At 44.1% G+C, this 57,671-nt stretch carries 51 protein-coding genes, 3 tRNA genes and 1 pseudogene (2 of these 55 cut by a window edge); 37 read left to right on the top strand and 18 right to left on the bottom strand.

From position 1 onward, the window contains the following. From M979_RS09105 to M979_RS09075, 7 genes are all read left to right on the top strand, one after another. Positions 1 to 83: the 3' end of a DsbA family protein gene (locus tag M979_RS09105; protein ID WP_064554580.1), read on the top strand. 529 nt of this gene lie to the left of the window's left edge; 83 of the gene's 612 nt are visible here — the last part of the coding sequence; its start codon lies off the left edge, out of view; its stop codon occupies positions 81 to 83. Beyond that, positions 73 to 576, top strand: coding sequence for a protein disulfide oxidoreductase (locus M979_RS09100; RefSeq protein ID WP_064554578.1), 504 nt, complete (start codon positions 73 to 75; stop codon positions 574 to 576). The genes M979_RS09105 and M979_RS09100 overlap by 11 nt, the downstream gene beginning before the upstream one ends. Positions 577 to 797: 221 nt before the next feature. Next, positions 798 to 1,715, top strand: a complete 918-nt coding sequence (nac, locus tag M979_RS09095; RefSeq protein WP_064554576.1) for a nitrogen assimilation transcriptional regulator NAC — start codon at positions 798 to 800, stop codon at positions 1,713 to 1,715. A gap of 105 nt (positions 1,716 to 1,820) precedes the next feature. Continuing rightward, a complete protein-coding gene (gene cbl / locus M979_RS09090) occupies positions 1,821 to 2,765 on the top strand; it encodes an HTH-type transcriptional regulator Cbl (RefSeq protein ID WP_064554574.1) in 945 nt (314 codons plus the stop codon). Positions 2,766 to 2,989: 224 nt separating this feature from the next. Then, positions 2,990 to 3,065, top strand: a tRNA-Gly gene (locus tag M979_RS09085). Between the two features lie 49 nt (positions 3,066 to 3,114). Then, positions 3,115 to 3,188, top strand: a tRNA-Cys gene (locus M979_RS09080). Between the two features lie 12 nt (positions 3,189 to 3,200). After that, positions 3,201 to 3,287 (top strand) — tRNA-Leu (locus tag M979_RS09075). Between the two features lie 242 nt (positions 3,288 to 3,529). Here M979_RS09075 and M979_RS09070 read toward each other — a convergent pair. Continuing rightward, positions 3,530 to 4,270 (bottom strand): hypothetical protein, encoded by a 741-nt coding sequence (locus tag M979_RS09070; protein WP_064554573.1) that lies wholly within the window; start codon positions 4,268 to 4,270, stop codon positions 3,530 to 3,532. Between the two features lie 80 nt (positions 4,271 to 4,350). Between M979_RS09070 and M979_RS09065 the strand changes: the two genes are divergently transcribed. From M979_RS09065 to M979_RS09035, 7 genes are all read left to right on the top strand, one after another. Continuing rightward, positions 4,351 to 5,553 carry a site-specific integrase gene (locus tag M979_RS09065; protein ID WP_064554571.1) on the top strand — a complete coding sequence of 401 codons (1,203 nt, stop codon included), beginning with the start codon at positions 4,351 to 4,353 and terminating at the stop codon, positions 5,551 to 5,553. Between the two features lie 376 nt (positions 5,554 to 5,929). Continuing rightward, positions 5,930 to 6,301, top strand: coding sequence for a hypothetical protein (locus M979_RS09055; RefSeq protein WP_244202400.1), 372 nt, complete (start codon positions 5,930 to 5,932; stop codon positions 6,299 to 6,301). Between the two features lie 25 nt (positions 6,302 to 6,326). Further along, on the top strand, positions 6,327 to 6,857 hold the full coding sequence (locus M979_RS09050; RefSeq protein ID WP_064554567.1) for a hypothetical protein: 531 nt from the start codon (positions 6,327 to 6,329) through the stop codon (positions 6,855 to 6,857). 72 nt (positions 6,858 to 6,929) lie between these two features. Then, complete coding sequence (locus tag M979_RS09045) at positions 6,930 to 7,364, top strand: DUF2787 family protein (RefSeq protein WP_064554565.1); 435 nt, start codon at positions 6,930 to 6,932, stop codon at positions 7,362 to 7,364. A gap of 295 nt (positions 7,365 to 7,659) precedes the next feature. After that, positions 7,660 to 7,896, top strand: a complete 237-nt coding sequence (locus M979_RS24025; RefSeq protein WP_080473482.1) for a DeoR family transcriptional regulator — start codon at positions 7,660 to 7,662, stop codon at positions 7,894 to 7,896. A gap of 85 nt (positions 7,897 to 7,981) precedes the next feature. Continuing rightward, positions 7,982 to 8,302: a hypothetical protein gene (locus M979_RS09040; protein WP_064554563.1), complete on the top strand. Its 321-nt coding sequence runs from the start codon at positions 7,982 to 7,984 to the stop codon at positions 8,300 to 8,302. 42 nt (positions 8,303 to 8,344) lie between these two features. After that, complete coding sequence (locus tag M979_RS09035; protein ID WP_064554561.1) at positions 8,345 to 8,737, top strand: hypothetical protein; 393 nt, start codon at positions 8,345 to 8,347, stop codon at positions 8,735 to 8,737. Positions 8,738 to 8,796: 59 nt separating this feature from the next. Here M979_RS09035 and M979_RS09030 read toward each other — a convergent pair whose 3' ends face one another. From M979_RS09030 to M979_RS08995, 8 genes are all read right to left on the bottom strand, one after another. Further along, positions 8,797 to 9,684 carry a GTPase family protein gene (locus tag M979_RS09030; protein WP_064554559.1) on the bottom strand — a complete coding sequence of 296 codons (888 nt, stop codon included), beginning with the start codon at positions 9,682 to 9,684 and terminating at the stop codon, positions 8,797 to 8,799. Beyond that, positions 9,677 to 10,084 (bottom strand): hypothetical protein, encoded by a 408-nt coding sequence (locus M979_RS09025; protein ID WP_064554557.1) that lies wholly within the window; start codon positions 10,082 to 10,084, stop codon positions 9,677 to 9,679. Before M979_RS09025 ends, M979_RS09030 begins: the two co-directional genes overlap by 8 nt. Further along, positions 10,077 to 11,003, bottom strand: a complete 927-nt coding sequence (locus tag M979_RS09020) for a helix-turn-helix transcriptional regulator (protein ID WP_064554556.1) — start codon at positions 11,001 to 11,003, stop codon at positions 10,077 to 10,079. The genes M979_RS09025 and M979_RS09020 overlap by 8 nt, the downstream gene beginning before the upstream one ends. 262 nt (positions 11,004 to 11,265) lie before the next feature. Then, positions 11,266 to 13,866 carry a hypothetical protein gene (locus M979_RS09015; protein ID WP_425267187.1) on the bottom strand — a complete coding sequence of 867 codons (2,601 nt, stop codon included), beginning with the start codon at positions 13,864 to 13,866 and terminating at the stop codon, positions 11,266 to 11,268. Positions 13,867 to 13,927: 61 nt separating this feature from the next. Then, positions 13,928 to 14,530 carry a hypothetical protein gene (locus M979_RS09010; protein ID WP_064554555.1) on the bottom strand — a complete coding sequence of 201 codons (603 nt, stop codon included), beginning with the start codon at positions 14,528 to 14,530 and terminating at the stop codon, positions 13,928 to 13,930. A 31-nt stretch (positions 14,531 to 14,561) separates the two neighbouring features. Further along, complete coding sequence (locus M979_RS09005) at positions 14,562 to 14,750, bottom strand: helix-turn-helix transcriptional regulator (RefSeq protein WP_048206749.1); 189 nt, start codon at positions 14,748 to 14,750, stop codon at positions 14,562 to 14,564. Positions 14,751 to 14,885: 135 nt separating this feature from the next. After that, positions 14,886 to 16,007 (bottom strand): tyrosine-type recombinase/integrase, encoded by a 1,122-nt coding sequence (locus M979_RS09000; RefSeq protein WP_064554554.1) that lies wholly within the window; start codon positions 16,005 to 16,007, stop codon positions 14,886 to 14,888. Positions 16,008 to 16,155: 148 nt separating this feature from the next. Continuing rightward, positions 16,156 to 17,304, bottom strand: a complete 1,149-nt coding sequence (locus tag M979_RS08995; protein ID WP_064554552.1) for a hypothetical protein — start codon at positions 17,302 to 17,304, stop codon at positions 16,156 to 16,158. A 330-nt stretch (positions 17,305 to 17,634) separates the two neighbouring features. On the opposite strand from M979_RS08995, the gene M979_RS08990 reads away from it, so the two are divergent. From M979_RS08990 to M979_RS08950, 9 genes are all read left to right on the top strand, one after another. Further along, complete coding sequence (locus M979_RS08990) at positions 17,635 to 19,158, top strand: type I restriction-modification system subunit M (protein WP_064554550.1); 1,524 nt, start codon at positions 17,635 to 17,637, stop codon at positions 19,156 to 19,158. Next, a complete protein-coding gene (locus M979_RS08985; RefSeq protein ID WP_064554548.1) occupies positions 19,148 to 20,377 on the top strand; it encodes a restriction endonuclease subunit S in 1,230 nt (409 codons plus the stop codon). Before M979_RS08990 ends, M979_RS08985 begins: the two co-directional genes overlap by 11 nt. Continuing rightward, positions 20,374 to 21,057, top strand: a complete 684-nt coding sequence (locus tag M979_RS08980) for a YecA/YgfB family protein (protein ID WP_064554547.1) — start codon at positions 20,374 to 20,376, stop codon at positions 21,055 to 21,057. Before M979_RS08985 ends, M979_RS08980 begins: the two co-directional genes overlap by 4 nt. After that, complete coding sequence (locus M979_RS08975; RefSeq protein ID WP_244202398.1) at positions 21,002 to 22,864, top strand: cold shock domain-containing protein; 1,863 nt, start codon at positions 21,002 to 21,004, stop codon at positions 22,862 to 22,864. The genes M979_RS08980 and M979_RS08975 overlap by 56 nt, the downstream gene beginning before the upstream one ends. A 70-nt stretch (positions 22,865 to 22,934) precedes the next feature. After that, positions 22,935 to 26,219: a type I restriction endonuclease subunit R gene (locus M979_RS08970; protein ID WP_064554542.1), complete on the top strand. Its 3,285-nt coding sequence runs from the start codon at positions 22,935 to 22,937 to the stop codon at positions 26,217 to 26,219. Further along, positions 26,216 to 26,971: a M48 family metallopeptidase gene (locus tag M979_RS08965; RefSeq protein ID WP_064554541.1), complete on the top strand. Its 756-nt coding sequence runs from the start codon at positions 26,216 to 26,218 to the stop codon at positions 26,969 to 26,971. Before M979_RS08970 ends, M979_RS08965 begins: the two co-directional genes overlap by 4 nt. A 58-nt stretch (positions 26,972 to 27,029) precedes the next feature. Next, positions 27,030 to 28,868, top strand: coding sequence for a DUF262 domain-containing protein (locus tag M979_RS08960; protein ID WP_064554539.1), 1,839 nt, complete (start codon positions 27,030 to 27,032; stop codon positions 28,866 to 28,868). 58 nt (positions 28,869 to 28,926) lie between these two features. Then, positions 28,927 to 30,054, top strand: a complete 1,128-nt coding sequence (locus M979_RS08955) for a PD-(D/E)XK nuclease family protein (protein WP_064554537.1) — start codon at positions 28,927 to 28,929, stop codon at positions 30,052 to 30,054. Positions 30,055 to 30,158: 104 nt separating this feature from the next. Then, entirely contained in the window at positions 30,159 to 31,340 is a 1,182-nt protein-coding gene (locus tag M979_RS08950; RefSeq protein ID WP_064554535.1) for a restriction endonuclease, read from the top strand. A 136-nt stretch (positions 31,341 to 31,476) separates the two neighbouring features. On the opposite strand, the pseudogene M979_RS22465 reads toward M979_RS08950, so the two are convergent. The 3 genes and pseudogenes from M979_RS22465 to M979_RS08940 form a co-directional block, all read right to left on the bottom strand. Then, positions 31,477 to 31,593, bottom strand: a pseudogene (locus tag M979_RS22465) (transposase); the annotation flags it as partial. A 337-nt stretch (positions 31,594 to 31,930) separates the two neighbouring features. Beyond that, positions 31,931 to 33,787 carry a nuclease-related domain-containing DEAD/DEAH box helicase gene (locus M979_RS08945; protein ID WP_064554533.1) on the bottom strand — a complete coding sequence of 619 codons (1,857 nt, stop codon included), beginning with the start codon at positions 33,785 to 33,787 and terminating at the stop codon, positions 31,931 to 31,933. A gap of 628 nt (positions 33,788 to 34,415) precedes the next feature. Further along, positions 34,416 to 36,641, bottom strand: coding sequence for a sensor domain-containing phosphodiesterase (locus M979_RS08940; RefSeq protein WP_064554531.1), 2,226 nt, complete (start codon positions 36,639 to 36,641; stop codon positions 34,416 to 34,418). 850 nt (positions 36,642 to 37,491) lie between these two features. On the opposite strand from M979_RS08940, the gene M979_RS08935 reads away from it, so the two are divergent. From M979_RS08935 to M979_RS08880, 12 genes are all read left to right on the top strand, one after another. Next, positions 37,492 to 38,076 carry a UPF0149 family protein gene (locus tag M979_RS08935; protein WP_064554528.1) on the top strand — a complete coding sequence of 195 codons (585 nt, stop codon included), beginning with the start codon at positions 37,492 to 37,494 and terminating at the stop codon, positions 38,074 to 38,076. 319 nt (positions 38,077 to 38,395) lie between these two features. Continuing rightward, positions 38,396 to 39,811 carry an undecaprenyl-phosphate glucose phosphotransferase gene (locus tag M979_RS08930; protein WP_064554525.1) on the top strand — a complete coding sequence of 472 codons (1,416 nt, stop codon included), beginning with the start codon at positions 38,396 to 38,398 and terminating at the stop codon, positions 39,809 to 39,811. Further along, positions 39,801 to 41,087 (top strand): outer membrane beta-barrel protein, encoded by a 1,287-nt coding sequence (locus M979_RS08925; protein WP_064554522.1) that lies wholly within the window; start codon positions 39,801 to 39,803, stop codon positions 41,085 to 41,087. Before M979_RS08930 ends, M979_RS08925 begins: the two co-directional genes overlap by 11 nt. 1 nt (position 41,088) lies before the next feature. Continuing rightward, the gene (locus M979_RS08920) at positions 41,089 to 41,646 is read left to right on the top strand and encodes a polysaccharide biosynthesis/export family protein (protein WP_034455041.1); all 558 of its coding nucleotides are present in this window, start codon (positions 41,089 to 41,091) and stop codon (positions 41,644 to 41,646) included. Between the two features lie 2 nt (positions 41,647 to 41,648). Then, positions 41,649 to 43,787 (top strand): GumC family protein, encoded by a 2,139-nt coding sequence (locus M979_RS08915; protein WP_064554520.1) that lies wholly within the window; start codon positions 41,649 to 41,651, stop codon positions 43,785 to 43,787. Further along, positions 43,784 to 44,995: a lipopolysaccharide biosynthesis protein gene (locus M979_RS08910; RefSeq protein ID WP_064554516.1), complete on the top strand. Its 1,212-nt coding sequence runs from the start codon at positions 43,784 to 43,786 to the stop codon at positions 44,993 to 44,995. Before M979_RS08915 ends, M979_RS08910 begins: the two co-directional genes overlap by 4 nt. Then, positions 44,992 to 46,365 carry a hypothetical protein gene (locus M979_RS08905; protein ID WP_064554513.1) on the top strand — a complete coding sequence of 458 codons (1,374 nt, stop codon included), beginning with the start codon at positions 44,992 to 44,994 and terminating at the stop codon, positions 46,363 to 46,365. The genes M979_RS08910 and M979_RS08905 overlap by 4 nt, the downstream gene beginning before the upstream one ends. A 1-nt stretch (position 46,366) precedes the next feature. Continuing rightward, a complete protein-coding gene (locus M979_RS08900) occupies positions 46,367 to 47,356 on the top strand; it encodes a glycosyltransferase family 2 protein (protein ID WP_064554511.1) in 990 nt (329 codons plus the stop codon). Between the two features lie 9 nt (positions 47,357 to 47,365). Continuing rightward, positions 47,366 to 48,577 (top strand): glycosyltransferase family 4 protein, encoded by a 1,212-nt coding sequence (locus M979_RS08895; protein ID WP_064554509.1) that lies wholly within the window; start codon positions 47,366 to 47,368, stop codon positions 48,575 to 48,577. Between the two features lies 1 nt (position 48,578). Continuing rightward, entirely contained in the window at positions 48,579 to 49,691 is a 1,113-nt protein-coding gene (locus tag M979_RS08890) for a glycosyltransferase family 4 protein (protein WP_064554507.1), read from the top strand. A gap of 2 nt (positions 49,692 to 49,693) precedes the next feature. Further along, positions 49,694 to 50,101 (top strand): hypothetical protein, encoded by a 408-nt coding sequence (locus M979_RS08885; RefSeq protein WP_034455047.1) that lies wholly within the window; start codon positions 49,694 to 49,696, stop codon positions 50,099 to 50,101. Positions 50,102 to 50,139: 38 nt separating this feature from the next. Then, a complete protein-coding gene (locus tag M979_RS08880) occupies positions 50,140 to 51,531 on the top strand; it encodes a DUF4832 domain-containing protein (RefSeq protein ID WP_064554506.1) in 1,392 nt (463 codons plus the stop codon). Between the two features lie 60 nt (positions 51,532 to 51,591). Here the strand turns inward: M979_RS08880 and galE are convergent, their stop codons facing one another. The 4 genes from galE to yecR all read right to left on the bottom strand — a co-directional run bounded on the left by galE (position 51,592) and on the right by yecR (position 54,945). Further along, a complete protein-coding gene (galE, locus tag M979_RS08875; RefSeq protein WP_064554505.1) occupies positions 51,592 to 52,608 on the bottom strand; it encodes a UDP-glucose 4-epimerase GalE in 1,017 nt (338 codons plus the stop codon). Positions 52,609 to 52,713: 105 nt separating this feature from the next. Further along, complete coding sequence (locus M979_RS08870) at positions 52,714 to 53,637, bottom strand: glucosamine inositolphosphorylceramide transferase family protein (RefSeq protein WP_064554504.1); 924 nt, start codon at positions 53,635 to 53,637, stop codon at positions 52,714 to 52,716. A 285-nt stretch (positions 53,638 to 53,922) separates the two neighbouring features. Further along, complete coding sequence (gene ftnA / locus M979_RS08865; protein ID WP_064554503.1) at positions 53,923 to 54,423, bottom strand: non-heme ferritin; 501 nt, start codon at positions 54,421 to 54,423, stop codon at positions 53,923 to 53,925. A 228-nt stretch (positions 54,424 to 54,651) separates the two neighbouring features. Then, a complete protein-coding gene (yecR, locus tag M979_RS08860; protein ID WP_342446859.1) occupies positions 54,652 to 54,945 on the bottom strand; it encodes a YecR family lipoprotein in 294 nt (97 codons plus the stop codon). A 392-nt stretch (positions 54,946 to 55,337) separates the two neighbouring features. Here yecR and M979_RS08855 point away from each other — a divergent pair, with 392 nt between their 5' ends. Together M979_RS08855 and M979_RS08850 are read left to right on the top strand one after the other, a co-directional pair. Next, complete coding sequence (locus M979_RS08855) at positions 55,338 to 56,492, top strand: methyl-accepting chemotaxis protein (protein WP_064554501.1); 1,155 nt, start codon at positions 55,338 to 55,340, stop codon at positions 56,490 to 56,492. A gap of 162 nt (positions 56,493 to 56,654) precedes the next feature. Then, positions 56,655 to 57,293 (top strand): RpiB/LacA/LacB family sugar-phosphate isomerase, encoded by a 639-nt coding sequence (locus tag M979_RS08850; RefSeq protein WP_034455054.1) that lies wholly within the window; start codon positions 56,655 to 56,657, stop codon positions 57,291 to 57,293. 77 nt (positions 57,294 to 57,370) lie between these two features. Here M979_RS08850 and M979_RS08845 read toward each other — a convergent pair whose 3' ends face one another. Together M979_RS08845 and M979_RS08840 are read right to left on the bottom strand one after the other, a co-directional pair. Continuing rightward, a complete protein-coding gene (locus M979_RS08845; protein ID WP_034455055.1) occupies positions 57,371 to 57,616 on the bottom strand; it encodes a hypothetical protein in 246 nt (81 codons plus the stop codon). A 54-nt stretch (positions 57,617 to 57,670) separates the two neighbouring features. Further along, position 57,671, bottom strand: a 1-nt sliver of a protein-coding gene (locus tag M979_RS08840) for an MFS transporter (RefSeq protein ID WP_064554500.1). The gene runs 1,418 nt beyond the window's last position; a 1-nt sliver of its 1,419-nt coding sequence is all that appears in the window; its start codon lies beyond the right edge, outside the window; only part of the stop codon is in view: it crosses the right edge, with 1 base visible at position 57,671.

The following is a 57,671-nucleotide window of genomic DNA, read 5'->3' as shown; positions in this document are numbered from 1 at the left end:
ATACCTTACTGGCAGGGGCAGTGCCATGGGAGTCTCTGGAAACGCTGGTGATAGAAAAGCGGGCACAGGCCAATGAAAAGTAAATTAAAGCGCTGGGGACGAGAAGCGTTGGTGATGGTGGTTGTGCTCATCACCATTATCTTTCTGATGGACTGGTGGCGAGCGCCAAAAATGCCCACGATTTTCGATAGCACACCACTTCATACGCTTGATGGCCAGGCAGTATCGTTGAGCGCATTGAGTGAAGATCGCCCATTATTGCTCTATTTCTGGGCCAGTTGGTGCGGTGTTTGTCGCTACACCACACCTTCTGTTGCGCAGCTGGTGGGTGAGGGAGAAAACGTGATGACAATTGCCCTACGCTCCGGCGAACCACAGGATGTAACGCGTTGGTTAGCCCAGAAAAAAATTCATCTTCCGGTGGTTAATGATGCCTCAGGTGAGTTATCTCGCCACTGGCAGATTGGCGTCACCCCTACGTTGGTTGTGCTTTATAAAGGAGAGGTTGTCTCATCAACGACCGGTTGGACCAGCCTTTCAGGAATGAAATTACGTCTTTGGTGGGCAAGTTTGTAATTAGGTAATTTGGCGCACCGCAATGGTGCGCCTGTACCTCTAATGGGGCATAAGCGAACCACTGTTTCAAACTCATTTTTCCTTGTTTTAAATCACTTTCGCTTATTATCCAGCTTGTTAGCGTATCTGGTCGGATGTTTCTCAAAAGTGGCAAGCATATTGCAATTCTTAGAAAGACATCACTGCCGAGACTGGCGTTGGCATTCCGTGTAGGGGGCAAAATGAATTTAAGACGACTGAAGTACTTCGTGAAAATCGTCGATATTGGTAGCCTGACTCAGGCCGCAGAAGTGCTGCATATTGCGCAGCCAGCGCTGAGCCAACAAGTTGCTACCCTTGAAGGTGAAATGGATCAGCAGCTGTTAATTCGTACCAAACGCGGCGTAACGCCAACAGAAGCAGGAAAAATTCTCTATACCCATGCGAGAACTATTTTGCGCCAATGTGAACAGGCTCAATTAGCGGTTTGCAATGTGGGTCAAACTTTAGGTGGTCAGGTTTCTATTGGCCTGGCCCCAGGCACTGCAGCTTCTTCAATCACCATGCCTTTATTACAGGCAGTACGTGCGGAATTACCCGACGTGCTGGTCTATCTGCATGAGAACAGTAGTTCTGTCCTGAATGACAAGCTGTTAAGCGGCCAGCTTGACATGGCGGTCTTGTATGACCGTTCTCCAACGGCGGGCATCATTAGCCAACCGTTATTGAAAGAGGAGTTGTTTCTTGTCGGCACCCGCGACTGTCCAGGTCAGACAGTCGATCTCTGCGCGGTGGCCGAAATGAACCTATTCCTGCCGCGAGACTATAGCGCCGTGCGTAAACGCGTGGATGAAGCTTTTTCATTGCGCCGCTTAACGGCAAAAATCACGGGTGAAATTGATTCAATCTCGACGCTGACGGCTGCTATTGCCAGCGGTATGGGGGTGACAGTGTTGCCAGAATCAGCGGCACGTTCGCTGGTGAGTTCCGCAAACGGCTGGATGGCACGTATCACTAGCCCATCACTGAATTTACCACTCTCGGTTAATTTATCGGCTCGTACCGCACTGACTCCGCAGGCGCAGGCAGTTAAAGACATTTTGATGTCGCTGGTGGTTCGTCCCGCACAGGAAAATCGCGAACTGCTACTGGTAGGGTGATTCGGCTTATTGCTAAATCGAATAAGTTGCTGGTTTTTATTATTTGTTATCTCGGGATTGCCACTTTAACAATGGTGTAAAGAACGGTTATGCCCCGGGGGCAATGTGAACTTCCAGCAACTCAAAATCATCCGCGAGGCGGCCCGGCGGGACTACAACCTGACCGAAGTCGCCAACATGCTTTTTACTTCTCAATCGGGCGTAAGCCGCCATATTCGTGAACTGGAAGAAGAACTCGGTATCGAGATTTTCATCCGTCGCGGTAAACGTTTATTGGGCATGACAGAGCCGGGTAAAGCCCTGCTGGTAATTGCTGAACGTATTCTTAATGAAGCCAGTAATGTGCGTCGTCTGGCAGACGTATTTACCAACGACACCAGCGGTGTGCTCACTATTGCCACCACACATACACAGGCACGCTACAGTTTGCCATCGGTAATCAAATCGTTCCGCTCGTTATTCCCGGAAGTACGCCTTGAGTTAATTCAGGGGACGCCGCAAGAAATCGAGATGTTGCTGCATAACGGTACGGCAGATATTGGTATTGCCAGTGAGCGCTTGAGTACCGATCCCTTAGTCGTCGCTTATCCATGGTTTCGCTGGTCTCACACTTTATTGGTGCCGCGCGGCCATCCACTGATCCATGCAAATCCTCTTACGCTTGATGATATAAGCCATTGGCCGATTATTACTTATCGTCAGGGCATTACCGGGCGTGCGCGTATTGATGAAGCGTTCTCACGCCGTGGGCTGACTCCTGATATCGTACTGAGCGCGCAAGACTCGGACGTTGTGAAAACTTATGTGGAGTTAGGGCTGGGTATCGGTCTGGTGGCATTTCAAGCAAGCAGCGAGGAGGGGGAGCTAATCAGACTCGATACTCGTCATCTTTTTGACACTAACACCGTATGGCTTGGATTGAAGCGAGGTCAGCTACAACGGAATTATGTCTGGCGTTTTATCGAGCTGTGTAATCCGGAACTTTCGGTTGCGGATATCAAAAGGCTGGCGCTTGAGCCTGAAGAAACGGTATTGGATTATCAAATCTGATTCCCGTTTTCTGGTTAATGCATCAATATTTAACCGCGCAAGGGGGTTATTTGCTCGAACCGTGATCGGTACGGTGCAAAATTCAGCAAACGGAGCGTGGTGACGGAAAATTTCATTGACTCATCGCGTCAGGTAAGTAGAATGCAACGCATCGAACGGCAGCACAGCTTGCCAGAAGATAGTAAAATCAAATGATTAGCTTTAAGGTTAATTAATAAGATTTTGCGGGAATAGCTCAGTTGGTAGAGCACGACCTTGCCAAGGTCGGGGTCGCGAGTTCGAGTCTCGTTTCCCGCTCCAAATTTATGTGGCAGAAATTCTGTTACAGCCTGCAAAGGTGAAAGGTTTTGGCGCGTTAGCAAAGCGGTTATGTAGCGGATTGCAAATCCGTCTAGTCCGGTTCGACTCCGGAACGCGCCTCCACTTTCTTCCCGAGCCCGGGTGGTGAAATCGGTAGACACAAGGGATTTAAAATCCCTCGGCGTTCGCGCTGTGTGGGTTCAAGTCCCACTCCGGGTACCATGGGAAACATCAGAATAATCAAAGCAATAAGCAGTGTCGTGAAACCACCTTCGGGTGGTTTTTTTGTGCCTGAAATTCACGCCCTGTGCATATCCTGTGCTCACGGGGTGCAATGAACTGCAATCTCCAGCCTGGCAATGCCGAATCGAACGTGTCGCCTCCAGCATAGAGAACCAGGCCGCTTTGCCTGTTTTCCGGTACTCTTCCGGGAAAGGGAGGCCTGCTGAGCAAGTTGTAATGCTCTAGCCACCCTGAGTATAAAGTTGCTTAATTCGTGCTATCACCTCATCTCTGTACTTCTGGTGTCCGCGCATAGCCCTTGGATGGGCAATTCTGAAACAGATTGCATTACCTGTTTTGAACTCCCATAGCTTCCCCGGAATGACTGAAGAAGTCTCATAGCCGCCTAGCTCAGTAAGCACCTGTTTTATGATGTAGTCTGTTCTCCGGGCTCCAGATGCAAAGATGATGAAATTAGGATCAAGGTGTTTAATTTGTACCGCCAGCAGTTTCAGTGAGGCTAATATGACTTCCTGCACTTCATTTTGAGGGCGATTGAGAGGGGTCAGTCCGTCGTAATCCCACGCCAGTAGATTGGCATATACGATTGCCAGGGGAGGAATGTTAAGCTCCCGGGCCAGCCTGAAATGATATTGTGTGAAGCGGCTACGTGATTTGAGGTTGGTGGTGCCATCATTTTGTACCGGAAGATGATTCCTGTAACGAGCTACAGCCTCTTCAACCACTTGCCCGATAGTGACGTCAGGTATATGTCCCAGCACCCGTGACATCGTATTCTTACCATTCAGCGTATTCCAGCCAGCGGTTTCACGTCCAACCAGCATGATTTTTACCGGTGAATGCCAGTATTCTTCAAACGGCACAGGTAAAAAGACGCCTGAGTATTTATCTTCATTCAGGTTAAATGACAGGGCGTCAACTTCCTGTAATATCCGTTTGTACGCGTCTAATAGCCTTTCCATTATTCAATCCTGCCCCGTAATAAAAACACCTTCAGATATATATTATTTTCATGATATAAATCAGATACATGAGGATAAATATGCAAAAATCCTTCCGATTCACCAATTCATCCATCAAAGCCCTTCCGGCAAACACAGATACCCGATCTACAGAGCTTGAGGTATCTGATACCGAGGTCATTGGCCTCAAATGCCTCTCAGGTCGAACGGGCAACAAACGTTTCCTCCTGCGCTACACATTCCACGGTACCAAAAAAAGTATCAGTATTGGCAGATTCCCTGAAATTGATGTGGGGACAGCTCGCCAGATAGCTCGCCGTCATAAGGAGGCGATTGCACTGGGAAATGACCCTAAGGCAGAGCGCGATAATTATCGTGCGATGCCAACGCTTAGTGAGTTTTTTCACCAGACCTATGTTCCGTTCATCAAGCGGCATAAAAAGTCCTGGGATAAGGATGTTCAGCGTTTCACGCAATACATTGAACCTCGTCTGGGAAAGATACGTTACTGCGACCTTCGGGCCCGGGAAATCCAGCAGGTGCTTTTCGACATGCTTGAGGGTCGTATTCATAGCCAGCAGTATGCACCGTCTACCTGTAACAGGGCACTGGCTATTCTGAAAACTATGGGGCGTTATGCGCTACGACAGGATGTCCTGGAGAAGAATGAAGCCGATAAGATCCCTTTGCTGAAGGAGAATAATCAGCGGACGCGCTTTTTTGATGCCGATGAGATCAGAAGGATCCTCGACGCTGCGGCACGATACCCCAATAAGGCAGCCGGGGGACTGATAGCCATGCTGCTGTTAACCGGTACACGCAAATCAGAAATGCTGAACGTCATGCACAAACATATTGATCGGGATAACAGGTCGTTATTCATTCCTTATACTAAGAATGGTCGCAGCAGAACTGTGTATCTCAGTGATGTTGCATTATCCATTATTGATTCGATCCCACGGGCTGGCAGCAACCCCTATCTGTTTGCCGTAAAAGATAATGGAAAACCGATATCAGAACCCCGGTGGGCCTATGAAAAAATACTGGCAGAATGCGGGATAGATAAAAGTGAAGTCTGTTTCCACACCACGCGCCATTCTGTCGCATCATTACTTGTCTCCAGTGGACAGTACAGCCTGTATGACGTTAAAGCCCAGCTGGCGCATGCCAGTATTCAGAGTACGGAGCGCTACGCAAAACTGACACCAGAGCGAATGCGTCAGACCGGGCAGGGTGTTACCGACCTTCTTTTAACCCCTGTAGCTACCAGTAAAGAACAGTGATTTTTGCGTCTCTTAAACGTGGAGAATGATTATGCCGTTAAAGTGCCCTAAGTGCGGTAGTCGGAATACAGTCACAGAAACTGCCGGAAATATAGCAAAGGTGGCTCGCGATGACCGGTTTCTGACATCAACATCCGGTTATATTAGCCCGGATCAATTACCAGAATTGCTTAAAGAAATCATCAGGGCGATACAGCGTCTCTTTGGATTCCTTGAACAGCGTGAAAGGAATAATGCTCCAGTGCTTATCTGCAAGGATTGTAGATATTATGAAAGAATATAGATGACCACTGAAGGCAATTCCAGATTCTTTACCCTGTCTATGTAACCCCGATACTTAAAACGTATCGGGTTTTTTGTTTATGAGGATTATTCAATGAAATTTATCTCGAACTGGCAAGACCTGCCGTCGCTCCTTCTTCCCGATTCAGTTATGACTGTCTTGAGAAAAGAACTGATACTTCCATTTGATGATGAACTTTCCGCAATGAATTTTTGGGGAGAGGTGGGTGTAACATTAATGTACATTGAACCCGGTGATGTTCCCGAAGATATTAAACGGCACGTACTGGATGTAATTCATCATTTAATTGCAAACCCTGAGTTCGTGGTCCATCTGACAGATGAATATTACTTGATGCTATCAATTACAGAAGATAATGGAAATGGTATTTATCTGTTGTTTCATCCCAATTGTCCTCTGGGTGGGATTGATAAATTAATGTCTATGCCGGAATCCCGTCTGTAAATCAGATTAAAATCAGGAGATGAAAATGAGAAAATCAAAGTCAGGAAAAAATGATAATGAACACGAGGCGCTGGAGTTAAATAATGATTTAAGTGATATTGAAAAAGGTATCACTGAAGATGAGCAAATATTACCTGAAGAGAGTTATAAGCTGCTCATTGAATCAGGTCAGGCGGAAAAAATCAGCCCTAAAGCCAGTGGCATGCTGACATGGCAACTGGCAAAATCTGAAGCAGATAATGAGCTTTATCTCCGACTGATTGCAAATGGCAGCGGAGGGTTATTCTCAAAAGACTGGGTACCAATTACGAAGATTGAAAGTGTACTGGAAAATCAACCTGCAACGGGTTTCACTTCTGGAGTATTCAAATCGCTCTTCAAAGGGGCAAGTGCCAATAACGCAGGTTTTCTGGCTGCAGTTTTACGTTCCCCGGATATATGTTTGCTGGAGGAACATCCGGATAAGTTATTTACGCATGTTTTATATCCTGACTGGCGGGATCGTCTGAATAAACTCAGTGCAATCGATATTCAGGAAACGATTACGGAGGATTAATTCTTTACCAGAGCTGCTATACAACCAGAAACTGCAACACATCTCTACTCACCTTTTACAGGAAAATCCATTATGCAAACCCAGGATGTCTTAAAACAGGCAGGATTAACGCTGCCTGTAACAAAACAATTTCAGCAGCACATTGCGACTCTTCTGTCAGAGCACGCGCTGAAAACGAAGGTAAGGGCGGTGGTCATTAATTTCCGTGATCCGGATTACAGCGTAGAATCCGGTGGCTTTCATCCTGTTGAAATGAGGTTCATCCACAAGGATGACGAATGGTATTTCGATTATGTCACAGACTTTAGTTTCATGGGGAGAGTCTACCCGGAACTGGAAAAGGAAATAGACTTTTGCTGGTCGGGTCATTATGTCTTTCATTATCTCGCTGGAGATATTTCACTTGCAGCAGAGAAGAATGATCTCTGGTCATTGTGGGAGAGTAATTTTATGGAATATCTCTCTATGGATATTTACCGGGTAACGGTAACAGAGGAAAGTTGTTGACCCGTTATGAACAGGAAGAAAGCAGGTATCTTTGTAATCCACTTCATGAGCAGCACATCACAGCATGAGGATGATGCCGTTTTTTCCAGGCTGTTCGCATAAACATGTTCAGACACGGGGGATCTCAGATCCCTCGTGGTTTAGGCCCAAATGGCGCATTCCTCAGTGACAGGGTGATAACGATTACTCTATTACCCCAACGGCAGTTTTACACCGCATAAAGAATATCGAAATTACAGCATGTTAGGTGATGAATTGTCCGATGGATTGTTAAAACGAAACCATACAGGTACCCATGATGCGTCAGTCACGAGGCGAGAAGATCGCTGAAAGACTGGGGTGGATATTGCTCCAGCTCTATACCGGTAATTCTCTGTCGGTTAATGATATTTGCCAGCAGTTTTCTGTTTCCCGTCGGACAGGGCGACGGGACTTATTGAGGGTGGAAACAGTAACGGAAGTTATTTCCCCCGGGAAAGTGCGGTTGGCTCCTCTGATAAGAGAGCGAGTCAGGCAAGGAATATTCAAATAATTTTCTCTACATGGACATAACCTGTCCTCGCATTGCATTAGGCTCTGCAATGAACCAAAAAAATCACCTTAATGAAGGATGTAAGATGAAAAGAATGATAATAGCAGCTCTGTTATTCACGGGTTTTTTGTCACAGGCGCATGCCGGGCTTGTTCAGGTAAATAACCGTGTAGCCTGTTACCTTGCGATGGACAGTATAAACAGGCAACTCATGGAGTCAGATAAAAAGGTCACTGCTGAAATTTACAAATATTTGGAGAGAGAACTACAACGTTATGGCGTTGACGAAGAATCGATTAATGAAAACACCATCGCCCTGGATAATGAACTGCCTCGGGCATACCAGCAGGCAGCGTTTGCAGATAAGTGTGTGACATTTTACCGAAAACCATCAAACAGACAGTAGTCAGAACAGATCAACCTTCTCATCCAAGTGGGTAATAATGATATGAAAAAGATAATTGCTGCATGTATTGTGGCCATCATGCCTGTCACCTCAATTGCTGCTTCTGTTTCGCTTGATAGGGCAGGACGTTGTTATGAAGCAACCCGCCAGTCAACCCAAATGGCGATGTTACTGGATCCAAACGCGGCAGAATACAAAAATCTTAACAGCAATGCCAAAGAGCTATTTGGTACGCTCTCCGGTGGCGTAGGTGAAAAAGATTCAAAGAAAGTTCGGGATGCCTGGAAGGCCATTCTGGATAATGCCGGAATGGAAGGCAGCATGGCTAAATCCGATGGGTATAGGGAAATGAAAAAATATCCGCAGGACGTCATTATGCAGGAGGCTAATAGATGTGTCCGTCTTGCAATTAAAGCAGGGATTGTAAAATTCTGAAGAATATTGAGGTGTAAACAATTCGGGAGCTGCTGCTCCCGTTACTTTTTTTAGCGGTGTTAGCCAAAGATCCAGTTCCAGGCCTTTTTGAGCCCACTGACTACAGCTTTTTTGGCGGCTTTCACCACCACGCGCAAAGGCGCTGGCAGGGTGTTATCAATAATATCATCAAGAACGCGATCAACGGTATCACCGAATCCTTCCGTTGCCTCTTCTGTAACTGTACGGGTTTTGTGCTCGTCTCTCACCTGAGAAGCGACGCCGCTTTGAGCGTGCTTTGGGAGCGCACGAACCATTGCCTCCACCAAATGGGTCACATTGTATCCCTCACTGGCGGCAACAGCGATCACCGGATGGTCAGTAAACCCAAATCGCTGTGTGATATACGCTTCTTTATCGAGGATATTTTGCATCTGGGATGGAGAAGGCCGGGCGTTGACAACATCCCATTCACGGAATGGCTCAATTTTGTCGACCTGATTGAGCACAAACAGTGTTTTAGCCTCACCGCCAGCAGGGGCAAGCACATTTTTGTAGAAATGTTCATCCGCAGAAAAGGCGCGGTCATCACCTTTAATCACCCAGAGAACCAGATCCAGTTGTGGTAACAGGTCGCGATAAAGTTGTTCATATTCAACGTCACGCTCAGCATTTTCTCCCACACCCGGAATATCAATCAACCGCACTGAGCGTTTGCCAAACTGGATGCGCATTTCCTGCGTTTCACGGGTACAGGCCGCGACATCGCTGACTGCACAAATATCACCCTTAAAAATCGCATTACATAAGCTGGACTTCCCGGCTCCGGTCTTTCCCATAATGCCAATGACCGGCTCATAACTGATAATGTCATTGATGCGTTGTGCAATACTGTCCCTGATATTTTCAGGTAATATTTCAAGAGCATCCTTCACGGGATTTCGATTTTTAGTTTCTGTATTATTCATCTTTAGCACTATTCTCCATTTTCGCTTTAATTAACGCACACTCGTAATAAGAAATAATTACTTTTAGCAAGGCATTCACTTTTTCCAGATCACGGGGGGCCGCGTAACCGACGACCCCTTTTTTCATAGGGCTGAAGCGTTCCTTGCGGGAAAGGTTCATTGCGGCCAGTTGATCATCAATACCGTGCATTAACAAATGACCGTCTTCACCAACACTGAAGTGATTGCAAATCATCTCGGCATGCCTGAGAAGGTTTTCGGGAACCACATTGAATGGCGCGTCAAGCCAGGCTTTAAGATGCGCATTCTGTTCATTATCGTTGGCGTCAAGAAGACCGCTGAGTAAATCTGCTGCTATGGTTTCGAAAAAATTCTCGAGCGCTTTTTCATCTTTATTCATTAGAGGTATCTCCGGTTGATTCCGTATTTTCATTCTGCTCGTATCGTTCCAGGGCAAGGCGTATGTCTTGCTTAACCTGATTACGAATCGATGCTGGTTTTAGAACTTCGACCTCGGGCATCCAGTATTTAATGAGAGGGATTATTTGGTCGAAGTGAGCCACCCGTGAAATCACGAGCAAATCACCGCTTGCGGAAGTGTGAATAATTTCCTGACCCGGCAACAGCGCGCGGCGCAAGAACCACGGGGCTACACGTGCAGAAACTGACATCAGTACTTCAGTAAGCTCTGCGCCATACCAGATACTTTCCGCATTCTCGATTTGCAGATGAATTTCCGGCGACATGGCAAATGACATGTTACTGGGGAGAACCTGTTTCATCGCTGAAATGACGAAACTTTTCAGCACTCCTCCCTCAATGGCAGCGAGATACCAGATCCCTCTGTCACTGACGAGACGATAGGGTTCAATGGCGCTGTAACTTTTCGCTTTATACATAAAGCTTATTTTTTTGCTGCCGCGAATCGCGTCTGACAATGTATTCAATGTAGACATAAAAACCCCACAATTTTCGTAGGGACGCTGTTTGATCAGAAACGGGTTATTTTCGGCATTGCCCAGTAATATGCCTAACAGGCGGTCATCCCAGCGTGGAAATAACCCGTCAATACCCAGAATACGCGTAAATCGGCGCAAGTCCGTATTGCTGCGCTGTCCCAGTACGCCAACGGGAAGGTGATATTTCTTACCACAGCGAAGAAGGTTGAGATAAGCCAGCCGCTGCGTAAGGTCACGCCGGATGGTCTTATCACAGACATTAAACTCTTCAGCGAGCCCACTCACCGTGACCGATTCACCGTTGTTAAGGCGAGTCAGTATCAATCCAAGGCGATACCCAAGTTTGTCATGCTTATCCATTCAGGCATCCAATCAATTGAAGCTGGAAGGATATTTTCAACAGGGTGCTGGACAAGATGAGTCCAGGCTGAAGCAGGATTTCTAAAAAATAAAATCCAGAAAATTCAGTGATATATTTTCTGTATGGTTTTTATGGACTCAACCTGTCCATGTTGTGGTGGTTGCGGGAAGCAGCTTTATTACCGGTGCCTCATTACATCCAAACAGTAAAGCCCACGACAGGGAGCGTGGGCTTAGCAAACAGGTATCTAGCGTGAAGGATTTACAACACTGCCGAGGGCAATGCGAAGCCGGGATATACAGGCTTTATAAGGTCCATCAGGCGATTCATTCTGGAAGTCAGGGAACCAAAGATAATAGGTGGGAGCTTGGCCCGACCTGCATTTTTGACATCACAGGCTGTTACAGAGTAGCCTGCTGCGACCAGCCATGCTGCGACCTCAGTGCTGGTTTGTCGCTTTTTGTCGTCGGGCGTGAGCCCCCATTGATGTTGCGCCAGGGCCCGCAGGAAAAGACGAACGAGGACATCATCGCTTCGATTTTGGCCTACTTTCAGTTTCAGAGGGGTATAAACGTTTCTGCAATAGAGAAAATCACACCAGTCATCCCAGTCGGCTTCATCTTTCAAAGCATGTGTCTGCCGCCAGTCATCGAAAAGCTGGCGTTGCTTAAGTGCCTTTGACATATCATCCCACGGACGGGAATGCATTAACAAATGCCCTTCATTCATCGTGGGTGTTATCAATTGGCGTTTGAAGTCGAATTCCAGGTTTAACCTGATCTCGGACTCAACAGCGACCAGATCGCTTTCATTCAACCACATATCACGGGTTGAAATGAGAGATCCCCTGCGGAGCTTCTGACCCGGAGCCCTGTTCATATAGAGATTTACCATATAGCGGTTATAGTCGTCGCGTGGAATATCAGCAGGGGGTTTAACGCCTGCACGTGCGTGGACGATTGGGAAGCCTTCTGATTCCTTATAGGTCAACTGCCCCCGGGTTTTCATGGCGACCAGTTGTCGGACCTGATGTTTACAGGTCAGCATAGACGAGCCCGGATCCGCAATGTCGCATAACGCCTGAAAACGTGAAGATAGCGGACCAGACATATCGATATTCTCGAGAGAGACATCTGTCAGAAAACCATCTGTAGTCACACTGACCACTATTGCATTCGGCGGAAGTGCATTCATCAACTCGCCCACCACCGCGCGGACAAATCCCGTGACATGTGCAGCAAAAAATGGCTGGGTGACTGACGAAGGCGGCAGAGGGCTGTTCAGCCCACGGGCGGTATCAAATGCAGTCTTTGCGTGAAGACCCTGAGCGAGTTTTCCATACAGTGAATTTCCGATCTCTTTCCAGAATTTTTCCTCCAGAGAACCTTTAGCATGACGGTTACGGTTTTCACGTACCTGCTGCACAAAAGGTAAAAACACCGAGCATTCTTGTTCACGTGAATTTGTAACATCACCCGATTCATATAGGTGCCATGGAACGATGATACCTTGCTGAATTGTAATCTCAGCACCCAGAGACAAAGCGAGGGCAATTTCAGGTGCCGTAGCCCACGATTCACCTGCTAGCGGGAAAAATAGACCAAACTGTTCGGTTCTGACAGGCAGGCAGGGAAACCGTACCGAGTCCGGAAATTGAAAACTGACAAGCGCAAATCCCATGACATGACCGCAATAATCTTCAGGATTGCGGCTATGGAAAATATTATCGTAATCAGGCTGCAAAATATCCAACAGCCCAGTAGTGTAAGCACCTGCTAAATCGTAGTCATACCATTCCCTTTCCGGGGTAATACCCATCATGTAGCATTCGTTACGACCGCCGTGATAACAGTTTATGGGGAAGGTTTCATAGAGTTCTCTAGCTGGTATGCTCTGCCTTGTCTTCACCGTTCGGAACCCCTGGGTTTCGGGATTCCAGCACTGTTTCGTTACCGTTCGTGTGCCCATGCAAATTTCAGAAGATATGCCACTTTCGTTAATGGTTTTGAGAAAACGTGAAACACCGATCCCACCAATAGTTGCAGGGACCCGCGTAATCATCAGACTTTCAGCGCAGAAGGATTTCACCTGCAAGGCATAACGCACTGCTATTTCGGCGTCACGCAAGGCATAGGCCTCGAAACCGCGTCGGTCCCCCTTTAAATAGTGTCGCATATCGCTTATCGAATAGGGCGCTGGAATAGTCAGTTTCGGCAGGCCAAGTAGTTCACCACATTCTGACAGTCCCATACCGCCCGGAGTGATCAACAGGGTATCGATAAACGTCACATTGCTGCAACGGGGTGGGCTGGTTCGCTTATCAAACGTGATGAGGCTATTTTTTTCACGACGATTTTCGACTTCATCAAAATCAATACCGTAGCGGTTTTTAAAACTGCTAACTGTACTGCGAATTCCTTTCAGCAGTATTTTGTGATCGCTCCAGAAATCGGAAAACGAGGCAACATCAGCCCGCAGGAAATGAGCATACAGCGTAATCGAACCCGGCCATTCGTTAATCTGCTCATTCTTCAATAGCGGCGTCAGGGTTTTCGCGAGAAAGTTTTTCAGCGACAGGCGATCTTTTTTGTGGGCGCTGGCGGGGTACAGGATACCGGGAACACCCGTTCCATCAGGCAGCACGACATAGCTCTGATAAGACAGAATGTCGTTTTGCTTTGTCTGTGGGTTATAGACATATTCAGTGTCAAAGCCGATATCAAGATGTAACTGGCTGCTGACGTCCAATCGTTTTTTTGATTTTTGCGGTAGTAATGGGAAGCTATCAAGTGTTTTAGTCGGTCTGGAGTCAGATTGCGTCACGCCAGCCGCATTCGCGAGCAGTGCATTCATGTCAAACATAAGTATTTTTTTCTTATTCAGGTGTGCGGTGTCATTATCGACACCGCTAATTGAGGGGAAATCAGATAAGGGCTGTGCGAATATCCGCAAAAAGTTGCTCTTTGTGTTCATCGTCATTGGTCGCGACGAACGAAACAAACTTATCGCTTACTTTAATAACCACGCCATTCGGGGTCTTTTCTACCATCGGCAGGAGTCGTGAGGAGATAAGGCAATTTGCATGTAACCAACGGAAGCGCATTGCTTCAAATTCGCGACCGCCAAGAGCGGTAGCCAGTTCCTGAAATGCATCATCAAGAGTGTCAGATTTGGCTGATTCACTGACGAGAGTGCCGCCATAGCGGTTAATCAGCATCAGGATAGCCTGCTCGTCGTTCTGAAACAGGCTGATGCCGTATACAAATCTCAGTCGGGCAATGCAGCGATTACCTTCGTAAATAGCCTCGTCAGTCAGGCCGCTTTTGAAAATGCTGGCATAGACGGTAAATGCGGCTTTCACAGCCTCGTCCGAATCAAAATGCTCAATGTGCAGTGCGCGGCTTGCCCGGCCAATAAAGTACAGGCGGTTTTCAACGATACCGATGCCACTGACATCAGAGACAGGGATGATCTTATCGCTTGAGTTCACCAGGTAATCAGTGCTGAGTGTTGTTGAAGTTGTCATAATTTTTTCGCCTTATCAGGAAGTAATATTTTTAACGTGAAATTTGGATGTTCGTGAGTTGCTGCCGTTCCCAGGCCTCCACCTCAGATACTGGAAATCGAATAGCACGGCCCAGCCTGATAAACGGAGGGAGTTTCGCCGGATTTCGGGTGATATCGCTGGCAATCGTGCTGGGTGAAATGCCCCAGCGGAGAGCAAGCTGTTTACTGGTGATGTACATAACGGGGCTCCTCTGAGCAAAAAATAGTTAAGGCTGCTGGCAGCCACTGCCGGGTCCAGCAGTGGCGTGCTCACATTACGAGTTGCGCAGTTAGATGGCACTTCATAAAATTCACAGCTCATGCCGTCAGATTTTTTATTTAAATGTATCAACCACTTGTGATACTACCGCCTGAGCATCCGCTGTATTATGAAAGGCATAGCGGCGGGTGGCAGTGAGTGAATGGTGATTCAGTAACCGGGAGGCCATGGCAATATCGCTGGTCGCCTGTAGCACGCGGGTTGCAAACGTCCGGCGAAGGTCATGTATGCGCAGATTTTCAATGCCAGCATCCCGGCAGATTCGGGCAAAGGTTTCACGCGGATAGCTCAATTGACGAGTGGCGTCAGTAAGGCGAGGAAAAATCCAGCTCATACTGAGTGCCAGTTGTTCCTGTCGCTGAATAATGGACACTGCGGGCTTTGCAAGCGGGCAGGTGAATGGATGCCCTGATTTCGTATCCGGGAGAAGTAACTGCTGTGCATCAGGATGCCAGTAATCCCATTTAAGGGTACAAACTTCGCCAATGCGCATACCGGTATAAAGTGCGAGCAATATGGCATCAGCAGCGGGTGTATTCAGTGCTTCAGCGGCAGCAATAAATAATGGGATTTCCGTGGCAGAAAGTGTGCGATACCGGACGTTATTCTCTTTCAGATAACGAACGTGGGTCATCGGAGAATGATTTATCCATTCAGCACGTACAGCCAGAGAACATATCTTAGAGAGTAGTGCAAGGAGGCGATTTATGGTTGCCGGACGTAATGTTGAACGCAGGTCAGCCGCGAATTTTTCGATTTCACCGGCAGTAATATCACGCAGGCGACGCTGTCCCCAGAAGGGACGGATATAGCGATTGAGCTTCGACAGTTCAGACTGAGGGCTTTTCTTATATAGCTGCATATCAGGAAGCCATAAGTCGTTGATAGCCTGTTCAACGGTATGACGGCGGGACTGTATGGCAAGGCGTTTTTTATTACCAAGCCGAATCATAGTGTTCAGGCGGGCATCTTCAATATCGAGATGTGGGAACGTCCCAAGTGTTTCATAAATACGTTGATTGTTAATGGTCGCCCGAAACGCGAGCGTAATTTGATTGGGATAGACCAGCGCCCTCAGATGGGGGCAGTGAATATCACGGTATTCCTGGCAACCAGTCGTCGGATGTGGCAGTTGCTGAAGTGATTTAGTGCTGAAACGCAGATCAATAATGGACATCGTAGTTCTCCTGTGAATGTGTGCCAGGAAAAATACGATGTCAAGTGAGCTAATTGCGAGTTGTCATTTTCACAGTTCATCATTTCAATTTAGAACTGTGTTTTTTATCTACAGATGACCTTTCTCTGCGGGCCGTGACGCTATGAGTTCATTTAGTCTGAGCAAGTAATAGTAATCGGGTGACATATTCCTCTTTGCTGAGACGACCTACATCGTTAATCTTTGAAGGTAGTCCAAACGCTGTCGATTTTAAGTCCAATAATCCTTTAATAGTTGGGCCGTTTTTTTTAACAGTAAGGCTCTTTCCTTCAAGAAAAAGGATGATTTCTTTGGCTGTGGGTTTCCATTCTGGGAAGATAAGCAGTGCAATGTAAATATAGGTTTTGTATAAGGTCTGGTTTATGTTTTTTTGGATTCCTGTCAGGTTTTCTTTGTTTCTGGGGATGGTTTCATTAATAACAAATTTGTCAGGACAAGTTGGTGTGATTGTATGGTCTTTACCATCAAGAGCATGCTGTATAACTTCATAGGGTAACATTGCAAGGGTAATTAATTGCATCATGGCAGGGTGGTGGAGGTGATTACCTTCAATAAGTCCATGAGTTTTCATTCTTTTTATTATTTGCAAAAGAAAGTGGAAATAAAATCCATTACAAAATCGCGCAAAGAAAAGGAGGGCGGTATCCTGAGGTTCCAGATTTGAAACTTTCGGGAGTGAATTTGTGAAATCTGAGGATTTGATATAGGTTATGATTTTTCTGCGGGCAATTTTGAGTGCTATGTTATGAATGGATATTGAAAACTTACCATTCCAGATGTAGGGTTTGTTATTTTGATATGTTTTTTCATCCGCAAGTGTATCAAGAATATTTAGCAATGTGAGAATCGGATTTGTTGGCTCGTCGGTTGCCTTATTCAGTAATTCTTCCATAAAGGCATCAACTTCCTTTAAAACATTGCCCGGAATTCTATTTTGTTTAATGGAGTTAAGGCCGTAGATATTAATGGTCAGTACGTCGAACTCCTTACGTTGTAGTTTGCACCATTTTTCAAGGTAATCAGTATACTGAAAAAAATTAATATAATTGGACAATAATGCGGAGGGCGCGAATATCTCGATAGAGGCTAATGACGGGCGCATCTTACGCGTGCCATCCGGTTGTTCTTGTGTCATCAGATATAGTAAATCATCCTCAGTGAAAATTTCGGATAATTTATCAATATCAGGCTGATATTTAGCGAGCAGTTGAGCGTTTTTAGGATGCCGGTCAGGGTGTTCAAGATAGTTTTCAAACATAATGTGCCTCTTTATATAGGGCAGATACCCTTTTACTGATGGAGGTTTGCAAGGTAGTGCTTTGATTACAAGAGTATGAGTAGGTTATTTACCCCAACGGTAGTTTTACACCATAGCTTACATCGAGTCTATCCTGCTAATAGTATTAGAATTTATAAGCTTGTAAGCATAAGGGCATCCGTAAGTCATCTGTCAGTATCAATTGGACAATTCCCTTCAAGATACCGCGATTCTGGTGTGTCCAGGGGCGTGTCTTGAGGTATCATTTAACGCAATTTTTTACGATGCAATGCCCTGCATCGCAGGCTTTTCTTCAGACCAGGATGATTCATGAACGACAAAATCAGTCAGGATACGATCAACAAAGCCCTGTGGGCCGCGTGTGATACGTTCCGTGGCACCATCAGTGCTGATACCTATAAAGACTTTATCCTTACCATGCTGTTCCTTAAGTACATTTCGGATGTCTGGCAAGATCACTATGATGAATACAAAGAACAGTATGGCGATGCGCCGGAACTGATTGAAGCGATGATGGCTAACGAGCGTTTTGTGCTGCCAAAAAGTGCCAGCTTTTATGCGCTGTACGAACGCCGCCATGAGCCGGGTAACGGTGAGCGTATCGATCAGGCTCTGCATGCAATCGAAGAAGCCAACGGAACCAAACTGAAAGATGCCGGGAAAAGCGTGTTCCAGGATATTTCGTTTAACACCGATCGTCTTGGCGAAGAAAAACAGAAAAACACCATCCTTCGCCAGCTACTGGAAGACTTCGCCGGTGAAGATCTCAACCTGAAGCCGAGTCGTGTCGGTACGCTGGACGTTATCGGCAATGCTTACGAATACCTGATCAAAAACTTTGCCGCCAGCGGTGGGCAGAAAGCCGGGGAGTTCTATACCCCGCCGGAAGTTTCGGACCTGATTGCTGAACTGCTCGATCCGCAACCGGGTGATACCATCTGCGATCCAGCCTGTGGTTCCGGTTCATTATTGATGAAGTGTGGGCGTAAAATTGTCTCCGGGCATGATAGTCGTAACTATGCCTTGTTCGGTCAGGAGGCGATTGGATCTACATGGTCGCTGGCGAAAATGAACATGTTCCTTCACGGCGAAGACAACCATAAAATCGAGTGGGGCGATACCATTCGTAACCCGAAGCTGCTCGATAAAAATGGCGATCTGATGCTGTTTGATATCGTGACCGCTAACCCGCCGTTTAGTCTGGACAAGTGGGGCCATGATGAGGCCGAGAACGATAAGTTTGGTCGTTTCCGTCGTGGTGTACCGCCGAAGACCAAAGGTGATTACGCTTTTATTTCGCATATGATAGAAACCCTGAAACCGGGAACTGGCCGTATGGGCGTAGTTGTGCCACACGGTGTGCTTTTCCGTGGCTCCAGCGAAGGTAAAATTCGCCAGAAACTGATCGAAGAAAATTTACTGGATGCGGTAATTGGTCTGCCGGAAAAACTGTTCTACGGTACGGGGATTCCGGCTGCGATTCTGATTTTCAAAAAGCAGAAAGTTGATGACAAGGTGCTGTTTATCGATGCCAGCCGTGAATTCAAGGCAGGTAAAAACCAGAACCAGCTTAGCGAAGAAAACATTAAGAAAATCGTCAAGACCTACCGTGATGGCGATAACGTCGAGAAATACGCCTATCTTGCCAGCCTGAAGGAAATTCAGGACAACGACTACAACCTCAATATTCCGCGCTATGTCGATACCTTTGAAGAAGAGGATGAGATTGACCTGGTGGCGGTGCGAGCAGAGCGTGAGCAACTGAAGGTGGAACTGGCAAAGCTGGAAGTTGAGATGGCGGGTTATCTGAAGGAGTTGGGTTATGGCGTTTAATTACGAGATAAATCAACTAGAATTGATGCAGGCAAGAATTAAAAGCGTGCCTCACGGGTGGCAATTCACTTATGTAGGTAAGGCGTTTTGCATCCGTAATAACTTACGGAAGCCGATTAGCGAAGAAGAACGTAGTATGAGTCCGGGCAACTATCCTTATTACGGACCGACTAAGATCCAAGGTTATATTGGCGCTTTTGAACAAGATGGAAGTTATGCTTTGATTGGAGAAGATGGTGATCACTTCCTGAAGTTTGAAAAATATTCAATGACGCAGTTGGTGGATGGGAAATGTACAGTTAATAACCATGCTCATATTATTGAAGGAACGAAAGAGGCCTCAAGAGAATGGTTTTACTACTATTTTATGCATAGGGACATTTTCAGTTTCTTGAGTCGGCAAGGGGCGGGTAGGTACAAGCTAAACAAAGCATCCCTTGAAAAAATGCCTTTGTTGCTCCCTCCTATCGTTGAGCAAAAGAAAATCGCCCAAATTCTGTCGACCTGGGATAAGGCAATTACGGTGACGGAAAAGCTTCTCGCCAACAGTCAGCAGCAGAAAAAAGCCCTGATGCAGCAATTGATTACCGGGGAGAAACGGTTGCTGGATGAGAATGGGGTGAGGTTTAGTGGGAAGTGGAAATGGCTTAGGGCAGCAGAACTGTTTAAGACTATTTCGCAAAAGAATAATTCTGAGGATGAGGAGCTTCTGGCAGTAACTCAAGACCTGGGCGTAATACCTCGTTCGATGTTAGAGCGTAGGGTTGTAATGCCTGATGGCTCAACGAAGGGCTATAAGTTGGTTGTTTCGGGTAATTTTATAATTAGCTTACGATCATTCCAAGGGGGATTGGAATACTCTCGTTATCGAGGATTGGTGAGCCCTGCGTATACAGTGTTAACCCCAATAAAAAAAATAGTAGATGAGTTTTATATGCAATATTACAAATCTTACAATTTTATTGGGCATCTTGCCGTCGCAGTTATTGGAATTAGAGATGGAAAACAAATCAGCTATGAAGATTTCTCTTTTTTGAAACTTCCTTATCCTGAGATTGAAGAACAACAAAAAATCGCCACAGTCCTGTCCGCTGCCGACGACGAAATCGCCACGCTGGAGAAAAAACTCGCTTGCCTGAAAGACGAGAAAAAAGCCCTGATGCAGCAATTACTGACCGGTAAACGTCGGGTGAAAATCGATGAGGCTGTTGCTGCATGAAACTGACGAAAAGCGGGCCGCTGATTGACCGGGAAATCGACTGGCTGGAAGAGGTGTTGCTGAAATACGGCAATGATGGCTCTGTACTCTGTTTCTCTGAGCTGGATGGCTTCCTGACGGCGGTTGTCTCTGGCCCGAATATGATCCCCCCTAATACCTGGCTTAGTGCTATCTGGGGTCGTGGTGACTACCACCCTCACTGGACCACTGAAAAAGAGATGACGCGTTTTGTGGGGCTGTGTTTTCAGCATATGAACGATATCGCTGGCTGCCTGTATGAGGCCCCTGAACAGTTTGAACCGATTTTCAATGGACGTGAGGTGAAGGGGAAGACATATACCATCGTCGAAGAGTGGTGTTTCGGGTATATGAAAGGCCGGTCTCTGGATGACTGGTCAGCCTTGCCAGAGGCCTTACGTCCCTCGCTGGAGGCGATAGCCCTTCATGGTATCGAAAAGAACTTCCCAGTGGTTGAGAAAATGTCACCTGTTCAATTTGAACAGAGTATTACTCTAATTCAGCCTGCGGCACTGGCGCTTTACCAGCACTGGTTGTCGGTGAGAATGTCAGAGGCATCATCCCGGCCTGTTCCCGTGAAGGGGGCAGAAAAACTGCCCGGTCGTAATGACCCGTGTCAGTGTGGCAGCGGTAAAAAATTTAAAAAGTGCTGCCTGCACTGACAAAGCGGAAGGGGGCTTGCTCATGGCAGTGAACAATCTGGATCGTTCCCGGTGGTACATGGGAAATGTTCTCTGGTTTGGAGGCTACAACAGCAAAACGGATCGGGAGAATAACTTTGGCTTTCTCTTATCAGAGAATGGTAATGAGCTGTTTTTTCATAAGAATGAGATAAGCCGGAACTATACACCCGCTGACAATACACCGGTGCTGTTCAGGGAAGGTATAGGTAAAAATGGTAAGCCTACGGCTTTTAACGTTCACATTCTTGATAAAACAGATGAGGAGACGGCTGAGCTCCTCATTGAATATCTCCGGGCTATTATTGAGGAGGGCGTTGATTTCGCTCGTTGGCGTTATCGTGACAGCGTTGTTAATTTCCTCACTCAGTCCTTTGGCGAAAGGGCTATAATTCGGTTAGTTACCAGTGATATAGCTGTTACAAAAGTCTTGCCGCTATTTTTAAAATCACGTAACTACGATAACCAGTTTGCACTTTTCGCCTCTGATAAGAATTTTGATGATTTGACCGCACAACAAATATCTCCTGCGGTCATGCCTTCGTCATTTATCGATAATAACATTGATCAGTTCGCTGTTTGGGTGAAAAGGTGTTCTGCGGCTACGGATTGCCAGGGGGCTTCAACATCGGACATCATCAATGAATTACTCAGCCATATATCTATAAGTGCTATTCTCTACCTGGCATTTTACGATTGTATAAGCAGCGAGCGGATTCTTGAACATCGGCATGATGATATAGAGAATTTTGTTCGACGTAGTTTCACGAAAAATAAAATGGATATACAACCATTTGTCCGTGATGCCTATCAGCAGAAATTCTCATCGAGAGAGCAATTTTATAAACATTCCGTGATTAGTCCTTTTATCAATACGTATTTGATTAAACAGAAGATGTTCAGGAAAGATTTCAGTTTTGTTAATGATATCGAGTCGAATACTGAAATTTCTTCTGATCCTGAATACTTCATTCTGAGTAAATTGTTACCGTTGCTTGGGCGCAACGATGAACAGTCCGTTCTGAGTATTATTCTGCATGAGATATGGCACGGAGTCTTGTCGGGTAAAATTCCGGTAAATCATCCTTCTGTTTTCAAATTGTTCCCACAATGTAGTTCATTACAAATTCGTTTCCCAAGTTTAGAATTATCCTGTGAGGCGTTTCACTGGAATGCAAAACAACCTGACGGAACGATAGAGAAAAAATTCCTTTGTCGTTCGAAAATCTGCCATGATCCGCAGGTACTACCCGACCTCAGTCGGGATTACATCGACTTCACTATTTATGACTGGCTTGCCCACTATGGCATGACCTATCTGATTGCAGGCGAACCTTCTAAGCGGGATTTCCCAATTAAACTGGCTGGGTATTTCAACCGTATCAGAGAATTACATTCCCGCTTGCATTGCCGAAGTTGTGGGGTGCTGATGGTTCCAGATATGAAATATGCTCGTGTCGAAGTCAGCGTCTGGGATACAAAGTCGAAAGGATTTGTGAAAAAACCTTTCCAGGCCGCGTATCGCCTGACCGTTTTTAAATGTGCCAGTCATTCCTGCGAACAGTTTGGTATCGGGCATTACATTAATCACTGTATTGGTTACAAATGTAGCGAAATAATTGACGGCAGAGATTTGCATGAAAAATGTTCAGAAGGACGATTTATTTGTGCATCCTGTGGTTCCTGCTGTACGACGCATCAGGAGAAATTTGGTAATGTAAACAAGGGTGAAACAGAACAGGTCAAGTACAATCGCCTTTATCGGGACTCGCCGTTCTTTTCATCATAAGTCTTCGCTCATTTTTGAGTATGTCCGTACAGACATACAGTGTCACCTCTTAGCCAAGAAGGATTACCGGGTGGATAAGCACTACCAACCTAAATTCCAGGAAGAATACAGCGCCAAAATCCCGGCACTGACGTTACTGACCAGCCTCGGCTGGACGTTTTTACCCCCGAAACAGATTATGGATTACCGGGGCTATAAACAGGATGAGGTGCTGCTGCGTCCGGTTCTTCGTGAGGCGTTGTCTAAGCGTTCCTTTATGGCGGGTGGTAAAGTCTGCCAGTTATCGGAAAAAGCGCTGGATAACCTGATATCACAGGTCTGTTCACCGGCACTGAATGAAGGGCTGCTGAAAGCTAACGAGCGAATGTATAACCATCTGCTCTACGGGATCGCTGTCACGGAATTTGTCGATGGCAAGAAGGTGAACCCCACGATCGCGCTGATTGACTGGGAGCATCCGGAAAATAACCAGTTCCATTTTACCGAAGAATTTACGGTATTGCGGTCAGGTGGTGTCGAAACCCGCAGACCGGATATTGTCTGCTTTGTTAATGGTATCCCGCTGGCAGTCATTGAAGCGAAAAGCCCGGCAGGTCACGGTAAGAAAGGGCCAACCATTGACGAGGGGATATCTCAGAGTATCCGTAATCAGCTCAACGATGAAATCCCGCAGCTGTTTGCTTACAGCCAGATATTACTGTCGATTAACGGGTATGACGGGCGCTACGGTACCTGCCATACGCCAATGAAATTCTGGGCAGCATGGCGTGAAGAAGATATAACCGATCCGCAGATGCATGCTCTGCGCAACCATCAGTTATCGACGGAACAAATGCATGCTTTGTTTGATCATCGTCCTTCAGCCGATCTCGACTGGTACCAACAGTTAATAGCCGCTGGTGAACTGGCTGTCAGTGGACAGGATAAGCTGCTTATCAGTCTGCTTTCGCCGGAACGTCTGCTGGAGATGACCCGCTTCTTCACCCTGTTTGATAAAAAGACCGTGAAGATAGTCGCTCGCTATCAGCAGGTGTTCGGCATTAAAAGACTGCTGGAACGCATCAGTACCCGCAGACCGGATGGGGGCAGAGAAGGTGGGGTGATCTGGCATACCACGGGTTCCGGCAAATCGTACACTATGGTGTTCCTCAGCAAGGCGCTGATTCTTCATGACAGCCTGAAGCAGTGTCGTATTGTGGTGGTGACGGATCGTGTAGACCTTGAAGGGCAGCTCAGCGGCACTTTCGCCTCTGGTGGTGAACTGGCCGGGAAGGATGATAAGGCCAAAGCGATGGCGACCTCAGGTCAGAAGCTGGCACAGCAGATTGGCTCTGGTAAAGAACGTATAATCTTTACCCTTATTCAGAAATTTAACTCAGCGACAAAATTGCCTGAATGCGTTAATACCAGCCCCGACATCATCGTTCTGATTGATGAAGGACATCGCAGCCAGGGCGGTGAGAACCATGTGCGAATGAAACTGGCCCTGCCGAATGCCGCCTTTGTGGCATTTACCGGTACACCATTGCTGAAAGAAGATAAGACCACCAATAAATTCGGGCCGATTGTCCACGCTTATACCATGCAGCGAGCGGTAGAAGATCAGGCGGTGACGCCTCTACTTTACGAAGAGCGTATTCCTGATCTTGAGGTAAACGATCGGGCAATAGATGCATGGTTTGATCGTATTACCGATGGGTTAAGCGAAGCGCAAAAAGCCGACCTTAAGCGTAAATATGCCCGTAAGGGTGAGGTTTATAGTGCAGATGACCGCATCCGTCTGATTGCGTTAGATATCGCCACACACTTCTCGAAGAATATTGATGAGGGGCTGAAAGGCCAACTTGCCTGCGACAGCAAGATTTCCGCCATCAAATATAAAAAGTATCTTGATGAAGCCGGGTTGTTTGAGTCAGCTGTAGTTATCAGCCCGCCGGATACCCGGGAAGGGAATACCGAAGTGGATGAAAGCAAACTGCCGGAAGTGACGAAATGGTGGAAGGATAATGTCGGCACGCAGGATGAGTCTGTGTATACCCGTAATGTCATCAGTCGTTTCGATACCGATGAGAAGCTCAAATTGCTGATAGTCGTTGATAAACTGCTCACCGGGTTTGATGAGCCGAAGAATACCGTGCTGTATATCGACAAGCCGCTTAAATCACATAATCTTATCCAGGCTATTGCCCGGGTGAACCGACTGCATCCACTGAAAAAGTTTGGCCTGCTGATTGATTATCGCGGCATTCTTGCTGAACTGGACACGACGATCGGTAAATATCAGGATCTGGCCTCCCGAACTCAGGGGGGATACGACATCAAGGATATTGATGGGTTGTACAACGCTATGAGTTCTGAATACAAACGTCTGCCTCATCTGTATAACCAGCTGTGGGCCATATTTGCTGGTGTCAAAAACAAAAATGATACTGAGCAGTTACGTGCGGTACTGGTGCCTAAAATGGAAGAACGTGACGGAGAGATGGTCGATATCCATCAGAAAACCCGTGATGATTTCTTTGAGGCGTTAACGGCCTTTGCCGGATGCCTGAAAGTGGCACTGCAGTCTGCAACCTTCTTCACCGACAAGAGTTTTACGGAACAAGACCGAAATCTCTATAAAGAAACCGTAAAACAGATGTCCAGCCTGCGCCAGTGGGCAATGCAGGTCAGCGGCGAGCAGGTCAATTATGACGACTACGCTGAGCAGGTGAAAAAATTGCTGGATAAGCATGTCACCGGCGTTGAGGTTCGTGAACCCGATGGCGTGTATGAAGTCGGTAAAATGGGCAAGAGCGAAAAACCCGAAGAGTGGGATAACAATAAAACCCGCAATGAAACCGACATCATTAAAACCCGTGTGACGAAGATGATTGAGCAGGAGCTGCGTGATGACCCGTACGCTCAAGAGGCATTTTCCAGACTCCTGCGCATGGCTATCGAAGAAGCAGAAAAACTGTTCGACCATCCACTAAAACAGTATCTCCTATTCCGTGAGTTTGAAGAAAAAGTTGAAGCCCGTAAGCTCAGCGACATCCCGGATGCACTGGCGGTGAACAAGTATGCTCAGGCGTATTACGGTGTATTTAAAAAAGAGCTACCTGAGGTTTTTGCGGTAAACGATGTTCAGGTGCAGGAGAAGTGGACGAAGCTGGCTTTTGAAGTGGACAGTATCATCGTCAAAGCAGTGGCAGAAAACTCCCTAAACCCTCAGGATATCGAGAAAGCAGTCAAGACAAATCTCTTACCGCTACTGTTTACGGCCTGCCGGGAAATAGGTGCCGGAATGAACCAGGTAAACCGTATTGTGGAAACTATCATCCAGATACTGCGCGTTGGTTTGATGAAATCATGAGTGAAAAAGAGTCGCCAGCAATGAAAGCGTTACGCATTGTCTATGGTGATGAAGCCATTATCGTACAGTGTGTTCCGCGTCAGGTCGTTAAGGGCAGGGTGCTCATCAAGGTGCATCCGGACTGCCGGGTTGTGGCCTCTGTACCACCAGAAACACCTGAGCACGAGGTGTTGTCTGCGCTGAAAAAACGAGGGCGCTGGATATATCAGCAACTACTTGATTTCAGGGAGCAACAGACGCACATTGTTCCGCGTCAGTATGTCAGTGGCGAAAGTCATTACTATCTTGGCAAGCAATATCAGTTGAAAGTGACAGAAGACGCTACTGCACCGCAACGAGTGAAAATGTTGCGTGGGCGTCTGGAAGTGACGGTCAGACACAAATCGGCTGAAAAAGTTAAAGCGTTGCTGGCTGAATGGTATCGGGAACGCGCCAGAGATGTCTTCCAACGCAGACTAGATTTATTGATACCACAGACCCTTTGGGTTAGTGAGTGTCCGCCGATACGTTTGCGGGCGATGCAAACGCAATGGGGTAACTGTTCTGCAAAAGGTTGTCTGACCTTGAACCCATGGCTGGTTAAGGCATCCTCAGAATGCATCGATTATGTCTTGCTACATGAGTTATGCCATGTGGCTGAGCACAACCACAGCGAAGAGTTTTACCGTCTGATGGGGCAGGTTATGCCGGGCTGGGAAAAGGTCAAGAAACGGCTGGATGGCATGGCTGGGATGTTGTTGGCTGATATGTAACTTATCAATATGAGTTCTTAAGGGTTTGGTCAGTCTCGTTAATGCAGGGAGTATAATAATGAGTAAGTTAGATAATAAAATTGAAGCACGCCATCGTAATTTGTTTGATGTTCTAAATGCGCAAAAATATACCGTTGATTACTTTCAGCGCGAGTATAGCTGGGGTGAGAAACATATTGAAGAGTTGGTTACAGACTTAACATCTGCGTTTCTCAATGAATACACAGTCGGTGATTCTCGGGAGCAGGGTGAAAACTACAATAATTATTACTTAGGACCATTTGTTGTGAGTAGTAAAGATGGGAAACGGAGTATTATTGATGGTCAGCAACGACTGACTTCATTAACTTTATTTCTAATTTACCTCCATAACCTTCAGAAAGAACTTAAATATGAAGAGAAAATAGAATCAATGATTTTCTCCGAGCTACGTGGCAGCAAATCATTCAATATAGTAGTTGAAGACAGAATTGCTTGCATGGAAGCATTGTTTAATTTTGGTAGCTATAGTTTAGTTGATGGGGATGATGAGTCAACCCATAACATGGTGGAGAGATATCAGAATATCACAGATGCTTTTCCTGATGAGTTAAAAGGTCAGGCTTTTCCTTTTTTTATCGACTGGCTTAAGTATAACGTTATTATGGTTGAGATAGTTGCCTATTCAGATGAAAACGCATATACCATCTTTGAGACTATGAATGACCGAGGATTGAATCTTACTCCGTCCGAAATGCTTAAAGGTTTTTTACTTTCACGCTTTCATCAGGGAGATAAACGCCAAAAGGCAAATGAACTCTGGAAAAAAGCGATGATGGATTTAAAAAACTATGACAAAGATGAAGACCAACGTTTTTTCCAGTCATGGTTGCGAGCTCAATATGCTGATACAATACGCCCGGGTAAAGCTGGTTCAAAAAATGAAGACTTTGAAAAAATAGGTACGCGTTTTCATAGTTGGGTTAGAGATAATCTTCAGGCGGTGGGATTGGACCCAGATAATGGAGAGACATTTGAACGATTTATACAAAAAAACTTTTTGTTTTATTTAAATGCTTATACACAAATACTGAATGCTGAGAGAGCATTAACGCATCAACTGGAATATGTATTTTATATCCACCATTGGGGTATTGCACCTACTTTAAGTTTCCCTTTGATGTTGGCTCCATTAAATGTTGGTGACAGTTCTGAAGTTGCGAGAGCCAAAATAAACCTGGTGGCTCGCTATATTGAAACGTTTGTTGTTCGCCGTTCTGTCAATTTCCGTAAATTCTCTGCCAGTTCTATTCGTTACACAATGTACAGTCTTGTTAAAGAGATTCGTGGTAAAAGTTTTGAAGAATTAAAAGATTTATTATCTAAGAAGTTATCCGAAATGCCAGATACTTTTGCAGGAATGGAAGAGTTTCGTCTCCATGGTCAAAACTATCGTTTTGTGAAGTTTTTGCTTTCTCGTATAACTGCGTGGGTTGAGCAGCAAGCTGGAATGAGTACAACCTTCATTACATATTATCAGCCAGAACACGGTAAGCCATTTGAAGTCGAGCATATTTGGGCCGATAAATATGAACGTTACTCTGATGAGTTTGAACAAGAGCACGAATTTAACAATTACAGAAATCGCTTAGGTGATTTGGTTTTATTACCTAGAGGCTCAAACCAGTCATATGGTGATTTGTGTTACGATCAAAAGCAACCTCATTACATCAAAGAGAATCTCCTGGCTAAATCGTTATGCCCATTGGCATATATGAATAGCCCTAATTTCAATCAGTTGAGAAATGTATTCGGATTGCCTTTCAAACCACATGATTCATTTAAAAAACAAGATGTCGATGAACGACAGTCTTTGTATAAAATAATTTGTGAGAATATTTGGGACCATAATTTATAGCAAAGTTAGGGTGTTAATTAAGCTGTAATGGCATCATGATTTTTAAAAGGAGGTTGAATTGCGTTCTGAAACGTTTTTTGTCAAATTTATTGAACAACTGAAGGGCATTTCGGTTGAAGATGATGTTGAATTCAATTTTTTTGAATTGGGAGGTTCCGGATATCTCGAAAACCCAACAACGGATTTGATGGCTTTGTTTATGGGAGCCCAGAAAATGGTGCCGCCATGGTTGCTAAAAGCATTGTTATGTTGCCTGGATGATTCCCTAGATGTTGATGAAATTGATTTCACCTCTCTGGAATTAATGAGAGAAGCCAGAACAGAGGATGGGAAATATCTTGATATTCTTATCAGACATGATGAATTCATCATAGGTATTGAGCATAAAGTCTTGGCTGATACATATAATCCTTTTCCCAGCTATGTAAGTCTCATTGATAGTTACGGCGGCAACAATCAAAATCTATTTCGTTGTATATTAAAGCCTGATGGTAACTGCGCTAAAGGCGTAGACGGTTGGCAACTTATCAATTATTCACTGCTGCTGGAAACCGCCATCCGACGTCTGGGGTCGGAGATGATGAATCAAGAGTTCAGCAAGTGGACTGTTTTTTATCAGGAGTTTTTAAGTCATCTTAAAAAATTGAGTGAGGTTAGTATGGATAAGGTATCTGATAAAAATGTGGAGTTTGTCACTGAAAATTTCACAGCTTTGATAAAATCGGTTCAATTGCTGGAAATGTACCAAAATGCTATCACCGAGGAAGCTAAATCGGTTGTCTCAGAGGTATTGCCTGATATTCATATTGCAACAGGTATTAATAACTGGAAGGGTTACTATAAAGCAATTCATCTGATGCCGGGATGCTGGGGGCAAGGTAAAACAGGAATTACGTTAGTTTATCGCCCTTCACAGGATGGACGAGTTGAAGCTGAGTTCTACGTATATGGCTGGATACATTCAGATGATTATCCTGAAGTTAATGCACTAAAAGAAGAAATAAGAGTTGCTTTAAGTGCTGGAGATTTCATTCCAACAGCTAGCCCTGAGGACTACGAAGTATCAATTACTGGGAAGGGGAAAGTGCTTGAACTGAGTTTTTGGGGGAATACGAGAAGCAAAAAAGATGCACTGGTTCTTCTTAAGGATATGACTAAGTGGATGGACTCAAAAATAAGAACATAAAGTAATATGACTGAGTGGTGACGATCTTTTTTAAATTGTGGATTATTAGGTTGGTAATTGAAGCGCCGAATAGACAGATATTGGAATAAAAGGAGAATATTCAAATGATTTATCAGTGTGATACTTGCAGTAGAACGACTTTTGAGATTAATTGTCCCTGGTGTAGTGGAGTTTCGCCTGTAAAAACGTCTTCATGGGGTTCAGCATCATCGACCTCACAAGCAATAGATATACAACGTATGACACCATTGAATCCATCGTTTTATCCCGAGTTTCAGTATCGTTCAAAGGGTGTTCTGAAAGATCTATTTGGGAAAAAGAAAGAACAAACTCAGCTTAATCAATTGCTTGAAAATGTTCTCGAAAAATACTCTAATTTAAAAGATCCATATTTTACTAACTTCATTTACACTTCCAGATTCTCACATAATAATAAATCGGAAGCTGATTTCTCAACAGATAATGGCACATACTCCGAATTACAACTTTTCCGTGAGGTGTTGGTCAGAAAAGGGTTCAATGAGCTTGAGGAGTTACCTGAGCTATTAGATAAATTACTCCTTACCACGTCATTTAACGCTCTTTATTATGGTTTCGCTAAGGAAGTTAAACGGCATATTAAATCTACACTTACTGAATCCTTGAAGTCATGGATTGAGGAAGCGGGCACCACTTTTCGGGCAGATCTTTCATTATTTCTATTCTATATATGGAGTAATAATATAGAGTTCTCATCAGTAGAATTCAATGAAAAAGCGGAGACCACGCCTGGTGTCCCTTTGGTTTTATTTGATGAAGTTAAAAAATACTTGGCTGTGTGCGAACGTATTTATTTTGATATTCTGGTTGATAGGTTAGCTACACGCCTTGAGCATTTTAACCCTAATAAATTCGTCACCATGTATTTAGTTGATGCAATGGACGGTTTCCAGTTCGAAGATTTCCTTGTGGAAATATTCCAGACTATGGGTTATGACGTCAAAGAAACCAAGAGAACGCAAGATCAGGGTGCAGATCTTTTCGTCACTCGATTTGGTAAGGATATGGTTATTCAGGCGAAAAATTATTCTGGTTCTGTAGGTAACTCGGCGGTGCAGCAGGTGATCTCTGCTAAAACGTTCTATGGTTGTGATGAGGCGATGGTTGTGACTAATTCCTACTTCACACGCTCAGCTAAAGAGTTAGCTGAGTCAGCCTTGGTGCGTCTGATCGACAGGGATGAACTACAAAAGTATCTGGACGATTACAATCAAAAGATAATCGAAGATTTCCAGTCAAACTCATAGTTTTGAAACATTTGAGAAGCCATTCAGACACTGATATGAATAGGTAAGTTTCCGTTTCAGGGGACTTACCTGTAAAGTTTCGGTGCTTAATATTAATCCATGTGCGATATTGCTGGAGGTTTGCTAGGCAATGGATGTAATAGCTGGCTTCAGAAATAGCAGCCTCACGACACACATCTTTGACGGTTCGACCAGCTTCTACAGTTTTCAGAACGGCAATGATCCGGTGCCCGATGAATCGGATCTTACGCATAGCGATCTCCTCAGGTGACAAAATCAGTATGTCGGAAGATCTCTAAAAATGAATGGGTGCGTTTTGGTGGGATACTTACATAAGCAAATGACTCGGCAGAAGTATCTATGCTGAGGGATTTCTGTAGCTGTCAACTTTTGGAGTACTCTGCAAGGGGACTTGAGTAGGCATGATTTATGTATATGTGCAGTAAATCTTTTCTGTTAGCACTCGATAGACGAGCGTCTTAGTAGACCTAGAGGCTTTGGTCAGGGGCATGCTTAGTGCTGTCTCTGGTTTGTCAGGTACAGATTTTGAATCAGTACTGCAAGAGGAGGACGGGTGATCCTCGCTTATTTTATAGATATTCAAAAGAAGGCCAACTTTTACCATACTCACACAATGCCGATGATTGAGATACAACGGTTAAGCTACTGCCATCAGGATGACGCTTGAGCCTTGTTAGCCCCGTGTACAATAAGGCCAAGGTTTTATGGTTAGCTTCACCGTTTTCAATAAATAGCACCAGAGACCTGGACTCCCACCCCTTAAAACTGTGGAGTGTCGTTGCTTTTATTCGCGCATCTCCCATATAAAAGCCGATCTTTTGCCGACGAGACTCCTTTTCATCAGCATCAAATGTATGGACAGCGCGAATACCTCTATAACCAAGTTTTTTTACGACTTCGAGGCCAAATTTACGGGAGTTGCACAAAAAAGTCAGATCGGCAATGGCGAGAGTCTCCGACGAGGCGGATGTTGATAACCGTAGTAATTCCTCGCAGCAAATATCCGTTACATCACCATTAACAACGTGCACCCACCTAAGTCCGCAAGGTTCAAGCCCCATATCGATCTGATCGCTTTTAGGCAGGTTAACCATTTCTGGGGGCAAAAATTGACGTGCAAAATCAGCTGCTTTTTCCATAGCTAATTGGGGTAAACGATAACTTACATCAAGTTCAGCCCAACTACCGCTGAATCCTGCGCCAATCATTGCCTCATCGGTCCATGATTTTGCCGTGCCATAGATATCTTGTGTGGCATCGGCAACCAATAGCATCTCGCAGTCTGGCTTCCCCGCTTTGCGTAATACCGACCACCAATTAGGTAAAAAGTCCTGTCCTTCATCAACTAAAATTGCGTCATATTGTGATAGAAAATTATTACCAGACGCATCAATAATTTTCTCCGCCAATGCTGGCAGATAAAATTTCAATACCTGTTGGACTGAATGTGTTGTCCAGAGATTATCGTATTCTTCGGCATATCCTTGTTCCAGGCAGATGCGTTTACACCAATAATGAAAATTGAGCCATGTGATATCAGAACGTGTTTTACCTTTTGCCTGTGGCCAGCGAACGGCTATATCCATTAAATAATGCAAGAGCGTGATATTAAAGGTGACGACCAGAACTTGTTTACCTTGACCAAGTAGTTCAGCTGCACGAGCGGCCAGCACCAATGATTTACCCGAACCTGCAGCACCACGGATTCGTCGGTAACCTGACTTAGTTCGGCTAGTGACAAAGCTGCGTTGAACTTTGTCCAACATAATTGGTTTTCGTTGTGTTTCAGAGAAATCAGGTTCTATCAGCCAGTTTCTAAGATCTTTGTACATCAAATCGCTCATTTGACCTGAATAGAGGCGACGAGCCTCAGGGAATACGGCGTATAGGTCACCGCTGTGCAGAGCGTTTTTTCCAGAAATTGGATTGTACTGTGGATATTGAGACATTTTGCGATATTTTAGGCTGGGAGCAAACAGTTTTTTGACATAATTATCATTGGCAAAGGGGAAAATCGTCCCGGCGGTGATGACAGAAAAACCTGCCCCTCGCTGCAACCGAGGGCAATAAAGGTTATATAACTCTTCTTTGTATTGGTAAACCTTCTCAATAGGATTGTCGCGTTGTAAGGAAAAAGACATGCCGTCTTTTGTGGCGATCAACGTTGGCAGTGAGCTAGTATTGTGTTCCATACGGTAGGACATGGCATTAAAATCCCAGTCCTTAACTTCAAAAACTGCAATACCAACCTTTGGGTTAAGCAAGACAAAATCAGGTCGTAGTCCATTAAGATGCGGCTGGATGTAGATCTCCCATTCTTCCGGTAGGTGATGGTCAAAGAAATTAAAGACCATACGCTCGCCGTCGGTAAGTGGCTGACGCAGCATATCCAACTGAGATCTATCAGGAGAGGTAAAACGCGCCATCAACGCCCCTAGTCCAAGTGTCCGAATAAATCACGCCGAATTTATTCACTCATTAGCCAATTGGTAAAAGCTTATTACAGCGTAATGAATCCTGCCATCAAAATTATTTTAGTCGTCTGTGCCTTTTCTGTGCTCAACGCTATCCATGACTATCTATTTTCTGTTAACTACAGCAAAGAGGGATAGTCAACACCAGCTAAGTCCTGCTATAAATAACTATTTAACACCATGAACCTACGTAGAATTTAAAATCCCTCGGCGTACGCGCTGTGCGGGTTCAAGTCCCGCCCCGGGCACCATGGGAAACATCAGAATAATCAAAGCAATAAGCAGTGTCGTGAAACCACCTCCGGGTGGTTTTTTTATGCCTGAAATTCATATCCTGTGTTCATAGGCTGCAATTAACAGCAAACTACAGCCTGATATTGTAAAATCAGCCACGTTGCGTCAAGCGTGGGGAAGGGGCTGTGTGGTTGCTGTAGGATTGTCTTCTTCCCGCCACGCTATATTTCATCATGTCGCGCTTTGATTTTTTACGTCAAAGCAACACGGCAGCCTATAGGATTGTTGGGCTGCCGTGTCGTTGAGCGGTTTCTGAGTAAAACGCGATAACTAATTTAATATAAAGCTACAGCTCTGCTTGTTCTACCGGAATAGGTTTCCCTATATGGTAGCCCTGTAACCAGTCAATACCCATCTCGGTTAGCAATTGCGCTATTTCTTCGTTTTCCACAAACTCCGCAACAATTTCCATATTTTTCAATTTTGCCATTTCACAAAATGATTTAACGGCACAGTAGCTGAATGGATCATCAATAATATTTTTGATAAAAGAACCATCAATTTTTAATATGTCTGCATTCAGAATACGCAATCTGTCATAACTGGAGGAACCAGTGCCAAAATCATCAATGGCAATTTTACTGCCTGCATTACGTAGGCTCCTCAGGATGTCTGACGCATTATCGTTATCAAGAATCTCGGATTCAATAATTTCAAAAATAATACGGTGAGGAGCTATGCTGTACTTTTTGAATAATGTAGAGACATTATCCAGGAAGTCAGTTTGATATAGTGACTCTGGTGTCAGGTTGATTGAAAAATAGCAATCAGGGTCTGAGGTTTTCCGGCTCTGCATAAAACGGAATGTCTGTTCAATTACCGTGATGTCCAGTGCAGGCAGCAGGCCACCTTTGCGGGCCAAGGGAAGGAATGTATCAGGGAAAATTAATTTGTCATCTGCTGTTTTGAGACGAATAAGGATCTCATGGTAGTGAATTTTCCCCCGAACAGAGATGACGGGCTGTGCAGACAACACCGTTGAGACAATTGGTTGCGCCATGAGCATCAACGATTGTCTATCGATAGCTTGTTGCAGAACATCGCGTATCACCCCTGATTCAACAATGTTATCTCCCGGAACTGTCGGGCTCAGTGACAACGGCCTCCCATGCAGTAAGGAGATATAACTGTTTATATTTAACTGTTTTATTGCTTCTGATAAGTTGCGGATGATTCGTTTATCACTAGTATACGCGACCCCGCAATTGAGCCCCAGGATAGATGTTTTCCACTGAAAACGGAAAACTCGCAGTGAACGGTAAAATACCGGTACGTCCGGAAGAGTGTTCAGCCTGAGAATGATACCGTGGCCAGGGCTGTAATAAACCTGGTCACAGCATGGTAGTAAACCTGTTATGTACGAACTTAACGCTTTAACGAATTCAAAACGGAATTCAACACCATAAGTCTGCTCCAGCTCATTTAGTTCGGGGCAACGAATCAGGCATAATGCTTCAGCTGAGTGCTTATCTATATCCATACTCAGAGCCTGAAAATTCAGAAGCCCGGTGTTTGGCTCGGAGCGGTATAGTCTGCTGACATGTTGGGAATATTTTCGGTTATGTGCAGATATCACTCCTGTCGCAACAATTGTCAGCGAGAAAATAAAAATTGTTGTAGATGATATAATTAGACTATGCAGATGGTTGGCATTTGTAAGAGTATTTGCTATTGAAATATACCCATCAATATAATTCCCCAGCAAGGCAAGTATAATTACCCATACAGGAGCCACCAACGCATGCCCAATACGTACTGTTCCCCATAACATTACCGGTAATAACCACAGCAATGAATAATCTGTAAAGAGCAACGTATTTATATTATTTGAAATCAGACAATACATAATAATGAGCAGTAAAAACCACCAAATTGCCTGATATAAAATGGATGGTCCTGATTTTACGGATGCCTTTACGTGCCTTAAGTACTGAAGACCCCATGCAGGTTTATGGCAGACCCGAAGTAAAAGATAACAAAAGGGAATACCTGTAATACACGAGTTCATCATCCACTGCAGATTAATCAGTGTCTGTACCGTAAAAATTTCAGTGGCTGATTCTGGATCAAAATTAGCCTGAAGCCAGTGATGAAATATCACATATAAAAGAGAGTTACAGCAGACAAGCCAGCCAATACGCCGCGGGGTTAACTGGCTTCGCCCAAAACTGACCGCGCCACGTTTTCCTGTGTTCCAGTAATAGAGTAACTGACTGATCAGTGCAGCCATGAGCTGGGATGTGAGAGTTAGCTTTGCTGATAACGGATGACAGGAAATCGAGTAAAGGAAAAACACTCCCAGGATAGGAAGCGCCTTCTTTCTGTATAACACCAGCAAAGCAGAAATCAGCGGTAGTGTAAGGTCATAAAACCGGATTGTTGCATCTGCTATATGTTCCTGAGCGGTAAGAGACTCAGCCAGAAACTGAAAGAAGAAAAATGCCACGGTGATGCAAAAAGGGCCCATCATTCTTTTTAGTAAAATATCATCTTTGGCTTCTGCCAATATCATGCTTTTTCTCTGCTTAATATGTTTGTTTTTATAGATGGATATATTTAATGTGTAAAATTACACATTAAATATGCTCGAAATTTCAGAATATTTCTTTACTGCTACTGTAAGGCGTGATAGCCGTGAAAACATTGGTTCTGAATTGGATTGATAAAACAACCATAATCAGCCACCAAAACAGATGAAAGAGACATTCCTGTATTACATAAATGATCGTTCAAAATGATCAACGAATCAATATAAATAGATTGTTTAATAGATTTTTAAGGCTACCAATCAAAAAAATAATAGCCAAAAACTATCAAAAATGTATTTGTTAAATCTATGTGATTTAATGGTTTCGGAACTTTGGATTCCTGAGTGATACAAGCACGTGTAAACGGAGATTCAATAAGTGATCCGAATCTACCAGGACTTTATCATTTTTCCTGGTTTAACTGTTTTATACTCAAAGCTTATTTCTTTAATGACGTCCTCATAGTGTCCGATTTACGTTGCTGATATTTATGTGATCGCGAAGGCTAGCTAAAAGTATGAAGGCAGTAGAAAAATGGTGCCTTCGCTGTGCTCACAGTTCTCAATGACTATCCAGTCCAGCACAATTCAGCGGAGGTGGGCGACAAATGCCACCTTGAGCATCATGGTAATTTGATAATCAAATCAATGATGAGCATTTTCGTCAGATGCCTTTTGGTGGTTTTGTTCTCTGGATGAAAGGTTTTTATGAACCCACGCTGACAAATCTTTCATTCCTGGATGAATATCACGGCATACTACGCGCTGAAATCAATCGCATGGGTCTTTGTATCAACATTGGCTTAAAAATCGCACAACTTCGGGAGAACGCAGTATGAATCAAGGGCCACTAAACGAAGAAGAATTGGAATGGCTGGATGATACACTCACTCAGTACGGTAACGATGATTCCGTGCTGGATGTGTCCGAGTTGGATGGAATGCTCACTGCTATTCTTTCTGCCCATGGAACGATTCAACTCTCGCAGTGGCAAACTGCACTTTGGGGCGGTGAATCACAACTGCCTCATTGGGAAAGTGAAAAGGAGCAGCAACACTTTAACAATCTCGCATGCCAACATATGAACGATATTGCGGAGCGCCTGTGTCATGCTCCGGATCAGTTCGAGCCGCTATTTGGTTTACGTGAAATTGATGGTAAGGAATACACCATTGTAGAAGAGTGGTGTTTTGGCTATATGCGTGGTGTAGAACTGAGTAATTGGGAAGCATTGCCAGAACAACTGGAAACTGTGCTGGAAACGATAGCACTACATGGTGATGAAGCGCACATTGCAAAGCTTGAGCAAATGACTGAGCAAGAATATGAAGCCAGCCAGGCCGCAATTGGTCCTGCTGCGTTACAACTGTATCGTTACTGGCAAGAAAAGCGTGAGGCTGAGTCGGAAGTTTTACATTAATTGCACACCGCAAAATTTTTCTTTTAATAACCAGGCAGCATTCAGTGTGCTGTCTGGCTGCTGCAAAATGCTTATAACCACAATTGATTCTCATCTGTGAAAAATAGCCTAAATCGTAATATATACTTCTATGCTCCCCAATAAATGCTATTAAAACAAATATCTATGTCATCCGCGGATAGTACTTAAGTCAATTCGGGAGTCTAACATCTAACTTTACATTTTCTAACAAGTTGCTCGCATTTTTTACATCTATGATATAATTAGGTCGGGAAAGAAAAATTCAGAAACGATAATTCAATGAATAACGAGTCTACTTATGCCGAGAAATTCTTTGAAATTTACCCATGGAGGGTATCCAGTATTTATTAAATTTGCTGATTTTATCTTTATAAACTCGATATTAATATTGAGCGCATTTCTATTAGCCATCGAATCAGCAAGTACTGTTTTGATGCTCAGTTTTCTTTTTTCTACCTCTTTTTTACTATTTGGCGAGTACACTGAGCTTTATCTACATAAACCCAAGAAATGGAGCATACGAGGTCAACTAAGATTGATCCTGTGCTCATTTTTAACTATTGCTTTTGTTGAGTTCGTCAGGATTTTAGCCGGTGGATTGCAATCGTTAGGCTATCTAAGCATTTTTGAAAATAGTTTTTTCCCTGTAACACTCTTATGGTATGCCATACCTCTGTTTTTACTCTATTTAATCCATTTAATTGTTCTTAAGTACTCAGCTAAGAAGAATATACATGTAGCAATTGTGGGCGTTACAGAAAATGGTCTGGCAGCAGAAGAGGCACTTGTTAAAGAATACTCGGATATGAAATTAGATTTGGCTTTTTACGATGAACGTGATGTTTCAAGGTTCAGCACACTAATAAGCCAAATTAATAGCCCTTTTAAGGGATCGGTAAGTGGTCTTGTCGAAGAGGCCAAAGCGGGAAGGGTTGATGAGATCTATATCGCATTACCGCTTGTGGCTTTGGAAAGAATACGTCACTTTTTGGCGATGATGTCAGATACCACAGTTAATACTTATATTGTTCCCGATTTTAACTCCTATAGTACTCACATGTCGCAGCTGCGCTCTATCGATGACTTGCAAACGATCAGCATCCTCAGTTCTCCGTTTGAAGGATTTGGTTCTTTTATAAAGCGAGCCGAAGATTTGGTTCTTGGCAGCGTTATTATGGTATTGATTTCCTCGCTGTTATTATTGATTAGTATTGGAATAAAACTAACCTCACGCGGGCCGATATTTTTCAAGCAAGACAGGTACGGTTTGAGCGGGCAAAAAATTAAAGTCTGGAAGTTCCGTACTATGCATGTGATGGAAAATTCTGATACGGTGATACAAGCCACAAAAGACGACCCACGCGTCACTCGTTTTGGGGCATTTTTACGCCGTACATCGCTCGATGAACTGCCGCAGTTTTTTAATGTATTGCAGGGCAGTATGTCGATTGTTGGCCCAAGGCCGCATGCCGTCACTCATAATGAGCAATATCGTAAGCAAGTCGAAAACTACATGATTCGCCATAAAGTTAAGCCTGGGATCACAGGATTAGCACAAATTAACGGTTATCGCGGCGAAATTGATGCACTTTATAAAATGGAAAAGCGTGTCGAGTACGATATCGAATACATCCAGAACTGGTCGTTATGGCTAGATATTAAAATTATTATAAAGACTATTTTCAAAGGATTTGTCGGCAAAAATGCATATTAAATATTTTATTATGGCCGGCATGGTTTTATCGACGCCGGCCATAGCAGACTTAACACCGAAATCACATATCGGCATTGCGGGTATCGATTTTCAAAGCAACGTCGGTGTGAATTATGGTTATGAAGATAATGTGACTTATCAGCCACATAAAAGTGATGCTATTGGTTCAAACTTTATCAGTGTTACACCTGAGGTGAGTTTAACTGGCCAGCGGTATCAGGATAAATATTTATTAATGTACTCAGGTGATTATCGCAATTATAACAATGATACAACTGATAATTACAACGACCATTTCTTTCGTTTTAATGGCGCGTGGCGTTATGGGTTAAAGCATGGCCTCATATTAAATGTTGAAGATGCTCTTGGACATGAAGACCGTGGGCGTGGCATAACCGAAGGGTTTATACCTGAGCAATTTCAAGAGTTTGGCGTTAATTCTCCGTTAAGCACTAACTTATTAAACAGTGAACTACGTTATAGTTACGGTGCTCCTGAAGGGCGGGGTAAAGCAGAAGTTGCGTTGATTTATAAAAAACTTCGTTTCGGTAATACGCAGGATGTGCAGAATACTGACAATGATTTTTATAACTATATTCAGCAGCAGGAATGGCATCAAAACAGCCTCGTTGCTGAAATTTTTGACCAGTACACACCACAAACACGATTCCGTTATAGCTTTATTACCAACCAAATCCATTATGATCATGCTTCAGAAAAAGACAGTAACGAATATTATTTTCTGTATGGGATAAAATCACAGGTTACTGGTAAAACTAACATCGATATGAACCTGGCATGGTTGTATAAAACATTTGAGAACAATCCCAACTCGCAGGATTTTAATGGGCTAAACTGGGATATTAAGGGCGAGTGGAAACCACTCAAACAATCTATTTTTACCGCACATACCTCACAACGCATTAAAGACCCTTCAGAAGTGGGGGGATATATTTTGGTTTCACAGTATGGGATCTCGTATCAACATTTTTGGTTCAATGACCGTTTCTCCACATTGTTAGATTACTCGTACACCACGGAAGACTATAAGAAGCAAGATAAGGACAGAAATGACAAAGAGGGTGTATTCACCTTCACCATGAGTTATGACTTCAGACCTTCTGTTAATTTTGAGCTGAAATATCAAATAGATACGTTAAATTCGAACAAAGAGACCGATTCGTTTTATATCGGACCTAACGACGACAGAGAAGTCTTGAGAACGTTGGGTTATGACAATTCGCTGATTATGTTTACAGCTAAGGTGCAGATTTAAAATGAAAATAATGAAACTATGGATATTTTTATTTTTCAGTGTGCTTCTGGCAGGATGTTCTGCAACTAAACCACCGCTAATGGATAATCCTGAAGCTGAATCAAAAGGTTATCTGCTTGATGCAGGTGATGCCGTTAATATTAATGTGTACGGCGAACCTGACCTAACAATGAAATTTATACTCGATAAAAGCGGAACTATTACTTTCCCTTATATTGGGCAGCTCACACTAAAAGGCAAAACTCCAGAACAGGTGAGTGCAGAGTTAACTAATCGTCTGCGTGGAGATTACCTGCAAAATCCAATGGTGACGGTGAATATTGCTGAGTTCCGTAAATACTATGTATCAGGTGAGGTAAGGAATCCGAATGGATTTTCCTATGAACCTGGGCTCACAGTTGAAAAATCGATTGCGCAGGCTGGCGGCTTTACAGACAGAGCCGATCGCAAAGATATCAATATTCGCTTAGCTGGCACAAATCAGTTGCTTGAGAACGTGGACGTAAGACATTCCGTTCACCCTGGTGATATCGTGATTATTGGCATGGGCTTCTTCTGACTATGAAACTATCAATAGTGGAAAATGGCAAGAAACGAGAAAGCTCTATCGATTTCTCCAGGTTTGCCAGGGAAATTAAAAGAAACAGTTGGAAAATCCTCCTCGGCGCTGTGATTGCTGGAGCAATTGCCTGGCCACTTATCAACATGATGACATCGAAGTATGTCTCAACGGCAACCGTGCTTATTAAGGCACAGCCTGATAATGTCTCACCGTTCCCGCAAGTCGATGGCTATGATTCGACACGTAACGGCTACTACGAAACGCAATACGCGTTAATGCAGTCACGTATTGTGCTTGCCCAGGCCGTTCGAAATTTGAAATTGGATGAAAATCCAGATTTCAATGGCGTTAAATCAGACAGCAAAGATGCCAATACTCCCAAAAATCAGCAGCAACGCATTGATAATGCGCTGAAAAACATGCTGAAGAATCTCACTATCACCAGTATTCGCACGACACACCTGGCATCTATTTCCTATGAGTCACCTTCCCCAGAAATGGCAGCAGAGGTAGCTAACGGTGTTGCGCAGGCGTTTATCAACTATACGGCTGAGCAAAAGCGTATCAATACGCAGAAAGCTCGAGAAAGCAATCTGCAGAAAATGGACGAGTTGCAGAAACAAATCGCCGTACAAAAGCAGGCAATTGATGCATACCTTAATAAAGAAGGGTTGTTGACCTTCCGTGGTGTAGATGGTTTTGAAACAGAGCAGTTAGGTATTGTGACTAACCGTCTTGCCGACGCGACTCAGCGCCGGGTGGCTGCAGAATCGCTGTACAACGAAGTTCGTAGAGGTGCAGGGCAATCTCTCGAAAATGTCATTTCTCTCCCGGTAATTTCGGACCATGCACAGATTCAGGACTTACGTATTGCACTAATCCAGGCAAAACGTTCGCTGTATGAATTGCGTAAATCCTATGGCCCTAAGCATGCCAAAATCCAGGAAGCGCAGGCTCAGGTGCAGGCGATTGAGGATCAAACCTTTAATGTGTTGGGAGAGCTTGAAACGGGATTGCGTCAGCAATATCAAGCTGCACTGGCAGATGAAAATAACTACCAGAAACAGTTAGATCAGCAAAAAGAAATATTCCAGAAACTGGCTAACAAGCGCGATGGTTATAACAGTTTGAAACTGGCGCTGGATAAAACAGAAGAGTCATACAAAACGCTCTATCAGCGTACTCAGGAACAATCGCTTTCAACTAATTATGCTGAGGCAGATGCTGTATTGTATGACCCGGCAGTGCCGGCTGAACGCCCATCCAAGCCTAATAAATCGCTGCTGTTTATTATGGTGGTCTTGTTAGCGTTGGCATTTTGCATCATGTACTTCATCGTGAAAGCCGCGATGGACAGCACGATTAACAACTTGAGCCAGGTGAAGAAGCGTTTGAACCTCGAACCGCTCGGTGAGATTCGCCGCTATAAGGGGCTCGCGAGTCGTGCGCAAATCCGTGATGTTATCTCCAATAACCCACAAAACGCCGACATTATTCACAGTATCCGCACGCATATTATGCTGGATAATCGGCAGCTTCAGACGATTGCTGTGACATCAGCGGACCATGGAGATGGGCGTACATTGCTGGCAAATCTGTTGGCGAATTCATTTAGCTTCGATCAAAAAACGTTGCTTATCGACCTGGATTTTTACAATAAAGAGGGTTTGTCGAGCGAGCTTGCTAAGCCTTCCGCGCAAGGTGTTGCGGAGTTGCTTCGTGGTGAAGTGACCTCCGAAAATCTGATTGTTAAAGTGAATGACAATCTTGATTTCCTGGCACGGGGTAATGCGACGGTTTCTTCATTACTCATGCTGTCATCAGAAAATCTTGAGCACTTAATGCGTGAGCTACGCAGTAAGTATCAGCGAATTATTATTGATGCAGCGGCGGTGAATCAGAGCCAGGATAGCCAGTTAATTAGTCGGGTTACAGATGGCCTGATATTCGTATTAAAAGCAGGTGCAGCCCCGGCCGATCACATTATCCATGCGTTGGATAAAATTGAAGCCAATCAGTCTATTGTTATCGGCGTAGTCATCAATCAAGTTTTTGATAAAAATCTGGAGACAAAAGAGGGATTACGTTCACTCAACCTGCAAACTAACGAACTGATTAATGGCACAGGCCGGGTATGAGTTTACTGAAGAGCGCGTCTACGATTGCAGGTTCATCAGTCATTTCGCAACTGATTGGTGCGCTCTCTATTTGGTTGATTTCTCACAAATATAACTTAGCAGAAGTAGGGCTTTACGCGCTTAATTACAGTATTGCGTTGATTGGTGCCCAGGTATGCACATTTGCTTCGCACCTTTTGATTCCGAAGCAGCAAGATGATGAGTTAGCTCAAAATGTCGTATTTTGTTTACTGCAAAGTTTAATTACTGCTCTGCCGTATGCTTTGCTAACTGCCTGGTTATTTGACCAGAATATTTTCTTCCTTTATCTACTCACGCTTTCTAATACGTGGGTGTTGATATCGGAAAACTTATCGTTACGTACGGCTAATTTTGGCTTTCTGGTCTTTCAGAGAATATCTGTTTCCGTGGTGGTGGTGCTTTCTGTCATGCTCACCACCCATGTCCAGGCGTTTTATTGGGCATGGGCAGGTTCTATGATGTTTTTAACAGTTGGCTGCATTCTTTGCGCATTTGATATGCGCTCGGTGACATTACAACATTTAAGTCCGAAAAATAATCTGGCGTTCTTTTATAAACACGTTCATCACATCACCAAAGTAGGTAGCGCTGAAGTGCTGGCAATGGCGAACGGTAATTTACCCATTATGCTGATTAACTTTTGGTTCTCAGCATTGACAGCAGGCTATTTTTCTATTGTCAGCCGTTTCTGCCTTGCTCCGGTGGTGATCATCGGAAATGCAGTTCGCAACGCTATTTTTTCAAAATGGTCTATCGATTTTAGACATAACACTTTCAATTATGACGAGTACAAAAAAGTACGTTTGCTACTGCTGGTATTAGGGGTTATTTGTACACTAGGGGTGTTTATCTTCTATCCAATAGTTATGCATCTTGGTTTTAGTGAAGATTGGATTAACTCAATTCCGACCTCGCGATATATGTTGCCTTATTTATTCCCTGCTTTGGCGATCTGCCCGCTGACAGTGATTGAGCTTATTTTTGGCTCTCACCGTTACTTTTTACGCATTCAATTTGAACAATTGGCTATCGTGTTGATTTCATTTGTAATAGTACCTTATTTTTATAATAACTATGCCACATCAATCATCTTGTTCTCAGTACTAACATTCGTCCGCTATGCGTTTATTTATCTGAAGGTTAATAAACGCGCCAATCTTCTAAAAGACAGACCGGTTGTATTATGAATCTCAATACAGGGCACTATTTACAGACCTACTCTTTAATTACCCTTGTATTTTGTGGGGTGGTTCAATATTTCACCGGCGTTTTAGCGGTGCTTTGGATCCCGTTTTTCCTGACATTGCTAATGTTTAGCCTATTGGTCATGCAAACTCGCTATGAAACATTACAGCTTGATAAGCAAGAAACAATCGTGCTCGCGTTGTATCTCATCTTTCTGGTCATGGCAGGAGTCTCGACAATTTTGCAGGAAGGGGTAACGGATGCGATTGTCGGGTTTAAAAATGAAATTGCACTTTCGCTAATCATGTTTTGTCTGTTATTGGGATTCTGCCGTGAATCGCAGGTCTATCGGGTAACCAAAACTTTATATTGGGTATTTTACGCACAATTCCCGATGGTCCTTTACCAATTATTGTTTGTGGTTCCTCAGCGTGTGGCCGCGTATGGCGAGGAAGATAAATGGGATTCAGTGGTTGGAACCTTCGGCGGTAACCCGATGGGTGGCGGCAATACTGCGGCCATGGGGCTGTTTTGCTTGCTGATTATGTTGTTGAAAATCTCTGAATTTAAGCACGGGCTAACGACATTTAAATCAATGGCGCTGCATATCATATTAGGCTTTGGTTTATGTATCGTTGGCGAAGTAAAATTTGTTATCTTATTATCGCCAATACTCATGTGCTGGGTTTGGCTAATGCCAAGCTACGTTAAAGGTATGAGTAAAATTAATCTTAAAGCATTGCTGCTGATTTTTTCCGGCATGGCTCTATTGATTACGTTTGCGATAATTATCCTGGCTGCTGGTTATTCATCCGCATTTGGTAGTGACCCAACAGAAAGTTCATTGAGTATCTTCCTGTCTTCGTTAGATTATATTTTTGACCCCAATTATATTCTACCATCAGGGGAGATTGGTCGCTTTACTACACTAACTTTCTGGCTTAGAAATAACGATCTTTGGGGGCTTTCAGGCACGTTATTTGGCTATGGTTTGAATGCGACAAACAGCGGCAGTATTGTCTCACCAGGATTTTTAAACCTCACCTATAACTTAATTCTGGATTCAACCTCTTTGAGTATGTTGCTTTGGGAAGTGGGTGCAGTAGGTACAGTGCTATTTATTGGCCTAATTATTTATACACTAAAAATCGTGCAACCCAAGCCCTTATTAGAACGCGAGACATTAGATCAACAGGACCTCCAATTATTGAGTTTCTCACCTGCTTTTAGTGTCTTTGCTATTAGCTGTTTACTGAGTCTACCCTATAGCCAAATACTCACCATTACCCCGATGCTGCAATTTATTTTTTATCTATCACTAGGTTCGAGTCTGGTCATTCGTCGATCCGTTTGTCGTTATGCGGAGCAATAATATGGTTAATAAACCGTTTATTACAGTAAGTATTAAAACCCTCAACGAAGCTAAATGTATCGAGAAAACTATCGATAGTATTCAACAGCAGATTGCTGCTTACCCGCATAAGATCATTGTGGCTGATAGTTTATCGACCGATAACACTCAACAATTAGCGAGCGCTAAAGGCGTGACCGTGGTCTCTTTAACGCAGCCTGTGGATCGTTGCTGTGGAGTTGGGCATCAGCTAGGTTATCTGTATAGCGAGGGTGAATATCTGCTGTTAATGGATGGCGATATGGAACTGGAAAAAGAGTTTATTGATAGCGCGTTGACATTTCTTGAGACACACCCAGAATATGCGGGCGTTGCGGGTACCGTTGAAATGGATGACGCTGCAAATTATGAGTTTAAGTCACGCAAGCAACGACTGCATGAAATATATCCGTTAGGTGATTGCGATCATTTAGGTGGTGGAGGCTTATATCGTCGCGTGGCAATTGAGAAAATTGGTTATCTTACCAACCGTAATCTCCATGCCTTTGAAGAGGCTGAGCTTGGGATGCGTTTATTGCATGCCGGTTATAAGTTACATCGCCTTGACGTCCCTTATTTCAGCCATACCTCGCATAATATGCCGACATTTAAATTATTAATGTATCGCTGGCGCAGTGGCTACAACCAGGCAACAGGGGAGTTATTACGCAGCGCCTGGGGGAAACCCTATCTCCGTGATGTTCTCAAAATGGTCAAAAACGAGATTATTTTTTCTATTTATATGTTTGCGCTGCTAATTTCGATATTGACATTTAATGCTGAGATTATAGGTATAGCGCTATTGCCATTGCTTGCATTTATTATCCTGAAAGCGATTAAAAACCGTTCGTTAATTAACGGGTTGCATAGTGTTGTAAATTTAGCTGTGCTCTCTGCTGGATTAGTCAAAGGGCTGACTCACCCAGTGCGAGATCCTATGGTTCCACCCGACAGCAAAGTTATCCATGAATAGGCGGCCATGATGAAAATATTACTGGTAAATAAATTTTTCTACATCAAAGGCGGCGCGGAAACAGTTTATTTTCAAGAGCGCGATATGTTGAAGCAAGCTGGTGTCGAAGTTATTGATTTCTCTATGCAACATGAGAAGAATTTTCCATCAGATTATGCAGAATACTTTGTCAGTAATGTTGATTATCACAAAAGCAGTAACTTATTAGGTGGGGTTAAAACAGCGGTGAATTTTATTCATAACGCTGAAGCATGCAAGAAAATGAAAGCGTTACTGGAGAAAGAACGCCCGGATATTGTACATTTTCATAATATCTATCATCAGCTAACGCCTGCAATTATAAAGGTTGCCCGGGATTTTGGTTGTAAAACAGTGTTAACTGCACACGACTACAAAATTGCGTGCCCTTCATACGCGATGTTGCGAGATGGCAAAGTGTGTGATGCGTGTATCAACGGTGCCGTCTATAACGCTTTCAAATATCGTTGCTATGAAGGCTCGGCATTTAAGAGCTTATTACTTTCTTTAGAAGCAACCTGGCAATATATTGCAAAAAATTATCAGGCTATTGACGTTATTATCTCGCCTAGTGAGTTTTTGCGGGGGGTAATAAAGCATACATTACCCAACTCGCGTATTGATGTGATTGTTAATGGCATTGATGACAGCCAACCATTTGATAATATTGAAGATAGAGGCTACTTGCTTTTTGTAGGACGCATTAGTCCTGAAAAAGGGATTGAAACCTTAGCTAAAGCGCATCAGATGATGCGTAATAAAATACCACTAAAAATTGTTGGTCATGGTCCTATCTACAATGAATTGATTGAGAAGTATCCCGATGCTGAGTTTCTTGGTTTTGTACACCAGGGTGAAGAATTAGATAATCTTATAAAGCACGCGCGTACGGTTATTGTGCCTTCGGAATGTAATGAAAATTGCTCAATGTCCGTGCTCGAAGCAATGTCTTTTGCTCGGCCAATTGTTGGTTCACGCATTGGTGGAATACCTGAACAAATCCGTGATGGTATTGATGGGGCCTTATTCGAACCAGGAAACGCACAACAGCTTGCCGATATACTTGATGATTTAGCCATCAATCCAGAAAAAGCCCAGCGGATGGGGCTAAATGCCCATGATCGACTTTGCGGTAAATATGCAATGCGCGATCATGTTCAGGCATTACTGAATTTGTATCAAGAACTGCTAAGCAAGCCATAATATGACCAGAAAAATTACGGTTCTGGGCACTCGTGGAATTCCTGATGTACTCGGTGGGGTGGAAACGCATTGCCAAAATCTCTATCCCGCAATCAAACAACAATTTGATGTCGATATTTGTGTTATCGCTCGTGCTCCTTACGTCGATTATCGTCATTCGCAGTACAAAAATATCGAAACCCGCGCACTGTGGGCACCGAAAAAACGCGCTTTAGAGGCCATTGCCCATTCAGTTTTAGCCGCATTTAGCACCGTGTTTGATAAATCATCAATAGTTCATGTTCATGCCATTGGCCCGGGGCTTGTCGTGCCATTACTGCGTTTGCTGGGGAAGAAAGTGGTATTTACTCATCATGGCCCTGATTATGAGCGTCAGAAATGGGGATATATTGCGAAGCAGGCTTTACTGATTGGTGAAAAACTTGCCGTTAATTATGCCAATGAAGTCATTGTTATTTCTGAGGTGATTAATCAGCTGATTCAAAAAAAACACCGGCGTATGGATGCACATTTAATCTACAACGGAGTTAATAATCCGGAATCACTGGCAGTAGAAACCATAAGCAAAACACTGGGTCGTTACGCACTAAAACCTAAGAACTATCTTGTGGCGGTAGGGCGTTTTGTGGAAGAAAAAGGGTTACATGATTTAATTGTTGCCTACCAGCAGTCAGGCATCTCAGAGACATTAGTATTGGTTGGTGATGCGGATCATCCTTCTGACTACAGTATGCGTCTGAAGCAATTAGCGATAAAAACACCGAACGTTATTTTGACTGGTTTCTTAAAAGGTGATGCACTGAAGGCGGTCTTTTCTCAGGCTAAGCTATTTATAATGCCTTCGTATCACGAAGGGTTGCCAATAGCATTGCTGGAAGCAATGTCGTATTCACTGCCTTCTGTAGTCAGCGATATTCCGGCAAATCTGGAAGTAGGGTTGCCAGCCGAGGCCTATTTTAAAGTTGGCGATGTTGCTGATTTAGCCGAAAAAATTAAGGCCAGAGTGGTACTGGGTGAGATTGATTACAGTGATTTTTTACGAAATTATGACTGGCTTGAAATTGCCAGAAAAACAACAAGTGTCTACCATTTAATAAATAAATCAATAGGTTAAAATTGAGTAATTCAACCAGACGCCCACTCGTTCTTGATCATTTTTATGAAGTGCTTGATGAGCAAACACAGGCACAACTGACTGCTGAACAAAAGCAGGACATAGAAGATGCGATTATTTCAGTCACGTTGTCTTCACATCACCGTATCGATATCCGCAAGAGCTTCCCATTTTTTGGCACACGCTATTATCTGGTCTTTTTGTTGGGTAGAGATTTCCGTAAGCGATTACGTAAAGAATCGACACTGGTGCGCATCGTCGTGACGATTCTGATCCTTTCAGGCTTGCTGTTCGCAACGCTCTGCGTGCTACTCACGCTATATATGATTAAGTCTGCAGTAGGTATTGATCTCATTCATGATTTCCATGTTGGGATATGGGACTGGTGGCTCAGTCTGAGGAACAAGTAGCTTTTGGGTCATTTACCGTCTACGGATAACGGAGTCTCATGAATATTAAAACTTTTATAGCGTTGATGTGCATGTTTGTTCCGGGTGCCGTACTGGCTGCATCAATGACAGTCGTTACACCAAAGGCGCTTTCAGGCCCGCTCACCAACCCCGGCATGGGCATCGCCAGTTTTCACCAGGGTTATGGCGAACAACACACTGAGGCCGACTACCCGAATCCCGGCATTGAATATGAGCGCTTCTACTGGAGCGAGCTTGAACCGGTTGAAGGGCAATTTAACTACGCGCTGGTTGATGAGGCTTTTAAATTCGCGGCGATGCACACGCCCGCGATGAACGTTGGGCTGCGCTTTATGGCACTTGATGGCCCTGAAAGCGGTTCTAAAATCCCTGACTGGTTAATTAAAAAAGTGAAGGGTGTCTGGACAGCAGACGGAAAAACTTTTGCCCCCAATCTCGATGACCCAATATTTTTGCAATACAGCCAGCGTCTGCTCAACGCTTTCGGCAAGCGTTACGACGGAAATGAAAACCTGGCATACCTTGATATTGGCATGGTGGGGTCGTGGGGAGAGTGGCACAACAGCAATTTTCCCTCGCTTGAACCGCTTGATAAACGCTACACGCCAGCGCAATTAGAACAGTACGTCAGAATGCATTTTGTCTCGTTTCCAAAAACACCGAAAATTATGCTGATTGCCGGTGGCGATAACCTGTCCAGCGCCGTGAAGCAAGGCGCAGGTTGGCGGGCCGACTGTTTGGGCGACTGGCGTAACTTTTCGGCGACCTGGAATCTGATGGAAGATGATTATCCGCAGCGCTTAGAGGCAGCCGAAGCTGCGTATTCCGGTTTTAATGATGCCTGGAAACGAGCGCCTGTGAGTTTTGAAATCTGTGGGTACATGCCAGAGTGGAAAACCGAGCAACACTACACGCTTGCCGAAGTACAACGCACATTTGACTGGGCCATCGCACAACATGCCAGCACGATTAATTTGAAGTCACGGGCAGTGCCAAAAGAGTATCGTGGCATTGTCGACCGGGCGCTGATCAGGCTTGGTTATCGCTTTCGTTTAGTCTCATTGAGCCATGATTCTACTGTCGTAAAAGGCGGTATCCTGGCGCTTAATAGCCAGTGGGCTAATGACGGAATCGCACCTATTTACTTGAAATATGATGTGACATGGCGTGTGGTTAACGAGTCAAATAAAGTCATTACTCAGGGGAGAACGGGTGATGATATTCGCACCTGGTTACCAGGAGTGCGACCCACCACATATCACCTGCCAATACCTGCGAAGGTGGTTAACGGGCAGTATTATATTGAAGTGGCAATGCTGGATAGCACGGGGAAGTCGAGGATTAATCTGGCTAACGAAGGGAAGCGTAGTGATAGCTGGTATCGGATTTCTAAGTTAAATATTGAGTAATTAATTGGCTCTGAGTCTGGCAATGCAGACTCAGAGTGTAAAAATCATCATAAAGAGACATTAAGAACTGTATCCATTCGGATTATTTTTCTGCCAGTTCCATGTATCACGCATCATCTCATCAAGCGTTCGCGTGGCCTGCCATCCCAGTTTTTGTTTTGCTAAAGATGAATCTGACCAGCACTCTGCTATATCACCGACGCGTCGTTCCACAATCTTGTAGTTAATCTTTGTCTGAGATGCTTTCTCAAATGCCTCAATGAGATCAATGACGGAATAGCCCACCCCAGTACCCAAATTGATCGCTTTAAAAGATGAACCCTCATTTTGATGATCCAACGCCGCCAGATGACCACTGGCTAAATCCAGCACATGAATATAATCGCGAACACCAGTGCCATCAGGTGTTGGGTAGTCATTGCCATACACTGATAGACACTCGAGTTTGCCGATGGCCACTTGTGAAAGATAGGGAACCAGATTATTTGGAATACCGTTTGGATCTTCGCCAATTCGCCCCGATTGATGTGCGCCAACTGGATTGAAATAGCGCAAGCAAGTAATGCGAAATTCCGGTTGCGCGAGGGAGAAATCATGCAGAATCTGCTCAACCATTAATTTAGAGGTGCCATAAGGATTGGTTGTACCGCCTGTTTGGCAATCCTCACTCAACGGTACTTTTTCGGGATTTCCATATACCGTTGCCGATGAACTGAATATGAGGCTTTTTACTCCTGCATTTAACATCTCACTGAGTAAAACCAGGGTGCCAGTAACATTATTCTCATAATATTCCAGTGGTTTTTTAATTGATTCACCAACAGATTTTAAACCAGCAAAATGAATAACATCGGTAATCATATGTTTTGAAAAAATAGTCTTCAAAACAGGCTTATCTAAAATATTAGCAACATAGAGAGTGGGTTGTTTTCCTGTTAACTCTGCAACCCGGTCTAAAGATTTTTGAGATGAGTTAGAGAGATTATCGATAACGACGACGTCATCACCTCTTTCAAGTAAAGCCAATACAGTATGTGAGCCTATATAGCCAGCACCACCGGTAACAAGAATTGCCATAATATCTCCAGATAAATATTACAAAACTAGTGTGGTATTAAGTGCTTAATTTACTGTCAACTATTGAAAGCGTAGCACTGGTCGACGGTTTTTTCTTGCTTATATTCAGGCAAAAGATTTTTTACGGTATTTAATCCAAGCTTTAAATAAAACCTTTTTTAAAGGAGATAAAAGGCTGAATGTCCAATTTTTAGTGTCATAAACAAGGTGGTTACTTGAGAAGTTTAAGGTGTGGATACCTGCGCTTTGGTTGATATCAGGTGTAACGTGTGCTGCCAGTTTTTCCTCAAAAAGCAGTGGGCTGAGGTTAGTTAATTCTTTGATAAAAATGGATTTTCCGTAAGACTCAGGCGTGCACTCTTGAGTAAGAATATATTTCTTATCATTGATAAAATAAGAAGCACCAGCCCCCCGATGATGATGGTTACACAGTTTTAAAAGCGGGTTTATTTTTTTCCATTCACCGAGAACTTGATCAGCAGTGTGAATAACCATCTCATTTTTCATAGTAGTAGAAATGAGGTAACAGGAATTCTCGAAGGTGAAGAATATATTATCGGTAAATTCAGCATCGGAAATGAGTACTTTTACCTTGGTCCATTGAGTGGGAAACTCCGTGGATTGAAAAAGTATCACCTCTTTTCTCTCTGAAGACTCCGGAATCATAAAAAGATTATCGTTAAGATAAAAAAGATATGGGAAGGATAAATGGCACTTTAAATCATCAAACCCCTCCAGTTTGAGATCCTCAATCTCATTAAGATTCTCGTCAAGAACCCGACATCTGAGAATGCCTTTAGAATTTAGAAAGCTCAGTGCTTCGTAGAAAAGATAGAGTTTATTGTCTTTCTCTATAATAAAAGGATCTGCCTGGAAGGTATATTTTTTCTTAAGTAATTTAGCTTGTGCACTCTTTAAAATATCCAGAGTGTTTTCCGGGAAAGAATGAGAGTTGTTTTTGATGATCATGATATCCCATGATTCATGGAAAAATAACTTTCTCATTAATTTGTTGTTTTTGCTTAACATTTTATCATATTGTCCATATTAGTTATTGCAAGTAACAGGAAGAACATGACGCTTTTTATTATAAATAATACTTAACAATCGATGGGGCATTTCGTTACACCCGCAAGCAGTTAGGAAAAAACTGGCATAAGAAGATGCTGATTTGCAGTATAGACGCTCACCTGATATCCGCCACAAAGTAAGGCATTTACCAGAAAAGAGATTTTCAAGAGTTACAGAAGAGAAGGGGAAAGAATTTTAGTGAAGGAGAACCGGCAAGTACAAAATATACATGCCGGGAATATTTTATTTCGCTTGAGTATCGAGGGTGGAAAGTTCTTTATCGACGAAATACAAGCCTTCACCGCTTTTTCCAACCAGACTTAATTTATCCAGTACGGACTTGAACAGTTTCTCTTCTTCATGCTGTTCAGAAACATACCACTGCAGGAAGTTGAAAGTTGGATAGTCCTGAGATGTCATTGCAGCATGAGCTAATTCATTAATCTTGCGAGTAATTAACTGTTCATGTTCGTAAGTTGCGTTGAACAGGTTATCTAAAGATGAGTAATCATGATCTGGTGCCGGGACCGCATTAATGCGTGGCAAGCTTCCCGTGTCAGTCAGGTAAGCAAACAGGCGCTGCATATGCTCCATCTCTTCCTGAGCATGGCGACGCAGGAAAGCGGCGGCCCCTTCAAAGCTATGGTAGCTGCACCAGGCACTCATTTGTTGATAAAGCAGAGAGGAATAAAGCTCAAGATTCATTTGTTCGTTAAGTTTTTCGATCATTTCAGCTTTTAGCATGGTGCACTCCACAAGAATGTATATTTAACAATGTCGCTACTTTAATTTTATTATTTCTCTAATGCAAAGGAATTGTTAATTATATTATTGTAATGAGAATGGTTGTTAATGTTATTTCTCTTTTATAATTAATTCTTTCTGAAAATAAGAATTATTACTGTTTATTTGTGGGTCAGAAGATAAATCTCAACTAACCCTGATTTTAATGATGCAAAGGTCATTGTCCTATTACTGAACAACACTCTCATCTTTCAGATATCGCTCCATTCCCACTCCACGACACTGGTACTCAAACGTCACTTTTTGGCTCAGGCACAAAGATCCACTGGTCAGGCTACAGGTTTTGATTGGTTCTCCGTAAGGATATGCGGCGATATAACCCCACTGCTGGCACTGGTGACTGGCTGCCGATTGCGCAACATAAGTATCCACTTTTGCTGTTTGTAATGGCGAGAGGTCAAACCCCAGACGTACCACACCCACCACTTCACTACTTTTCACGGGCACAGGTGTTTTATTCACCGTGCATCCTGCTAATAACGCTGTGGCTAAAATTAAATAAACAGTTTTCATTATGCTGATGCTCAAATGAATTTTTAATGATTTTAGCACGCACAAAAATGAAAAATGACCAACAGCATAAAGCTGTTTAATTTTAATTAGGTCGAGTTATATGGGCTTTCCTAACATAAATTTTAGTGCTTCATGATTTTGAATATGGGCAGTACCAACATTTGTAGGGTGATTAAATTTTGATCATAACTGCCATCAAGTTTGGCTGAATCGTGCCGACAATACTGGTAATGCACGGTCTACTCTCAGTATTGGCATACAAAAACCGAATAAACGGAGCTGAGGTGGCTACAGCTGGTGCAGGAAATGCTTTTTATTATTTCACCAGGAAAATACATAACATGAAGTTTATTCGTAATATCAAAATCCGCGTCATGGTGGTGCTGATACTGATCTTCTCATCCATTGCATGGCTGGCTGTTTCCGGGTTTGCGCTGTGGTTTTTACATGATTTACAGCAAAGCCTGGTACTAAATGCGCAACAAGAAAAGTGGGTAGGTATTATTCGCTTTTTACTCGTGGCCTCCGTGCTTGCAAGCATTGCCATTACGCTTGTCACTGAACGTTATCTTTATTTTTGCCTGGTAAAGCCGGTCGAGAACATTCGCGCACATATGCATATTCTTGCCCGTGGTGAGCTCGAAACACAATTGCCTGATTTAGGCAGTAACTGCATTGGTCTGATGGTTTCTCCTATCCAGAAGATGCAGTCGAATTGGGAAAAGGCCGTTTCCAATATTCGTTCCAGTGCTAATACCATCCGTGGAAATGCCACGGAAGTGGCTGGAGTGAATAATGAATTGTCATCTCGTTCTGAACAACTCGCCGCAGCGTTAGAAGAAACGACTGCCAGCATGGAGCAATTGAGCAGCACCGTTACGCTGAATGCTGAAAATGCCAGCCATGCGAGTGTGCTCGCAAAAAATGCTACTAAGACGGCAGTTAACGGTGGGGAGTCGGTGAAAAAAGTGATGACCACAATGGAGACGATAACCAGTAGCTCTCATAAAATTGTCGATATCACGACCGTAATTAACAGCATCTCCTTCCAGACCAATATTCTGGCGTTGAATGCGGCAGTGGAAGCCGCACGGGCTGGTGAGCAAGGGCGCGGTTTTGCCGTTGTGGCGAGTGAAGTGCGTAATCTTGCACAGCGCAGTGCCGTGGCGGCAAAAGAGATAGAGACCTTGCTCAAAGAGTCCGTAGATAACATCCATACCGGTTCTGAACAGGTGAAGAAAGCGGGTGAAGCGATGGGCGAGATTCTTAATGCTGTCACTCAAGTGAACAATATTATGGGAGATATCGCTAATGCGTCGGGTGAGCAGAGCCAGGGGATTGGGCAAGTGGGGGTTGCAGTAAGACAGATGGATGCGGTCACGCAGCAAAACGTCAATCTGGTTCATCAATCTGCAATGTCATCGGTGGAACTGGAAAAACAAGCGCACCAGCTTAACGATATTGTGGCGATGTTCCGCATCGCTAAACCCGTCTGAAAATGTGGGAATACTCTCAGTCCAATGCAGAAGTGTGAGCGCACCTTAATTTTTTAAAACAAAATTTCATTAAATTTGAAAGTGTGTTTGTGAGCTAGTATCGTTAGTGCATACCAAAGCTATTCACCACGGGGAATCCCGTGACCCAATCAGGAGACGGAAATGAAAATAGCACTGATGATGGAAAACAGTCAGGCTGGCAAAAATGCAATCATTCTTAATGAGTTGCAAGCGGTTGCTGCTGAGAAAGAGTATCCGGTTTACAACGTAGGTATGAGCGATGAGCAGGATCACCACCTGACCTACATCCACCTCGGTATTATGGCCAGCATCCTGTTGAACTCTAAAGCTGTAGATTTCGTTGTGACCGGTTGCGGCACAGGTCAGGGCGCAATGATGTCTCTGAACATCCACCCGGGCGTGGTTTGTGGCTACTGCCTGGATCCTGCTGATGCTTTCCTATTCTCACAAATCAACAACGGTAACGCATTGTCACTGGCATTCGCTAAAGGCTTCGGCTGGGGTGCTGAGCTCAACGTTCGTTACATGTTTGAAAAAGCATTTACTGGCCGTAAAGGCGAAGGCTACCCAATTGAGCGTAAAGAACCGCAGGTTCGTAACGCCGGTATCCTCAACCAGGTTAAAGCTGCAGTTGTTAAAGAAAACTACCTGGATACCCTGCGTTCTATCGACCGTGAACTGGTGAAAACTGCTGTGACCGGCGAACGCTTCCAGAAATGTTTCTTCGAAAACTGCCAGAACAAAGAGATTGAAGCATTCGTACGTGAAATCCTTGCTTAATCTCTCTTAGTATTGCTTACGGCCAGCCTTTGCTGGCCGTACTTTTTGTGCCAACACCGCTTTAACGCCTGGCGCTTTTAGCGCCATCCTTCTATTCGTCCACTAAAATGTGGAACTGGCTCTTGCGGCCACCTTTGATGTTCGGCAGCCTTACTGTTTATCCCTTGCTCCGGCATCATCTCCGGCCAGTCTTGCTGCACGGCACTGGTTTTTGGGTAAGGGTTATGCAAAGAAGGGTTAGTAAGGGGCTGGATCTCAACAGCAAGAGCTTGAGACCCTGGCAACGACAACATCAGCAATAAGTAAATCGATAAGCGCTTCATAATGGCCTCACACACCTGACCTATAGATAAGTGTAATTGAGGCCAGCAACAGGGT

Source organism: Buttiauxella noackiae ATCC 51607, assembly GCF_001654865.1.
GTDB classification, from domain to species: Bacteria; Pseudomonadota; Gammaproteobacteria; order Enterobacterales; family Enterobacteriaceae; genus Buttiauxella; species Buttiauxella noackiae.
Note: the sequence above shows the minus strand (reverse complement) of the source record. Positions and strands in the feature narration are given on the sequence as shown.

Excerpts from the sequence above, each read along its gene's own strand:
- M979_RS08910 (WP_064554516.1), top strand. The coding sequence starts at position 43,784 with ATGAGTTTACTGAAGAGCGCGTCTACGATTGCAGGTTCATCAGTCATT.
- M979_RS08975 (WP_244202398.1), top strand. The coding sequence starts at position 21,002 with ATGACCCGTGTCAGTGTGGCAGCGGTAAAAAATTTAAAAAGTGCTGCC.
- M979_RS09055 (WP_244202400.1), top strand. The coding sequence starts at position 5,930 with ATGAAATTTATCTCGAACTGGCAAGACCTGCCGTCGCTCCTTCTTCCC.
- M979_RS09030 (WP_064554559.1), bottom strand. The coding sequence starts at position 9,684 with ATGAATAATACAGAAACTAAAAATCGAAATCCCGTGAAGGATGCTCTT.
- M979_RS08990 (WP_064554550.1), top strand. The coding sequence starts at position 17,635 with ATGAACGACAAAATCAGTCAGGATACGATCAACAAAGCCCTGTGGGCC.
- M979_RS08915 (WP_064554520.1), top strand. The coding sequence starts at position 41,649 with ATGAAACTATCAATAGTGGAAAATGGCAAGAAACGAGAAAGCTCTATC.
- M979_RS09035 (WP_064554561.1), top strand. The coding sequence starts at position 8,345 with ATGAAAAAGATAATTGCTGCATGTATTGTGGCCATCATGCCTGTCACC.
- M979_RS09000 (WP_064554554.1), bottom strand. The coding sequence starts at position 16,007 with ATGTCCATTATTGATCTGCGTTTCAGCACTAAATCACTTCAGCAACTG.
- M979_RS08890 (WP_064554507.1), top strand. The coding sequence starts at position 48,579 with ATGACCAGAAAAATTACGGTTCTGGGCACTCGTGGAATTCCTGATGTA.
- M979_RS08945 (WP_064554533.1), bottom strand. The coding sequence starts at position 33,787 with ATGGCGCGTTTTACCTCTCCTGATAGATCTCAGTTGGATATGCTGCGT.
- M979_RS09020 (WP_064554556.1), bottom strand. The coding sequence starts at position 11,003 with ATGGATAAGCATGACAAACTTGGGTATCGCCTTGGATTGATACTGACT.
- M979_RS09045 (WP_064554565.1), top strand. The coding sequence starts at position 6,930 with ATGCAAACCCAGGATGTCTTAAAACAGGCAGGATTAACGCTGCCTGTA.
- M979_RS24025 (WP_080473482.1), top strand. The coding sequence starts at position 7,660 with ATGATGCGTCAGTCACGAGGCGAGAAGATCGCTGAAAGACTGGGGTGG.
- galE (WP_064554505.1), bottom strand. The coding sequence starts at position 52,608 with ATGGCAATTCTTGTTACCGGTGGTGCTGGCTATATAGGCTCACATACT.
- M979_RS08935 (WP_064554528.1), top strand. The coding sequence starts at position 37,492 with ATGAATCAAGGGCCACTAAACGAAGAAGAATTGGAATGGCTGGATGAT.
- M979_RS08905 (WP_064554513.1), top strand. The coding sequence starts at position 44,992 with ATGAATCTCAATACAGGGCACTATTTACAGACCTACTCTTTAATTACC.
- ftnA (WP_064554503.1), bottom strand. The coding sequence starts at position 54,423 with ATGCTAAAAGCTGAAATGATCGAAAAACTTAACGAACAAATGAATCTT.
- M979_RS08900 (WP_064554511.1), top strand. The coding sequence starts at position 46,367 with ATGGTTAATAAACCGTTTATTACAGTAAGTATTAAAACCCTCAACGAA.
- M979_RS08930 (WP_064554525.1), top strand. The coding sequence starts at position 38,396 with ATGCCGAGAAATTCTTTGAAATTTACCCATGGAGGGTATCCAGTATTT.
- M979_RS08960 (WP_064554539.1), top strand. The coding sequence starts at position 27,030 with ATGAGTAAGTTAGATAATAAAATTGAAGCACGCCATCGTAATTTGTTT.
- M979_RS09010 (WP_064554555.1), bottom strand. The coding sequence starts at position 14,530 with ATGACAACTTCAACAACACTCAGCACTGATTACCTGGTGAACTCAAGC.
- M979_RS08925 (WP_064554522.1), top strand. The coding sequence starts at position 39,801 with ATGCATATTAAATATTTTATTATGGCCGGCATGGTTTTATCGACGCCG.
- M979_RS08995 (WP_064554552.1), bottom strand. The coding sequence starts at position 17,304 with ATGTTTGAAAACTATCTTGAACACCCTGACCGGCATCCTAAAAACGCT.
- M979_RS08880 (WP_064554506.1), top strand. The coding sequence starts at position 50,140 with ATGAATATTAAAACTTTTATAGCGTTGATGTGCATGTTTGTTCCGGGT.
- M979_RS08965 (WP_064554541.1), top strand. The coding sequence starts at position 26,216 with ATGAGTGAAAAAGAGTCGCCAGCAATGAAAGCGTTACGCATTGTCTAT.
- M979_RS09040 (WP_064554563.1), top strand. The coding sequence starts at position 7,982 with ATGAAAAGAATGATAATAGCAGCTCTGTTATTCACGGGTTTTTTGTCA.
- nac (WP_064554576.1), top strand. The coding sequence starts at position 798 with ATGAATTTAAGACGACTGAAGTACTTCGTGAAAATCGTCGATATTGGT.
- M979_RS08895 (WP_064554509.1), top strand. The coding sequence starts at position 47,366 with ATGAAAATATTACTGGTAAATAAATTTTTCTACATCAAAGGCGGCGCG.
- M979_RS09005 (WP_048206749.1), bottom strand. The coding sequence starts at position 14,750 with ATGTACATCACCAGTAAACAGCTTGCTCTCCGCTGGGGCATTTCACCC.
- M979_RS08940 (WP_064554531.1), bottom strand. The coding sequence starts at position 36,641 with ATGATATTGGCAGAAGCCAAAGATGATATTTTACTAAAAAGAATGATG.
- M979_RS08850 (WP_034455054.1), top strand. The coding sequence starts at position 56,655 with ATGAAAATAGCACTGATGATGGAAAACAGTCAGGCTGGCAAAAATGCA.
- M979_RS09015 (WP_425267187.1), bottom strand. The coding sequence starts at position 13,866 with ATGTTTGACATGAATGCACTGCTCGCGAATGCGGCTGGCGTGACGCAA.
- M979_RS09100 (WP_064554578.1), top strand. The coding sequence starts at position 73 with ATGAAAAGTAAATTAAAGCGCTGGGGACGAGAAGCGTTGGTGATGGTG.
- M979_RS08985 (WP_064554548.1), top strand. The coding sequence starts at position 19,148 with ATGGCGTTTAATTACGAGATAAATCAACTAGAATTGATGCAGGCAAGA.
- M979_RS09065 (WP_064554571.1), top strand. The coding sequence starts at position 4,351 with ATGCAAAAATCCTTCCGATTCACCAATTCATCCATCAAAGCCCTTCCG.
- M979_RS08920 (WP_034455041.1), top strand. The coding sequence starts at position 41,089 with ATGAAAATAATGAAACTATGGATATTTTTATTTTTCAGTGTGCTTCTG.
- M979_RS08855 (WP_064554501.1), top strand. The coding sequence starts at position 55,338 with ATGAAGTTTATTCGTAATATCAAAATCCGCGTCATGGTGGTGCTGATA.
- M979_RS08845 (WP_034455055.1), bottom strand. The coding sequence starts at position 57,616 with ATGAAGCGCTTATCGATTTACTTATTGCTGATGTTGTCGTTGCCAGGG.
- M979_RS08950 (WP_064554535.1), top strand. The coding sequence starts at position 30,159 with ATGATTTATCAGTGTGATACTTGCAGTAGAACGACTTTTGAGATTAAT.
- M979_RS08980 (WP_064554547.1), top strand. The coding sequence starts at position 20,374 with ATGAAACTGACGAAAAGCGGGCCGCTGATTGACCGGGAAATCGACTGG.
- M979_RS08870 (WP_064554504.1), bottom strand. The coding sequence starts at position 53,637 with ATGTTAAGCAAAAACAACAAATTAATGAGAAAGTTATTTTTCCATGAA.
- M979_RS09070 (WP_064554573.1), bottom strand. The coding sequence starts at position 4,270 with ATGGAAAGGCTATTAGACGCGTACAAACGGATATTACAGGAAGTTGAC.
- M979_RS09025 (WP_064554557.1), bottom strand. The coding sequence starts at position 10,084 with ATGAATAAAGATGAAAAAGCGCTCGAGAATTTTTTCGAAACCATAGCA.
- M979_RS09050 (WP_064554567.1), top strand. The coding sequence starts at position 6,327 with ATGAGAAAATCAAAGTCAGGAAAAAATGATAATGAACACGAGGCGCTG.